This window comes from Acinetobacter sp. YH12142 (assembly GCF_013418435.1).
Taxonomy (GTDB): domain Bacteria; phylum Pseudomonadota; class Gammaproteobacteria; order Pseudomonadales; family Moraxellaceae; genus Acinetobacter; species Acinetobacter amyesii.
Genome location: NZ_VPCB01000002.1, coordinates 1 through 57,671 on the forward strand (window position 1 = coordinate 1; position 57,671 = coordinate 57,671).

Consider the following 57,671-nt stretch of genomic DNA (forward strand, 5'->3'; position numbering starts at 1 on the left):
AGAGGAATTGCCACAAGATACGATAAGCTAAAACGTAACTATCAAAGCGCTGTTGCTTTAGCTTGTATATTTATATGGTTGCCTCTTTAGCTCAATTTATCGGCTGTAAATGTCAACACACCCTAATACAGACCAAGGCAGTCAGTTTACCAGTGATGCATTTATTGATGTATTGAAATCAAATGGCATTCAAATCAGTATGGATGGTAAAGGTCGATGGGTTGATAATGTGATGGTTGAACGATTATGGCGGAGCGTTAAATATGAAGAGGTGTATCTCAAAGCCTACAGCAATGTTTTGGATGCGAAGAAGCAATTAAACGCATATTTTGAATTTTATAATTTGAAACGACCTCATTCGAGTCTGGACAAAATGACTCCAGATGAGTTTTACTATGACCAGCTACCACAACAAAATAAGGTAGCTTAACTAGAGCAGAGTATCACTTATAAATAAGCTTTTAGTTGTTCAAACATGTGGGACCACCTCTTTTTCACTGGCTTTAGGTAAAGGCCTGGTGCGTGGTTTCTTTTTGGGACGTATCTTTTTGGTTAGCGCTTTATATACATCAGGCTCCATATTTCACCCAATAAAAAACCTCCCGGAGGAGGTTAATTTAAATGCATGTAAAAATTAAAATAACTTAAATATTTTTCCAGTTTTATCACTGTAGAAATGCATATCAAAGCTAGGCTTAATTATTTCATCATCTATATTTAGATAACGGACGCAATCCCCAAAACTATTTGGCTCATCAGATGACTTTTCGCACATAGCTTCTAGTGTATAGACAGCGCCATGTTGATCAACCACATCTAACATTACTTTGTTTAATAAAGTTTCCATGTATTAGCCATCAATCCCAACGATTTCACTCGCTTGGAAACCACGTTGACCTTTTGATACGCTAAATTGTACACGCTGACCTTCAGCAAGTGATTTGAAACCACCTGAAATGATTTGAGAAAAATGAGCAAAAACTTCTTCGCCGTTATCAGCCGCGATGAAACCGAAGCCTTTAGTATCGTTAAACCACTTAACAGTGCCTGTAGTTAAATTTGACATAATAATTTCCTTTAATAATATTTAATATAGAGTTCTTGAAAAAATTAAGAAAATAAATAATTAATTTATAAATAATTTAATTAAAAAATTTTAGCTCTAAGTTGTTCAGGTTTAAGAGTGAGAGTTTAAAAATACAATTTATATAGTTTATTTAGTTCAGTATAAAAAGATTTACCATCAATATTTAAAGTTAGCTTTTGTCCTGACTCTAGGACAACTTGTTTAGCAACTTCAACTAAAGTTTTACCATTCAAATTGCTTTGAATTTTTTTTAACGGAATAATATTCACACGAATTTCATCGCCGTTAGTTGCTGAAGCAGTAGTCCAGCCGTTAGATATGTTCATTTATTGACTCATATAATGAGCTTTTGTAAACAGAATAGTATTAAAAATAAAACCAACTTTAATTTTGGAGATTGTTCACTTAAGAAAAATTTAAACTTATGATATTTACAGTAGCTATGAAATTTAAGAAAGATAAAAAAAATTAAATTAATATCTTAAAAATAGAATTTAAGGAAAACCCACGGATAGCTGCAGGCTTCCCTTGATCGGCATGATGCGAATTCATGCTATGCGTTAACTGTTTGAATTTGATGCTTGAACATCAGAATGGAGGGAATACGCAATTCCGTTAACAACTCAAACACTACCGTTCCGCTTACGGATTCGATCAAACACACTATATCAAATATTTTAATATATACCTAATGTTATCTCAATTTTATTTATATTTCATAACTTATAAATTAACTTTTTTGTTAGCTAGGCATATTCGGGGCATTAGGATTACAACACTTCATACTAATTTCTAAGTCTAGTTTCGCCTGTGCTTTGTCTGTCATATGGTAACATGGTAAGCTTTTAAACAAATGTCTTTTATCTTCTTTTAACCATGTGAAAAAGGCTTTGAAATTGCTGAAATAAGAACATTAATACCAAATGGCAATAAAGCAGATTTCTGAGATCGTCAGATGAGCACGTCTGATTCTTAAAGAATGGCTATTTTGTTTGAGAAAGTTCCAATAAGTTGCTTCAAATTTAAGAAAGAAATCATCAATTACGCAGAATAATTCGGTACTATTGAACATTAGGACTAGAGTTGTGAGTTTTGTGTGGTAACTCAACTGATGGCTCTAGTCTTCTTATTGTCAAGTTTATTTCTTATCCGCGATTCGGGTTAAATAATATCTGGGGGATTAAATAGCTGTTAGTCGAATAGCGAAGACGACACGATCAAGTGGTCTAAAAGAGACTGTAATTTAAATTGTGTAATTGCCTGAATTTGCTACCTTCATATTCACAACGGAGTCAGGCAATATGATGAACGAACAAAAACTAAAAGACCTTGCAGCAGAATTTGCTAAAGGAATCAAAACAGAAGACGATCTAAACCAATTCACCCGATTGTTGACTAAACTCACTGTTGAAACGGCTCTCAATGCCGGACTTACCGAACATCTCGGACATGAAAAAAATGCCCGTAAATCTGGCTCAAATTCACGCAATGGTTATTCTAGTAAGACTGTACTTAGCGATGATGGGGAGATTGAGATCACCACACCAGGTGATCGTTATGGTACTTTCGAACCTCAGTTGATTAAGAAAATCAGACCCGTATCACGCAAATGGATAACCAGATTCTATCCCTTTATGCCAAAGGTATGACCACCCGTGAAATCGTTGCTACCTTCAAGGAAATGTACGATGCCGATGTATCTCCAACGCTCATTTCCAAGGTGACTGATGCCGTCAATGAGCAGGTTGCTGAATGGCAAAACCGTCCGCTGGATGCAATCTACCCCATCGTTTATATGGACTGTATTGTAGTTAAAGTCCGTCATAATGGCAGTGTCATCAACAAGGCTGTATTCCTTGCCTTAGGCATTAATCTTGATGGACACAAAGAACTGCTCAGCATGTGGATGGCTGAGAATGAAGTTGCCAAGTTCTGACTAAATGTTCTGACTGAGCTGAAAAACCGAGGGTTGCAGGATATTCTGATCGCCTGCCTTGCGAAGCAGCGCTTCTCAGGACTAAAAGGCTTTCCTGATGCCATTAACAGCGTATACCCGCAAACCCACATCCAGCTGTGCATTATCCACATGCTACGCAACAGCTTGAAATACGTGTCATGGAAAGATTACAAGGTGGTCACTCAGGATTTAAAAGCCGTTTATCAATCACCCACTGAAGAGGCAGCCTTGATGGCCCTAGATCAATTTGCCCAAACATGGGATGACAAGTACCCACAGATCAGCAAAAGCTGGCGTACGCATTGGGAGAATCTGAATACCTTCTTTGCTTATCCAGCCGAGATACGCAAAGCCATCTACACTACCAACGCAATCGAGTCATTAAACAGCGTAATACGCCAAGCGATCAAAAAACGTAAAGTCTTTCCAACGGATGATTCTGTACGTAAAGTGATTTACCTGGCCATTGATGCAGCATCTAAAAAGTGGAATATGCCGATTCGCGACTGGCGTTTAGCCATGAGCCGCTTTATTATTGAATTCGGTGACCGCTTAAGCAATCACCTTTAAATTGATGAAAAGCAATTACACAAAATTTTTTACATGCTCCATTAAAAATACATATCTCCTTTAAATCTAGATTTATATATAAATTTGAGTCTGTCAAATACAAAAAAAACAGCTCCCAACTCAATGAGAACTGTATTTTTAATACTACAAATTGATCGAAATTAAACGGCAAGTACTTTCACAATAATGGTTTGCATGTCTTCATTTTCTTCCGCCAAATAAACACGCTTTAACTCTTTGCTTTTCACTTTGAATTGATGATTTTGATACTGAATTACAGCCGGAATTTGATCAAAATACAGGCTATCTGCGTCTAATTCTTCTTGAAAAAGTGGCGTGCCCAATTGATAGTCTAGGCTTTTTAATACTACATATTTAACAGTCGTTTTCATTGAAATAAACCTACTTTTGTTACGCTCTTTATTTTAAGTTTTAACATCGTTTTCCTTCCGAAGAAACCTTTATTTCATATTTTCGTACAGCTTCTAAACAATCACGCTATTTTCGTGAATTCCACAACACACACAGTACCAACTTAGACTTTTAGTGAAATTACAGGCGAGCGAAATCAATGCTAAAATTTTAAGAATACTAATGATCATTCACCATTCTACTTTGGGGTAAGCACATGCTTAAACTGTGTTGCGATGCTTTAGAACAAAAATCCATGACTATCGCGTTTATCGAGAGTGCGAGCTCTGGTTATTTATGTAGCCAATTTTCAATTTATAAGAATAGTGGTGCAGATATCTTGTTAGGTGGTCTTGTCAGCTATGATCCATCGATCAAGCGTGAAATTTTAAAAGTAGATCCTCTACTAATAGAAAAATTTACGGCCGAATCCGCAGAAGTGACTCAAGCGATGGCTGAGCAAGGACAACAACTATTTTTTCATGCGGACTTCGTGGTGGCCTGCACCGGATTACTCAAACCCGGTGGCAGTGCAACCGTAGAAAAACCCGAAGGAACATTTTATATTTCAATCTTACATGATGGTCGTATCTATAATTATCATTATTTTATTTTGGGTACGGCTTTAGAACGCCTAGATCAGTTAACTGAAAATGTTGCTCACAGTGTATTAGACATCTTAAATGCAGAATAAAACATACATAATCTTCATATTTAAATATCATTTTGCATCGCATACTGTATTGAGGAATTTACTTATCAGGACAAGAAAATGCAGCTACGTCATTTCAATGCATTCGCAATTAGCACCCTACTGTCCTGCTCTGCTTTCGCGACGGTAGGCGGCCCTCAAAACATTGAGGTTTTAGGTTTTGATAAAAAAGACCAAAAAATCTATTTAATGCGTCATTTTGAAGATGGTCGTGGTCGTTTACCACAATTATATTATTATCAATTAAATAGCCAAAAACCGACGCAATTAATTACAGTGAAGTCTTTGTATATTAATCCAAAGACAAAACGGATTGATTACGATCAAGACAGCACCCAGTTTGATAAAGAAATCGCGAAAATAAAAAAACGTTTAGTCAAATTAACACCAGTAAATAACAATAATGCTCGAATACAGTTATTAACAACCATGAATGGCACTGCTAAATCATGGTATGACCCCACTGAAACCATTGATAAATGGACCTATCAATATCGTGTTAAAAATTCGCAGTATAAAAGCGCTGTACAAAAGGCTGAGACCTATAAAGAAGGTTTAAAAATCTCTAAAACTTATCGTGTAGTGCAAAAGCCTTTTTATTTAGTAACTGTTAAATATCTAGGGATTCCATTTGAAACAGGATATAGCGTTGAAGATCCAGTTTTATTAACCAAATAGATTGTTAAATTAAATAACAAATAATAAAAAAGCCTCTTTTGAGGCTTTTTTATTACACTTAAAATTATGCTGCAGAACGCTCTGCAATTGGCACAACTTTACGTAATTCCGGACCTGTATAGTCTGCACTTGGGCGAATAATACGATTGTCCGCACGCTGCTCCATTACATGTGCAGCCCAGCCTGTTACACGTGACATTACAAAAATTGGCGTAAACAATTTCGTTGCAATATCCATGAAGTGATAAGCAGATGCATGGAAGAAATCTGCATTACAGAACAGTTTCTTCTCACGCCACATCACTTCTTCACAGCGTACTGATACTGGATAAAGTACCGTATCGCCAACGTCTTTCGCTAGGCGTTCAGACCAAATTTTGATGATGCCATTACGTGGATCATTGTCTTTATAGATCGCATGACCAAAGCCCATGATCTTTTCTTTACGCTCAAGCTTGCCGAGCATTTCACGTTCAGCTTCTTCTGGAGACGTCCAATTTTCAATCATTTCCATGGCAGCTTCATTTGCACCGCCATGTAATGGGCCACGAAGTGAACCAATCGCACCAGTAATACACGAATGCATATCTGAAAGCGTCGAAGCACATACACGTGCTGTGAAAGTAGATGCGTTAAACTCATGCTCTGCATACAAAATCAGTGATACGTTCATCACTTGCTCATGCAATTCATTTGGTTTTTCACCACGAAGTAAATGCAAGAATTGAGCGCCAATTGAATCATCATCGGTATTTTCTTCTACACGTACGCCATCATGGCTGAAGCGATACCAGTAGCAGATGATCGCAGGAAGCGTTGCCAAAATACGATCTGCAACATCTTGTTGTTCATCGAATGATTTTTCTGTTTCAAGGTTACCTAACATTGAAACGCCTGTACGCATCACGTCCATTGGGTGTGAGTCAGCAGGAATACGCTCTAAAACTTCTTTCAACGCTTGTGGTAATTGACGCAGTGATTTGAGTTTGGCTTTGTATGCTGCAAGCTGTTCTGTTGTTGGTAATTCACCAAAGAAAATCAGGTACGCGACTTCTTCAAACTGACAGTTTTCTGCCAAGTCTTGAACGTCATAACCACGATAGGTTAAGCCCGCACCACTTTTGCCTACAGTTGACAATGCAGTTTTACCAGCTACTTGTCCGCGCAGTCCTGCGCCCGTGAGTACTTTTCCTTCAGCCATTTTTTATTTTCCTTCAGTGAACAATTTATCTAAGGTGTTTTCAAAAGTGTGATAATCGAGGAATTGATAGAGTTCTTTTCGTTGTTGCATTTTATCCAGTACATTGACTTGTGTACCGTCATTGCGGATCGCATGCATTACTTCGAGTGCCGCTTTTTGCATTGCACGTGTTGGTGATAATGGGTAAAGCACCATTGAAATGCCTTGCTCGCCTAGTTCTTCTTTGGTGTAGTAAGGGGTATCACCAAACTCTGTAATGTTTGCCAGTACAGGTACACCAACAGCGTCGCAGACTGTTTTGTACATGGTGATGTCAGTCATCGCTTCAGCAAAGATCGCATCTGCACCCGCTTCTACACATGCACATGCACGGTCGATCACTGCTTGCAAACCTTCTTTTTGTAATGCATCTGTACGTGCCATCACCACAAAGTTTGAATCGGTTTTTGCATCGACTGCCGCTTTAATACGGTCAACCATTTCTTGTTGTGACACGATTTCTTTGTTCGGACGGTGTCCGCAGCGTTTTTGTGCCACTTGGTCTTCGATGTGAACTGCTGCTGCACCCGCAGCAATCATTTGTTTCACAGTACGGGCAATGTTAAATGCACCGCCCCAACCTGTGTCGATATCGACAAGTAATGGTGTATCTACACGTTCGGTAATACGACGAACATCTTCCAAAACATTGTCTAAACTGGTCATGCCTAAGTCAGGTAAACCATATGAATAGTTCGCAACACCTGCACCAGATAAATAAATGGCTTTATAGCCAACTTCTTTTGCCATCATTGCTGCATAGGCATTTACTGTGCCAATGATTTGTAATGGTTTTTCTACTTCCAATGCTTGTCTAAATCTTAAGCCTGCAGACGTTTGTTGTGTCATATTCCTTTCCACGGCATTTACTTTAATTTTCGAAGTTTGAGTATATCCATATTTTTTTCCAACTCTATGGCTTTGTAGAATATTAACTCTAAAACTTTAGTCAAATATTTCACTTATCACCTATCTGTTGTTATTCTTTAGTCAAAGATCCCTTATTTATTAGCAAAGCAGAAAAGTACTGAATTTTTTGCTATAATTATCATCAAATCAGCTATTTTTTTGTTAAATATTATCACTTTATGCAAGATTTAATACACATTGAACCTTTAACGCATGACCAGCCACAAACGCGGCGCGGACATGAACGATGTGTTGCGCTTTTAGAAAGTGCTACGGAGCTTTTTTTAAAACGTGGTTTTGATGCAGTTTCATTAGATGACATCGTGAATCATGCAGGTGGTTCAAAAGCGTCAATCTATAAATATTTTGGTAATAAAGACGGATTATTTAAGGCCATTTGTGACTATCGTCGCTGCTTATTTTTCAAAGATATTTGCCTACCATTTACGGTGAGCCCTGACACCGATATTCGTGCTTATCTCATCAATACTTTAAGTGACTTTCATCAGCATATCGTGATGCCTGAAAATGCGGCATTTATGCGTTTAGTCTTAGAACAAACAGGACGTAATCCTGAAATAGCACGTTATATTCATGAGCAAGGCCCAAAACAAATTCAGAACACCGTTGCAGAAATTTTAAATCAAGCGCATCAACACGGTTTGCTGTATTGTGAAAACCCGTTGTTTTCGGCTCAGTTTTATTTTGGAATTTTACGTAATTTAGAATGGCGCGTGCTCATGGGCATCACCATTGATGAAAATGATCAAGAAACAATCAATTACATCAGTTATTGCGTCGATCGTTTCCTAGACGGTCACCAAAAGCGCTAGATTTTTTGCAATTTACCTCTCTTATAGTATATTAATCGATTCCTTTTTCTCTAACCAACCAACAACTAATTGTTGTTTTGTTCTTTGATTCAGCAATTATTGTGGAGTAACAATGGCTCTACGTCACTTTCTAACTTTACGCGATTTATCGACTTTAGAACTTAACCAAATTGTACAGCGCGGTATCGAACTCAAGCGCAAACAACATAACAATGAAGTTTTCCAACCTTTCGTTGGTAAAGTCATGGGCATGATTTTTGAGAAATCGAGCACCCGTACACGTGTATCGTTTGAAGCAGGAATGAGCCAATTTGGTGGTAGCGCAATTTTCCTTTCATCTCGCGACTCTCAATTAGGTCGTGGTGAGCCAGTAGAAGATTCTGCGCGTGTGATTTCAAGCATGCTTGATATTGTGATGATTCGTACTTTTGGTCATGACATTGTTGAACGTTTTGCTTCTTATTCAAAAGTTCCTGTCATCAACGCCTTAACAGATGATCACCACCCTTGCCAATTACTTGCCGATGTTCAAACATTTGTTGAACACCGTGGTTCTATTGAAGGCAAAACGGTTGCTTGGATTGGTGATGGCAACAATATGTGTAACTCATATATTGAAGCGGCTCATATGTGGGGCTTTAAATTAAAAATCGCTGCACCTAAGGGCTATGAACCTAAAGCAGAATTTTTATCTGAATTTGCACACTGTGTTGAACTTGTTGATTCTGCAGAAGATGCTGCAGTTAATGCAGATTTAATCGTGACAGATGTTTGGGCAAGTATGGGCCAAGAAGAAGAACAAAAAATTCGTGAAAAAGCGTTTGCAGATTATCAAGTGAATGAACGCCTGATGGATCTTGCTCACGCTGACTGCCTATTTATGCACTGCTTACCTGCGCATCGTGGCGAAGAAATTTCTGAAAATATGCTTGATCACAAAAATGCCGTGGTTTGGGATGAAGCTGAAAATCGCTTACATGCACAAAAAGCACTTGTTGAATTTTTAATTAACGAAAATCTTAAAAAAGACTAAGGTTTTACTTAGATAAATGAAGCACCTTAAGGTGCTTTTTTTGTTTTTGCGTGCTTTAATAAAACCATAACTTTTATAAGTGATTTAAAATATGCACATTCAAAAACGCTTTTTAATTTTAGTCTCTTTGGGCCTAAGCACCGTTACATTTGCAGCATCTCCAACTGAGTTAGATCAATACCTCGTAAAAAAAGGAATTTTGGATGCTTCATATCAAATTAAAAATAAGACAGCATTAGATGAAATACTTTCTGCCATAAGTGACGAAGACTCTCGTACTCTTCCTTATCAAGTTGACCAAAATATGTTGATGGAAAAAATGGAAGTTTCAGCAGATAAAATAGAGATCGAAGGAATTATCACCACACCTGACTTTACACAATTTGCAGAATCGGTGGGTCAACAGCAAGTCAAACAACTGATCAAAAAGAATTCTCTACAAAATTGTGAATTGTTATTTGAGCATCAATTTCAACGTGTAAATCCATATGTGTTAGAAATGGACTTATCTTCACCTCAACAGAAATACGAAATCAAAATCCACAACGCTGAATGCAAATTTAAATAAACATCTGATGTTACGCACGCCAAAGTAATTTCGTATTTTAAAATGATTTTTAAGTTCATTCGACGGAGTCTTACATCTAGGGTTTGAATGAATGGATTGGCCTTCGGCTGGAGGTACTTTTGTTTCGACAAAAGTACCCAAAACCATTGCCATCCGCAAAACTCGTTCACTAGCACCTACTTATTCAAGGTATCGCAAAAACATTTTTGATTAAAAGTAGTCCTGTCTCAAACAATTGCGGATGACCTTTCCGCGTATTGTTCTTTTTATTTGAATCAGATTGCGCTTCTGATTTCTTACAGTTCTTGGTTTAACTTCTGCAATGTTTACTTAACGAATTAAACCTTGAGGCTGTAATACAATCACTGCCGCCCCCACCAATACAATAACGCCACCTAGCATATCCCATCGCGTTAGAGTTACGTGATCTACAAAACGCAACCACAGTAACGCAGAAAAAATGTAGATTCCGCCATAGGCTGCATAGATACGACCCGAAGCTGCTGGATGTAACGTCAATAACCAAACAAATGCAGCCAATGCAAGCGCTGTTGGAATCCATAACCACTGCGATTTTTGCTGATTTAAAATCAAATATGGGAAGTAACAGCCTAAAATTTCCATCAGTGCTGTCAGTGCAAATAAACCAAACGTGGTCAGCACTTTTGTAAATGCTATGTCCATCATAGAAAAATCCAAATCTAGCGTCGAATAAATATAAAAAACCCGTGCAAGCACGGGTTTTTTATAAATAAATTATTTAAGCAGGTTCAGCGGTTTGGTCTTCAAACACTTCGAGTTTTAAGCCCACAGCTTTACCATTTTCTTTCTTCACTGAAACAGCAACATTGCCGCCATGTTCCGCAAGCTCACCAAACAGAATCATTTCAGCAAGCGGTTTTTTCAAATGCTCTTGGATTAAACGCTGCATTGGACGAGCGCCCATCAAGCGATCGTATCCTTGCTCTGCCATCCATTCGCGTGCATCTTGGTCAACCTCAAGAACCACTTTTTTGTCATCTAACTGTGCCTGAAGCTCTGTTAAAAACTTATCAACCACACTTTCAATGACAGTTGTTGGCAATGCTTTAAATTGAATAACACCATCTAAGCGGTTACGGAACTCCGGAGAGAAGGCTTTTTTCATCGCGTCTTGGTTATCATTACTGTTATCTTGATCCATGAAACCAATGCTCACTCGTGAAATTGATTCTGCACCAATATTCGTAGTCAGTACTAACACGACGTTACGAAAGTCAGATTTACGACCATTGTTGTCCGTTAATGAACCATGATCCATAATTTGAAGTAACAAATTAAAGACATCTGGATGCGCTTTCTCAATTTCGTCTAGTAAAAGTACGCAATGCGGATTTTTATGAATCGCGTCGGTCAACAAACCTCCTTGATCAAAACCTACATAACCCGGAGGCGCACCAATTAAACGAGATACGGCATGACGTTCCATGTATTCAGACATATCGAAACGCACAAGTTCAACGCCTAACAATTTTGCCAATTGCTTAGTGACTTCAGTTTTACCCACGCCTGTAGGACCAGCAAATACAAAATTACCCACTGGCTTATCTGGTGCTTTAAGACCTGCACGAGATAATTTAATCGCAGATGCAAGCGCTTCAATCGCTTCATCTTGACCAAACACCACACGTTTCAGATCACGCTCTAGATTTTCAAGAACGCTCTTGTCATCTTTAGAGACAGTTTTCGGTGGAATACGCGCAATTTTCGAAACGATATCTTCAATGTTTTCAACTGAAATGACTGTATCATCTTGCTCAGCTTTTAAACGACGCTGCGCACCAGCTTCATCAATCACATCAATGGCTTTATCAGGCAAGAAACGATCATTGATAAATTTCGCTGATAGTTCAACCGCAGAAACCAACGCTTGATCTTCGTATTTCACATGATGGAATTCTTCAAATTTGCCTTTTAAGCCACGCAGAATATCAATCGTTTCTGAAATAGATGGTTCATTGACATCAATTTTTTGGAAACGACGAGATAATGCATGATCTTTTTCAAAAACTTGACGATATTCTTGGAAAGTCGTTGAACCGATACAACGTAAAGTACCATTCGCCAAAGCTGGCTTGATGAGGTTCGATGCATCCATCGTGCTGCCCATACTTGAGCCTGCACCGATGATCATGTGAATTTCATCAATAAATAAAATAGCTTCAGGCTTTTTCTTCAAGGCATTTAGCAGTTGTTTTAAACGCTTTTCAAAATCACCACGGTATTTAGTTCCAGCAACTAAAGCACCAATGTCTAAACTAAATACTTCTGCATTTTCAAGCGGTTTAGGAGCTTTGCCATTTACAATGAGCCAAGCCAAACCTTCAGCAATCGAAGTTTTACCGACACCTGGGTCACCCACCAAAAGTGGGTTGTTTTTACGACGGCGGCACAGAATTTGAGCTGTACGTTCAATTTCTTTTTCACGACCAATCAGTGGATCTGTTTTGCCTTTTTGAGCTTCAACATTGAGATTGGTCGTATAAAGCTCTAATGGGCCAGAATTTGAAGACGTGGTGCTTTCACCATCGAGCTCTTCAATTTCCTCTTCAGCTTGGACTTCATCTTTACGTGTGCCATGTGACAAATACTGCGTTAATGTCAAACGGTTGATTTGATGGCGTTTAAGTAAATACACCGCAAATGAATCACGCTCTGAATACATCGCAACTAAAATATCTGCACCTTCTACAGTGCGGTCATTACCACTCGATTGAACATGGAAAATTGCACGCTGCAAAATACGATCAAAACTTTCTGTAGGATGTGGTGCTTGATCGCTATTTTCGCCAAGCTTAGGGGTATGTTGTTCTACGTATTCTTCAAGTTCTTTGCGAAGTACAATAATGTCTGCGCCACATGCTTTCAATGCATTAACAGCGGAATCATTATCCAGTAAAGCCAATAATAAATGTTCTACCGTCAAAAATTCATGTCTCTTTTGACGAGCCATGCTGACAGCCAAACGTAGTGATACTTCTAATTGACGACTGAGCATGTAATCCCCTTATTAATCTTTTGGCTCAATCTGACAAAGTAATGGATGACTTTGCGACCGAGCGTAATTATTGACCTGATTTGCTTTAGTCTCTGCGATGTCTCGCGGATAAACCCCTGCAACACCCTTTCCTTCATAATGTACAGTTAGCATTACTTGAGTGGCTTGGTCAAGATTCAAAGCAAAGTATTGTTGTAAAATTTCAATTACAAAGTCCATTGGGGTGTAATCATCGTTCATTAAAACGACAGCATACATAGGAGGACGCTTTAACTCAGGTGGCGCAGTCAATACTTGAATGTCTGAATCACCATCATCCTGCGTACCTTGGCTGAGAGTCAGGTTTAGATGCCAGTCCACTAAACCAGATTGGTAAAATGAATTTTTAATGTCAGATAAACACGTTTGACGCTTATTGGTTCGCATAGGATTTAGGTTTCACACTTAGTTTGCACTTGCTTCAGTTTGAGGAATTTCTGAAAGGAAGGCAGATTGATTTTCAACAGGCTGACCTTTCGACCAGCTAAAACGGCGAATAACGGGTTTAGAACCGCTTAAACGCACTTCAATAAAGTCTGGACTAAAGCCTTTTGGCATGGTCCAACGTCCAGTGAGTCGCTCACTTTCGCTAAAGTTAAAGTTTTTGTCTTCTAAAGGTACTGCAAGTACTTCTGTACCCTTAATTAGACGCAGCTCAACACTTCCAGACACATTACTTTTTGACGGACTTACTTGAACGAGATCAAGTTGGTATTCATACGCATTTTCAGGTAAAGGTTTAATCGCTAAATGTTGTACTGCAAGAGGCATACCACCACGTTGGCGCAATACTTCACGATACAAAACACTCAAATTACCAGTTAATTCTTGATCATCACGTGCTTTTTTAACAGCCAAATATAAATCATTTGAATTACTTACAGCGACATCACGCTCTTGGATTGCCGCATTCAAACTTTTATTTAGGCCTGCTAATTCAGTTTTTTGCTTTTGCACCACATCAACAAGTTGCTCTGCATCTGCATCATAACCGACCACAGTTAAGCCCTGACGATGACCGATACTATATCCGAGCAAACCGCTGCTCAATGCAAGTACAACTGCACCAATCGCCAGTGGCATATTCGTCTTCATAAAAGGCGTTTTTTCACTGTTTTCAGATTCTGACTTGAAATTAGATTCTGTATTCGACATCGTCATCTCTTATTTTTAATTCACTCAAGGCACACATTAAAATCCAGTTTTAAATGTGTGTGAAGTTTTAAATCGTTTCTTATGGTAATAAACCAATGCCTTGAAGTCCTGCATTTTCAGCAAAACTAAACATCAAGTTCATATTTTGTACGGCTTGGCCTGCAGCACCTTTCACCAAGTTGTCTTGAGCCACCAAAATCACCAATTTTTTCGGTTGAGGTTTGCAAATCGCAATACGTAATTGGTTCGCACCACGCACAGTACGTGTTTCAGGTGAGCTACCTGCAGGCATAACATCTACAAACTGCTCATTGGCATAGAACTGTTCATATATGCTTTGTAAATCCGCAGAAGCACCTGCGTCTGTCAAATCAATATAGATAGTGCTGAGCATGCCACGAATCATCGGTACTAAATGCGGTACGAATAAAATTTCGTTAAACACACCTTTTTGACCTGAAATATTTTCTAAGGCTTCTACAATTTCAGGATGATGACGGTGACCCGCTACACCATAAGCTTTAAAGTTATCTGCATTTTCAGAATAGATCATACCCAGGCTGGCTTTACGACCTGCACCAGACACACCTGATTTTGCATCAATAATAATGCTTTCAGGTTTCACTAATCCTTCAGCTTTTAATACTGGCGCTAAACCGAGCTGAACAGTTGTTGGGTAACAACCTGGGTTACCAATCACTGAAGCCTTTTGAATTTTTTCACGGTTTAATTCAGACAAACCGTAAACTGAATCTTTTAATAATTCTGGGCAAGCATGGTCGAGGCCATACCATTTCTCAAATTGAGCTAAGTCTTGCAAGCGAAAGTCAGCAGCAAGGTCAATCACTTTAGTATTTGCAGCAACTAACTCTTCTGCGTGTTTCATTGCAACACCGTGCGGCGTCGCAAAGAATACAACGTCACATTGTTTTAGTTCTTCAATATTTAGATCTGAATAGCAAAGGTCTGTATGTGCACGCAAGCTTGGGAACATATCATCCACACGGCGGCCATTTTCAGTACGCGAAGTTAAAACTTTCACTTCTGCATTTGGGTGTCGCAGTAAAATACGCAGTAATTCAACACCTGTGTAACCTGTACCGCCGACAATACCTACTGAAATCACGCTCTTTACCTCTATTCAAAGTATCCATTTGATGACTGCGTAGTATGACAGGAAGTTACGGTTTTCTGAACTGTTTTGACATATAAAGCTTCACTTTATAATGTTAGCTTATCTTCTGAATCCTATTAAGTCAGATCATGCATATAAATCCTGATCATTACCTATCCACAGCTCAAGGTCGTGTCTTCACTAAAGAAAGAAATATTCCAGCATGACAATGCTGTTTTGACGCTTTTAAGCATGAATTAAAAACTAACCCAAAGGTTAAAATCATTTATATATTGATCGGATGCCAAGGGGCTGGGAAATCAACTTGGGCCAAAAACCAAATATCCCGCGAACCTGAAAATATTATTTTTGATGCTATTTTAGTAAAGCAATCTGAACGTCTACCGATAATTGAGCAAGCTAAATAATTGGGTAAAAAATGCGTTGCTGTATGGTTTCAAATCCCGCTCGAAGTATGCATAAAAAGAAACGCTCAACGCCCTTCAGATGAAATAGTCGATCTGATGGCATTAACCAATGTTTATTACGCATTAGAACCGCCTACATACCAAGAAGGATTTGATTTAATTGAAATAATATATTAAGAAATGCTTTAGTGTTTACAACTTAGTGCCTTTAATTCAGAGCACCCACCACCAAGGCATTGCCGTCATTTTTAGTATTTTTCGATGCTGCTGAAAATTTATATCATGCTTTTGCACTTCAGCCCAAAAGTTTGGGCTATGGTCAAAGTGCTTGGTATGCGCTAACTCATGTACAGCCACATATCGTACAACTTGCTCTGGAAACAGCACCAATGCGCTATTCAGCATAATATCATGGCGCGCTGAACAGCTTCCCCAGCGCGTTTTGGGCTGACGAATTGAGCAATCACTATATTTCAAGCCTGTTTCACTGCTCACTTGCTTTAAATAAATTGGTAAATACTCTTTGGCATAAGCAATCACAAAGCTTTTTAAATATTGCTCAGGCTGTCGATCACTGATGAATAGTTGATGGCTTTCGTCATCCAAGATAAATGAATGTTTTTGCGTTTGATAAACAACCATTAACGGTAGTTCTAAATTAAATAACTTTAATTTTATTGGCAGACTTCGATCCTGCAGCCCTGCTTTTTCCTGCTGCTTCTGCCATGTCTCAATCATCCATTGTTCTGATTGTTTCAGAAAATCTTGCACTTGGCGCTGTGTACAAAATTGCGGCACTGTTAATTTAATTTGAGTTGGTTCTACTCGCAATCTTAAGCGTGTGGCACATAATTTTCGGGTGATTTGAATTTCAGGGAGGTTGGGAGTCATTTATTCTTTTTAAAAGCTTATTAATAATGCATAAAATTTAACTTTAAGCAGTTTTCAAAAGTATATTGAGGGTTCCTTCTCCCTCTGGGAGAAGGTTAGGATGAGGGGGACATTTAAATTGACCTCTCCCTAACCCTCTCCTCAAAGGAGAGGGAACTTCCATTAGAAATTTAAATATAAATCGAAACTCTATTTACATTTAAATTTTCTATAGATTAAACCGCTGTACGCTCTTCAATACCGTTATCAGTGGCTACAACCGCAATATCCGCCTTGTTTAGAGCAAAGATACCGTTACACACTACACCCGGAATATTGTTTAAAGTTTTTTCAAGTTCCAATGCATTTAGGATATTTAAGTTGTGTACGTCTAAAATTACATTACCGTTATCTGTTACTACGCCTTCACGGTACACAGGATCGCCGCCTAAAGAAACGATTTTACGTGCCACAGCAGAACGTGCCATTGGAATCACTTCTACAGGAAGCGGAAATTCACGTGCCAACTGATCAACCCATTTAGAATCATCTACGATACAAACGAATTTTTTCGCAATAGACGCCACGATTTTTTCTCGAGTCAACGCAGCGCCGCCGCCTTTAATCATGTGCATATGACGGTCGATTTCATCTGCGCCATCCACATAGGCATCTAAACCACCAACATGGTTCATATCAACCACTTCAATGCCTAATTTTTTCAAACGTTGTGCAGTTGCTTCAGAACTGGCAACCGCAGCTTCGAGTTGAAGCTCTGGCAATAATTCGATGAGGAAGTTCACAGTACTTCCTGTACCAACACCCAAAATACCGCCCTTTGGCAAATGCTTTAATGCAGCTTTTGCGGCAGCTTGTTTCTTTTCATCTTGGGTAGCATACAGACTCATAACTTGGCTCAACTATTTTTTGACATTTGTTGCTGATTTTACAGCCCAAATGTACGGGTGTTTGTTACAATGAACGCCTATTTTAAACTGTTAGATGGAAAATTAACATGCTGTCTCGTTTGGTTCGACAAATATTACAGGCAACAGTCTATGACGTTGCAATCGAAACCCCACTCGAAGCAGCGCCACGAATTAGTGAAAAACTAAACAATAACATTCGCTTTAAACGCGAAGATTTACAACCTGTCTTTTCTTTCAAGCTACGCGGTGCCTACAACCGTATTAGTCAATTACCGAAATCTCAGTTGGAACGTGGCGTTATTACTGCTTCTGCAGGTAACCATGCTCAAGGCGTGGCGTTATCTGGTAAAAAGTTGGGTATTCGCGCCATTATTGTTATGCCTAAAACCACACCAGACATTAAAGTACAAGCGGTTAAACGCTTAGGTGGTGAGGTAGTTCTGCATGGTGATTCTTTTGACGTAGCCAATAAATATGCAATCCAATGTGCAAAAGATGAAGGTATGACCTTTATTCCACCTTATGACGACGAACTCGTTATGGCCGGTCAAGGAACCATTGCCAACGAAATTTTGCGTCAATGGCGTGATGTAGAGTATGTATTTGTTGCTGTTGGCGGTGGCGGTCTCATTGCCGGTGTAGCTGCTTATTTAGGTGATGTGGCACCGCATGTTAAAGTCATTCCTGTTGAATATGACGAATCAGCATGTTTAAAAGCAGCCTTTGAAGCTAATGAACGTGTCATTCTTCCATCTGTTGGTCTTTTTGCCGACGGTACAGCAGTTGCACAAATTGGTGAAAAACCATTTGAAGTGATTCAGCTACAAAAATCAGATAACTCAGGCCCAATTGTTGAGCGTGACGTTATTTTGGTGAATACAGATGAAATCTGTGCTGCAATTAAAGATACCTTTGATGAGTGCCGCAGCATTGTAGAGCCGTCAGGTGCAATGGCGCTTGCAGGTATTAAGAAGTATGTTGCAGAGCATGGTCTAGAAAATAAAAATATGGTGTCGATTGTATGCGGCGCTAATATGAACTTTGACCGTCTGCGCTACATTGCAGAACGTACTGAACTGGGTGAACGTAAAGAAGCGATCTTTGCTGTGACCATTCCAGAAGAAAAAGGTTCATTCCTCCAATTCTGCCGCGCACTACAAGGCCGTAACATCACTGAGTTTAACTACCGCGCAAGCTACTCAAGTGCCGCTCAAGTGTTTGTGGGTATTAGTCTCAAAAATGGCGAAAAAGAACGTCAGGAAATTTTTGAAACCTTAAAATTCCAATACGATGTAGACGATCTTTCAGACGATGAAGTGGCTAAACTCCATATCCGTTATTTAATTGGCGGTCATGCCGATATCGAGAATGAACGCCTATTCCGCGTGGAATTCCCTGAACGTCCAGGCGCATTACTGACTTTCTTAGAACGTCTAGGCCCAACGCATAACATCACCCTATTCCACTACCGTAACCACGGTGCTGCGGAAGGTCGTGTATTGGTGGGTATGGAAGCAACGGATGCGAAACAAAACCCAGATGGTTTGATTGAAACATTGGAAAATATTACCTATCCATATGTTGAGATTACCAATAACCTCGGTTATCAACGTTTCTTGAAATAAGTAAAATTTCTATATGAAAGCTGGGATCTAGGTTCCAGCTTTTTTATTTGCATCAACTATTTCCTGAATCAAAATAAATAAATTCATCAAATTAATTCATCAACGCTGTCATTGTTGTTAATTTAACCATACCCTATAATCCATTGAAAATAAAACAAAATGGATATTTAAAATTGAATTTTTATGCCTTATTTATGATCGCTATTGTAGGTTTAGGTGGATATTTTTATGCATATCCGGCTTATCAACTTAAGCAAGAGGAAGATAAGATTCGTCAAAGTATGAAACAAATTCCAAATCAGTCCCGTACGCAAAATCTAGAAAATATTTACGGCTATACCGCGCAAGCTGAAATGTTGAATCAATATCCAAATTACATTGTATATATTCGCTTTGATGAGCTAAGTGATCAAACCGCTCCCGAACCTGTTCAAGCCATCATCCGTGAATTTTCATGCGATGGCTTAAACCGTTTAAAGAACAATTCTGAGCTCGTTCGTAAAGCCACCTTAAATGTCATTAAAGAAGATCAGCATCAATTTCAATACATTCTAAAAAATAAATTAGGCTATGAAATTTTTAAATACCAACAAGTTATGGATAATTGCCCCAATATTGTTGAACTTTATGCCTATCAAAATGCTGAAGAAATTAAAAATTAGAGCTTTTCGGTTTAGATGGATTATGTAAATTTCCATAGCCGCTCCAGGCTGAACAAGCTAACATCAACATATTCAATAACTTTAGAATAATTTAGGAATACGGCATGGCTCAATTCGCTGTGATTGGCTTAGGAAGTTTTGGCGCAACTGTAGCCACTGAACTCATGGGTTTAAAACACGATGTCATTGGAATCGATAGCAACAAAAAGTTTGTTGAAAGTATTTCGGACCAACTGACCCATGCAGTGATTGCTGACGCAACAGATGAGCACGTTTTACATGAACTCAATATTCAAAATTGTGAAGCCGTCGTAGTCGCAATTGGTGAAGATATTGAAGCCAGCATCTTATGTGTGCTCCATCTTAAAAACATGGGGATCAACAAAATTTGGGCCAAAGCCAAGTCCAAAGCGCATCACATGATTTTAACCCATTTAGGCATCAGCAAAATCATCCATCCTGAAGAAGATATGGGTGTCCGTGTTGCTCAGTCACTAAGTTATCCAATGGTGAGCCGCTACATGGTGCTCGAAGATGACCATTATTTGGTGAAAGTTGAAATTAAAGAATCACAACAAGGCACGCGTTTAAATCAAATAATGGATCATGTCCCTGAAGTGAAGACGATTTTGCATAAACGTGGCACCGAGCTTCAATATAGTTTAGATCCGAACCTGATTTTACAAACAGGCGATATTTTAGTGGTTGAAGGTTTACTCGAACATTTACGTCGACTGGCTAAACACTTTAAAGCAACTTTGTAATCAGCGTCGAGCTCCTTTTGCACATAATCACGCAAGATGACAGTAAAAAACATGAAACTGCACAATAAACAGCGTAATACCATTAATCTCAGCCCACCCAGTATTTTGGCATTGGGTTTTCTTGGGCTCATTATCATTGGCACCTTGCTGTTAAAGCTCCCATATTCACATCATGGTGATTTAAGTTGGATCAATGCCCTCTTTACAGCGACCTCTGCCGTAACCATTACTGGACTTTCAGTTGTGAATGTCGGCGAAGCCTATACGGTGTTTGGTAAAGTCGTGATTATGGGTTTACTACAATGCGGTGGTCTCGGTTTTATGACCTTTGCGATATTGGCCGCTATGAGTTTGTCCCCTAAAATTGGGCTAAAACAACAAATTATGGCTCAAGAAACCATTGGACAAACCAGTCTTGCCAAAGTGACCATGACTATTAAAGGCGTACTGCTTTATTCGCTATTTTTTGAAATGGTGGGAACGGTTATTTTGACCATCGCTTGGATGCAAGAATACAATTTTAACCAGGCCCTGTTCTATGCTGCCTTTTATAGTGTTTCAGCATTTAATAATGGTGGATTTTCATTATTTCCCAATAGTTTAATGAGCTTTGCTGACCGTTATTTCATTACGTTTACCATCAGTATGCTTTACATTATTGGGGGTATCGGCTTTTTGGTACTGATGGACATTAAGCGCAATAAAAGTTGGAAAAAACTCAGTACCAATAGCAAGCTGATTTTATCGACTATTGCGGGTTTAAATGTCTTTGCCTTCATCACCATTTGGTTATTAGAAGCTAATAATGCTGCTACCTTAGCTACGATGTCACTTGGTGACCAAGCCCTAAATGCTTGGTTCCATGCAACTGTTCCGCGCTCTTCGGGTTTTAACAGCTTACCCATGGAAAGCATGAGCGATGCATCTTCACTGATCACGATGTTACTGATGTTTATTGGTGGTGGTTCTCTCAGTACAGCTGGTGGCATCAAAGTCGGGACGTTTATTATTGTTGTACTCAGTGTGGTCAGTTTTTTAAGACGTGAAGATGAACTGCGTGTGTTTAACCACTCTGTTTCTGAAAAAACGACCTTTAAAGCATTAGCGGTGATTTTCATTACAGTAACGTTGATTTTCATTGGCTTTTTCAGTCTATTGCTTCTCGAACCTGATAAACGCTTTTTAGATTTGTTGTTCGAAGCGGTATCCGCTGCCTGTACAGTAGGCCTATCTCGTGGCATCACCAGTGACTTACAACCTGCTAGTTTAGTTGCCCTGATGTTATTAATGTTCGCAGGTCGACTTGGACCCTTAACACTGGCTTATCTGATTGCCACACCGAAGAAGAGTCGCTTAAAACACCCACCTTCTGAGATTCAGATTGGTTGATTTGTACATTTTCTCACAGTTATAAAAAAACCACGCCATAGCATGGTTTTTTTATTTACTGATGTTACATAGTAACATCAGTAGCGTAATTTGATTCAAATGAAAGAACGATACGCGGTAAGGTCATCCGCAAGTGTTTGAGACAGGATGACTTCTAATCAAAAATGTTTTTGCGATACTTTAAGTAAATAGACGCTAGAGAGCGAGTTTTGCGGATGACAATGGTTTTGGGTACTTTTGCCTAAACAAAAGTACCTCCAGCCGAAGGCTAATCCCTTTATTCAATCCCTAGATATAAGACTCCGTCGATTAGACTTAAAAGCATCTTAAAAATGCGAAATTACTTTTACGTCCGTAAATTAATTATTGAGCAATCATTAAAACCAATTCATTAATGATACACCGACACCGACATAGGTTGCCCGATGGTTATAGTCAATCAGGCTTTCACCATAGCCATCAAACAATTGAACTGTGCCGCGTAATTTACCATTGATTGGGAAAGTCCAATCGAACTGCACCGCACCATGTGAATCATCACCACCTTTCAATGAATGACGTAACATCAAACTAAAGTCATGATCTTTATGACGATAAAACGCTGTTAAATCCCCACGTCCCACATAATCGGTAATGTCAGGGTTGTTATCATCTTTGGTATCTTCTTCGAAACGATACCAAGGACGTAACATCAGTGCAAAATTGTCACGTTCAAATCCAAGATTTAACATGACACGATTCCAACTCCGCGATAAAGGATCAGAACGCCCATTAGACTGATGGTTAAAAGTTAAGCCCAGCATACGCCAGTTCAAACCCAAGAGTTCATAGTTGGTACGAAAAACCAGACTAGCTTCAGGCTCATAGTTGGTTTCACGGAATGGTCGTGATTCGTCTTCATTGTAGACTTGCCAACGAGAAGACTGGGTATAGCCCAACCAGATATCACCATTATCACCAAATAAGTTTTCAACAGCTTTGGTTTTTAATGACAATTGGAATTTGGCTTCCATCGATTTCAGGTTTTGTTCCTGATCGGCTTGTACCGTGTTGTTTTCATTCGGGCTTGATGGACGTTCATTTTTATCCGAAGTCCAATATCCCGGCATTAAATACACAGGTTGATAGCCACGAATATTCCACGTCCCCAATTTACTTTCTGGAGAAAGCTCCCAACGACTATCCAATAGTGAAAGATTTGGATTGAGGTTCGGTGCTTCTACAGCAAATAAACGGTCCGTAAACGCATGACTGACTTTTTCTTTGAAAGTTAGTTTCTCTGTCGGTTCAGGCTTAATTTCTTGTGCGGCTTGGCGCTCAGAAACCAACATTTCTTTTTCAGCAGGTTGCACTTTAAACAAAGCGTCATAACACGATAATCGCTCTGCATTTGACTCAAGTGCCACACATGCTTCAGCGGTAGCTGGTTTAACAGCCACTTCCGCATTTTGTGCATTTACAGTACTGACATACATTGAACTGAGCGCAATGAGGCTCAGTTGCAATGTCGTACGCTCAAGAGATTTGAACGCCATAAAAACCCCTTTTTTGTTTTAATTCACTTGTTTTATTTCGAAACCAAGCTCAACCAAAGCATCTCGCTTAGCCACCGGTGCAACCACAGCTTTTGTCGGTTGTTGTTCAACCAAATACGCCACAGCAACACGTTTTAGATCTTCCAAAGTCACATTCAACAGACGTTCACGTAACATTTGACGGAAAGCTGGCGTGCGTTTATGCAATAAAGCATAACAAGCTGTAATGGCTTCACCCGCTGGTGACCCCGGTTTATCCATGCTGGCAATTAGACCCAAAATCGCTTCTTCTAGCTGATGAGGTTGTTGTTCAGCATTCAGTAGCCACTGCACACTTGCGTCAAAATCTTTAAACGTTTCAGCTAAACGTGGGTCACGGTAGCTATAGAAACGGAATGAACATGCATTACCGTCATAGCTTGCTCCGCCACCATAAGCACCACCTTTTTCACGAATCGCGCTATGCAAGAAGCCATTACGTAGATAAGCCGCCAAAATCATTAAAGGTGCTGCATCTGGATGTGACACTTCCACCGCAGGATATGCTGAAGCGCAGAACTGAACATTGGCTTGAATGAGCCAAGCTTCGTCATTGTTGCTATCTGCAAAATTCACTTGAGTTAAAGCATGTGGGTTATCATCAATCGCCACTTTATCCCAAATGGTTTGAACTTCTTCAACCAATCGGTCTGAATGATGCTCCTCACACACCACCAAGAATTGTTTTGGTGCTTTAAGCAAACGGTTGTGAATTAACTTAAGCTCATCAATCAAGGCATTATAAGCCGTGTCGTCTTGCTCAATTTTGCTGACAAGTTCTGACAGCCAGTTCAGCGCGCCTAGGCCTGTATTATGATAATCACGTAGCGCCAATGCACTATGTTGACGACCTGCAATTTGCATTGCATAACTATGACCAGAACCAGATACACGTGACTGCCAACGTGCTTTACGTTGTTGCAATAACTCTACGATACGATTTTTTTCATCAAAACGTAGCTGTTCAAAAGCCAATTTCAATAAGCGAATGGCTTCAAGATTATTCACCAATGATTTAGTGGTCAACGTTAGCCAAGCACTAATTTGACCTTTATCATCCACTTTTGAACGCAGCGATGCCCCCATACCTAAACCGCCACTCACAGCTGTTTGCAACTGTTGTAGCTCTAAGTAATCGTATTCACCTGCACCAACTTCACCCATCAAAATCGATAAGAGATTGAAATACGGCGATTGCACCACTTCATCAGGAATCTGAATCAAAACTTGTTGGTAGTAAAGACCATTGGTGCCTGCGTGGTAAAGATTTAACGGCGTATCCAAGCCATTACTGATAATTTCGCGTAATTGACCTTGTACAATCTGTAATTGTGCAGGAACGTCTTCTAAACCTACTTTAGGCAATAGGTTCAAATCATCTGGGGTATCTTGACGAATGTTCAGTTCTTCAGTCTGCGCAATAATCTCTGCTTTTTGCGCTTCAGTTAAGTTCGCATCAATTTCTTTTAAACGTGCTTTTTCTGCTGCCGCTTCCAACGCATTTTTTTCAGCATCTGGAACCAAAGTTAATTGCACACGATGTTGATTATCAAGCAAGTAGGTTTTGATTAAGTTAGATAACCACATTGGGTCTTTCAACTCTTCCTTCACTTGTTCAATGGCCGTATCCACATCCCAAACATCTACAGGGTCTGAATGGTGAATCGCACTGCTTAAACCATTCAGAATTAAGCTTAGGCCATATGGTGTACCATCACCATTGATTTCACGCTGATGCAATTCAATCTGATGTAAAATCGCCTCAACTAAAGCCGGATCAACAGGCTTAGCCGCAACGTCTTCTAATACTTTAAACACGCCATTTTTAAATTGTTCTGCATGCTCAGGGTTGGAACCTTGAATTGCACAGTAGAACGTCATTTCATAGTTTGAGTCATCTACGCCCATAAATGGACCAGTAGACTGCGCATAACCACAGGTTTCTAAGTAATGACGTAAAGGTGAAGCAGAATCTTCAAGCAATACACCCTCAACCAAACGCATACCTAAACGTAATTTGATATTACTTGCTTCTGGCAATAACCAAGAAAGTACATGATAGGTTTTGTCTTTAAGGTCTTCAGCATCAACTGCATATGTTTCGGTTACCGTTACAGGCGCAGTTAAACGACGCTCAGGTTTTGAATACAGCGTTTGACCTTTTTCAAATTTTGACAAAGCAAGCGTTTCAAACTGTTCTTGTAAGTTATAAGCAGGCTCATTACCAAAGGTCATGAACACCGCATTACTTGGGTGATAATGTGATTTGTAGAAACTTACTAGCTCTTCATAACTTAAGTCAGGAATGTCTTTAGGATCACCACCTGAGTTGTAATGATATGTCGTTTCTGGGAATAAATGATGGGCAAGTTGGTGATACAACTGATCTGAAGGTGAACTCATGGCACCTTTCATTTCATTAAATACCACGCCTTTATATACAGCTTCTCCATTTTCTAGCTCAATACGAATCCCTTCTTGCGCAAAATCAAGCGGGTTCAAATTCGCAGCAAAAGCAGCATCCATATAAACTTCTAACAAGTTTTGGAAATCTTTTTTGTTTTGCGTTGCAAATGGATATGCCGTCCAATCCGCTGCGGTAAACGCATTCATAAACGTATTGAGTGAACGGCGAATCATTAAAAAGAATGGGTCACGTACAGGGAACTTTTCTGAGCCACACAGTGCTGTATGCTCAAGAATATGCGCCTCACCTTTTGAATCCATCGGCTGCGTACGGAAGGCAACTAAAAATACGTTTTCGTCATGGTTTGTGGCTAAGTGATAATGCACCGCGCCAGTCACTTTGTGTTTATATTCAGACACTAAAATGTCTAAAGCTTCAACATGATGTTGACGAATCAACTGAAACGCGGGATGTACAGTTTGAGAAATGGTTTCAGTGACATCTACAGTCATGTGTGCTCCTAATCTATTCATTTAAATTAGGCAAAGTATACCTTAAAAAATCACAACTAGATTCACCGAAACGACATTTCCAACTGTTTTAATCAACTTGAACTTTAATTTTAAAAATCACTTGTTTTCGCACTAAAACATTTAGACAGATTTTATGGATTGCCTATCATTTCGTGTTGACCAATAGACGCAAATCACAATCGCCAATAACAATACAAAAGAAGCCATAAAGCGACTTAAATCCAATCCACCTGAACTGATGGGCTTATCTAAAAAATCGCCGACAACTGCGCCCAATGGACGTGTCAAAACAAAAGTAGCCCAAAATAAAATCGTCTTTGAGACCCGACTAAAAAAATACAACAACGCCATCAATACGATTAGACCACCAAATAGCCATATACCACCGCTATAGCCTAATCCTGCACTATCGGAAGTCCAGTCCCCCAAAGCTGTACCTAGCGTTTGAGAAAATGTAATCGTCAACCAATAAAAGATCTGTGTTCGCGGCAAATTCACTACACTTGGATTGATTGACCCTTCGACTCGATACCAACTAAAAAGCGATATGAGCACCAAACTGAGTAACAGAAAACTACCACCCAAGTAGCCAATCCCTAAAGAACGATCTACAAAATCCGCTAAAGTCGTACCTACCGTTGTACTGGCAATAATCGTGGCCCAATATAAATAAGGTTTATAGGCTTTGGACTGTATTTGAAAATACAGCAGACTGATAAATATGCCTGCGAAAATAAAGGTATGAGTAAATAGCCCAAATTTAAGGACATGGACAGTGCATCACCACTGGTTTCACCAAAGGTGGTCGCAAAAATTTTGGTCAACCAAAACAGCGCGGTAATCTGGGGGACTTTTTTAACGTAGTCTTGTAGTTCATGCACTTGCATATGCATATGCATCACTCAATGCAGTTATTTTGATGCTTATATCTTCGATAACTGAAATGAATTTTTGCTTAAAAATTTGCTTATAATAAGGCACTCTTTTTTTAGAATTGTCACAAGAAAAAAAGCACCCGATATCGGATGCTTCATTTACAGTATTTACTGTCTATTTGTGGATTTAAAACTAAACTAGATATTTAAAATAATTATAATTTGGATGACTTTCGACATAGACATAATTCTGTTTTTGATAGAATTTTGCAGCATTTTTAAGCTCAGTATTTAAGCACAGTGCAGAAAAGTGTTTTTTTGCACCCTTTTCCAATTCCACCAATAGCTGCTTACCCACGCCATGCTGACGGTACTGCGGATGCACATAGAAACGGCGAACTCGTCCAATCCGTTCTTCTACACCAGTATCACCCCATTGCTGATTTAAACCGCCACAAGCAATCAATTTATCGCCATCATAAGCAAGCAATAATTGCTCACCCGTTTGGTCAAAACGATTTTTACCACTTTGATATTCTTCAATTAAACGGTGTATAAATGTATAGCCTTCATGCTGCGCCAAAGCAGCAATATTTTCGATTTGAGCAGGAAGTTGCTCTGCTGGACGAATCGTAATTTCCATATATTCACACTTTTAATCTGTTATCTATTTATGATGACCAAATCATCTTGATTCAGTCTGAACACCCTATAGCTCTATAAAAGTAAAATTTTTCGATTTGCACAATAGCAAAGCTGATTAAAACGGCAACTAATTCAAAAAAAATGTAAAAATATAATGGATTTGCCCGATTTTTATACACACTTGTCCTTTAATTGAATTTTTTTCAACAAACTACAGCAATCCTGAGCATTCGTGTAAACTTAGCACTTTCATTTTTTTGATGTGAACATACAACATGGCAACTGTTGACCTTTTTGCAATTGGTAATGCACTTATTGACCAAGAATTTAAAGTCTCTGACGAATTCCTAATTCAACAAAATCTGCAAAAAGGTACGATGCAACTGACAGATGGCGATACTCAAGCAGCCCTTTATAACAATCTAAAAGCCACTCAAGAATATAAAGGTCAAGCTTCTGGTGGTTCTGCAGCAAATACAACGGTTGCTTTTAGTGCTTTAGGCGGAACTGCATTTTATGGTTGTCGTGTCGGCAATGATGACTTAGGTCAAATTTACCTAAATGGTTTAAACGACGCTGGCATCCAAACTGCAACTCAATCAATCAGTGAAGGTGTAACTGGCACATGTATGGTATTGGTCAGCCCTGATTCTGAACGTACGATGCATACTTACCTCGGTATTACTGCGGAATTGACTGATAGCCAAATTGATTTTGGCAGCTTAAATACTGCGAAATGGTTATATATCGAAGGTTATCTTTCAACATCAGACAGCGCACGCCTTGCGGTAAAACAAGCACGCCAAATCGCCAAAGCCAATGGTGTACAAATTGCATTGACCTTATCTGATCCAGCAATGGTGCAATATGCACGTCAAGGTCTAGATGAGCTACTCGATGATGGCGTGGACTTATTGTTCTGTAATGAACAGGAAGCACTGATGTATACAGAAACTGACCATTTGGATGCTGCACTGGCTAAATTGCAATTATTAAGCAAACACATTGTCATTACATTAAGTGCCAAAGGTGCATTAATTCATAATGAAGCAACAACATTTACCGTGCCAGGTCGTAAAGTTACCGCAGTAGATACCAATGGTGCTGGTGATGCATTTGCTGGTGCTTTCCTATATGCACTGAATGCAGGTCATGACTATCAAACGGCTGCTGAACTTGCCATCTTGATTTCAAGTGAAGTTGTGGCTCAGTTTGGTCCACGCCTAGCAGTTGAAGACTATGCTCAGCTTTTACAATCATTTCAGAAGGAATGTGCTTAATGTTTAAAATTTGCATGACGGATGATGTGCCTGAACGTGAAGCACGATCATTCGAAACGCCTGAAGGTGAAACGATTTTTATCACCCAACGTGATGGCATGTTTTACGCTTATCAAAATAACTGCCCACACTTGCACGTGGAACTTGAGTTTCTAGAAAATCAGTTTCTAGATCGTGACCAAGAATTTATTGAGTGCTCAACACATGGCGCCCTGTTTATGGTCGAATCTGGGGAATGTATTTCTGGCCCATGCCAAGGTCAAGCCCTTGAAAAAGTGAACATTAACGTGCATTCTGATGGTGGAATCTACCTCACAGAAGAATAAACACTGGAATACAACCATGTCCGCATTTTTAACAGACTATAACTTAATACCCTTTCATTTAAGTTTATTGGCCGTACTGTTATTGGGCATGGTTGAAACCATTGGCTACTATATCAATATTAGTCCTAGCCAAGTTTTAAAAAGAGTCGCTCCTCAGCGCATACAAGAGTTGGCATTATTGAATGTCAAATTTTCCAAGACTCTGATTTTGTTCTTTCTACTGATGAATTTTAGCTTTGCAGGCTATGTACTTCAGTTTTGCATCCATGCCAAAGAAGGTCAATTCGTTCCAGCTTATTATTTAATTTTACCTGCGTTGATCATTGCCATATTCTTTACGGTATTTATGATTCATTGTTTGGATCAGGTTGTCCCACCCAAATATAAAAAACAAACGGTTAATTTACTCGGTCGTCTAGCCACCATTTCAAGTGGAAATGCCCGTCCCGGCTTTTCCGCTCAAGCTCGTGTGCGTGATGAGTTTGGTCAACTACATTATGTGCAAGTTGAGCCAGAATTTGGTGAGTTAGAGTTTCAGTCGAAAATCATTTTGATTCGTCAAAAAAAATCACACTATATTGGCAAAAAAATCAGTGTGTCGAACCGTTTATTTAATCCATCCTAGTGACAATCTTAGCGACACATTGTTACCATTTTTCAAGTCATAAAAAGCCAGTGTTCACTGGCTTGTATTCAATCAAATACTTAAAGCGATATTTTGATTAACGCTTCAGGAAACCTGAGACCAAATTCATCACTTGTTGAATATCAGCATTCGCTTCTTGCTGATTGGTTTGTCCAGCTTGTGGCGTCAATGAGTCAATAATTTGCGGCAATACCGTTGAAATTGCGCTATATACATCTTGTTTCTGAGTTTGTGTTTCTTGTGCAACTTGCTCCACTTCGGCATCATCAAATAAATTTTGTACTTGTTGATTAGTCACAGCAGCATTATCACCAGGGCCTGTAGATACCCAATCATCAACCTGACTGCTCAAGCCCTGTCCACGTAATTTATCCAAAGCACCTTGTAGGCCACCTTGTTTTTGAATCCAAGCCAACACTAGAGGTAACACTGCAACTAAAATGGTTGATGCATTACCACCGCTACTACGTTGCTGCGGCTGCGCTGCACCACCCAGTTGGCTCAACACAGAGCCTAGAATTCCACCCAAACCACCCGCTTGGTTTTGAGCATTGGTTTGGGTATTTTGAGTGCCTGCATTTGCACCAAATTGACCCAGCACCGAACCTAAAATACCGCCCAAGCCACCTTGTTGATTTTGATTGTTTGCACCACCAAGGGCCTGCTTTGCTAAAATCTCAACAATATTATTTAAATTTGTCATTTTATTTTTCCCAGTGAAACCTAGATAAACTTAATTACAGCATACGTGGGAAAAGACAGTTTTATCATAAATGTTTGTTAATTTTTGCAATTTCTCGCAGGCTAAGTATTTGTTACCAACGGAATTTATCCCAGTTTTCAGGATTTGCCCAAAATTTAGAGTTAAACCAATCTGGAATGTGTTTATAAGTCAAAATATTAAACTGCCATAAAGCAAAATCACTTTCATGTGTGGTTTTATCAATGAGCTGAGTAAAGCCTAAAGCACGTAATAATTGTTCATCGTGTAATTTACTCACCACCACGATGCGTTTGGCAAATAGGTCACGCAATTTTACCAACATCTGAGTTTTCTGCTGCTGATCCAAACTCAACATCATTTCAGTATCAAGAATCACAAATCCAAGGTCAAAACGCTGGGTAAAAGGCAGATTTAAAAACTCAGTTACGTTAAAATGTTGCCATTGAATTGGATGAAATTGATTGTATTGCTCAAGATCTTGACCAATGCAGATTGCGGTTGAAATGGGCTGCTCTTTTGACAAATCGTCTAGCATAGAAGTGATGACATTTTGTTCAGCCATTGACCGCATCCTTAATAATGAAGTGAGTATTCGTATGGAACTACAAGGCATTTGCCATAAAATGCATGCAGGTCTTAAAGACCTTAGTGTAACTGATCAACATACACACAAGGCAAATGTTGAGTATAAATTTATTCTAGATCGCTCAGAAGTTGATCTACCGTTTAGCCTTGGCCAAGAAATTGAAATTGAAGCCACTGGAAATATCTACTGCATTTCTTGCGGCGCAAAAACGCCTAAATCGTATTCACAAGGTCATTGCTTCAAATGCATGAAGACTAAGGCTGCTTGTGATATGTGCATTATGAAGCCTGAAACCTGTCATTATCATCTCGGGACTTGCCGTGAAGATGATTTTGCCCATGAAGTTTGCTTTCAACCGCATATTGTCTATTTAGCCAATTCGAGTGCCTTAAAAGTGGGGATTACCCGCTTGGGTCAAATGCCTACACGTTGGCTAGACCAAGGTGCGACGCAAGCTTTGCCTATTATGAAAGTTGGTTCACGTCGTTTATCTGGTCAGCTTGAAGTCATGTTTGGTACGCAAGTGGCCGATAAAACCGATTGGCGTAAATTGCTCAAAGGTGAAGCAGAACCGATCAACCTGATCGAAATTCGCGACCAATTAGTGGAAGAATTCGCACCAAAAATTCAGACCATTCGTGAAGAATTTAGCCAAAATTTAGAGTTTAATGAAACCGTTGAACTGCTAGAAGATGAGTTGCCACGCCAATTTATCTACCCGGTAGATGAATATCCTGAAAAAATCAAATCGCATAATTTGGACAAAACACCGATTATTCGAGGAAAATTACAAGGGATTAAAGGTCAGTATCTGATTTTGGATACCGGTGTGATTAATATTCGAAAATACACTGGCTATGAAATTAAAGTACGTACTTAAATCGACTCAAAGTCTAGTTAAGTTTAAAAAAGCGAGATATTTCTCGCTTTTTTACACCTACTCTACCAATCTGATTCATTGAACAGTTGAAAGAAACTTTAAATATGGCAACGCCATTAACTGCTCCGCTTCTAAGATTGGCACTTGCTTCCCCCAGATAATAAACACAGGTGCATCAATGCCTCGTGCAGCCAAAGCAAAGGACTCTGGCGTATACAAGGTGGCCATTTTTTGCAGTTGCTCCACCATTTTATTGGTTTGTTTAGACTGAACGATCATCAACTTTTCTTGCCCAATTTTTAATTCTTGTGGAATAAAAGGCGGAAATTGCATCACGATCTTCATCACGCGATCAAAATCACCAGTTTTTCTGACCACTAGCTCTGCAAGCTTTGCCGTATCTTTTAGATACGCTGTATTGCTCGACTTAAAGACACCTGCTGAATCCACCAACAATAAAGATTTCACTTCTAAGGGATACTGAGCGCTATAGAGCATGGCAATTGCACCACCCATCGAATGCCCTGCGATATGTAAATTTGGATCTAACTTTGCAGCATCTATAAATCGTCGTAATTTTTCAGTTAAATTAGGAATTGATAGATCAAATTGATCTGCGACAATAGTTTCTCCATGTGCCGGCAGATCTGGAATAATGACATGATAATTGGGCGTTAAATAACGGGCAACTCGGTTCCAATTATCACGCGTGCCTGACAAACCATGCAGCAACAGTAGCGTCGGTTTTCGTGGATCTCCTCCTTCACTGTATGTCCATTCGATTTCATTATTTTTGACTTTTTTACTACTCAAGCCCGCCCAAGCTCTTTCCTGCTCTAAAACTTTTTGAAAGTTTAGTTCTGCAGCTTGAATACTACTGGCAACGCAAATCGTTAGTAGCATCTGTATCATGTGTTTAAAATAATGATCCATCCATCGCAATAACGGGTTCTTTAAACGTTTACATTGAGGCATATACAGAGATATCATCCACTTAATCCTTTGTCGTGATGAGTTATTTTTTTCATATTATTTTTTGAGAACACCAATCTACGATGCTAGAGTCAATATTTCATTTGCCAAATCTTTTAAATAAAAATTATATCTGTCAATTTAAACCAAAAAAAACCAGCTCGGAAGCTGGTTCATATTTCTAAGCAAGCCAATCAGACGGTGTCAGTGGAGCTTCAATGAGTAAGCTTGGATATTCAAGCGCAGGAAGTATAGCGGGCGGATTTGAAACGTCGCTGCCCAATGCGATCAAATCCTGTTCATCGGTGTGCAATACAATTGGGACTTCATTCGCATCCTGTAAAAGCGTATCTAGATTGATCACAGATTGAATCGGCTCAATTTGACTGTCATTTTGGTTTTCACTTTGCTCATCACTTGCCAATAAAATCTCTGTAAGTTCAACAGATGATTCAGGTTGTGCAAGAAACAGTTTAGCTATTGAGATTTCAGGCGATTGAACACCACGACTGTCCTCCGCCACGATTGTTGCAAAGCCGCCATTTTGAATCGGGTTATCCATCGACTAGAAACCACTTTCATTGGCATAGGTCACGTAATCTTGACCATTGGCTGTCACAATGATTTTAGCCTGTTGAAATGCATTGCCTTCGAGTTTTTCACTATTTAGCGTCACTTCTGGTGCTGGTAGTACATAGCTTGGATTTTCAGGCGGGGTCTGAATAAATGGAAATGCCAAGCCAATCGCAGGAGATTGCTGACCAAATTGATCTTCCACAACAATCATCAACGTGCCACCATTTGCCACTGGGTTTTCTATTGACCAAGCGCCATTTTCATCGACCTGAATACGATACACAGCTTGATCCGACTCAATCACAACAGTTGTATTTGGTGCGGCAGTACCCGATATCACCGCGCCAGACTCTAAAATCGTAACAACTTGCGGTAAAATGATTTGCGCTGTATGCAACGCCTCAGAACGATTACCGTCCTGATCAATTGCCACAACACTTATTGCACCTGTGGTCGTTAAAGGATTGAGCATCGACCAATCGCCATTTTCATCAGCAACTGTTATAAACTCTTGCTCACCATAGGTCACAACCACCGTATTTCCTGCATCAGCTTTACCAACCAAATATTCACCTTTTTCCAGAATTTCTGGCATCTTCGGCAGTACAATTGGCTCTGCAATTGGAGCAATCATTATTGCCTCTGAGTGTAAGCCATGATAATTTACTGCATAAATTGTAGCAACTCCGCCCTCTTTAAGTGGATTATCAATCTGCCAATGTCCTTGTTTATCTACTTTGACCCGTGTAATAGTTTCACCAACCGAAATGATCACCCAAGATTTTGGCTCTGCCGTGCCAGTTAAAAGGTCATTTAGTCCTGTCACTTCTGGTGTTGAGGGAATATGCTGATGCTGCGATTTCCCCTGAATCAGCAACTGCTTTATTTCAATTTGTCCCAAAATATTTTTTAAAATACCGTTTAAATCTCTCATCTTTTGCATAACACCCTCAAATCACATCATTATATTTTTTTAGGAAACAGCCTTCCCAAACTCAATTTAAGAGAATTATTTAAATAGTCAATTTTATTTAATCTTTGTTTTTAAAAGTTTTTCTTAAAGTGTGATGCATTAAACTTAAACATAAAAAAACCAGCTCGAAAGCTGGTTTTTTTAAAGCTGCCTTAATTATTTAATTTTGGCATGATCTTTTAGATAACGTGTGTAGTCATCAAATTCTTGTTGACCACGAAGCTGTTGATAAAGTTTTGTTAACTCATCTAACTGCTCACCCGTTAATGCCGCATCGGATTGTTTGTTCACTGCAGTCACAGCAACCACAACCAATTCATTTGGTAGATTAGTCGTAGTAACAGACCAATGACCTGCTTTCGGCGCTTTTACGCTAAATGCAGCACGTTGAATTTCACGTTTCAACAAACCATCCGCACGAGTAAAGGTACCCGCATTTTCAAAGTTTAAACTGCCTTTCGCAACTGAAGCAGCAGGTTTTGCAGCAAACTCTTTTAATGTCGCTTGAATTTGGGCTTTTGCAGCATCAGACGCTTTCTTTTCAATCAACTGCGTTTTCACATGCGCTTTCGCTTCAGCTAAGGTTTGAACACCTGCAGCATGGTAGTTACGCACTTTCACCCAAACTACATCACCGTTTTTCAACTGAATGCTCGATGAAACATTACGTTCACCATTTTTAACATCATCGTTAAACAATTTAACTTTGACGTTTGCATCACTTAAAACTGGATGTTGCGATGCTAATGTTAAGCCATTCAATGACTGTACTTTTACGCCTTTCACTTCTTGGCCCACGACATCAAGAGCATCACTGCTTACAACCATGTCATTGAGGCTGTTTACAGTGTCAGAAAAAACATTGGCTTTTTTCGAAGCAGCGACTTCTGCTTGCAGACGTGCTTTTTCTTGTTCAAATGAAGCCACTTTTACAGCTGGCGCCACTTTTTCGATCAAGTGATAACCACTGTCTGTTTTCACAGGAGCTGTCACTTGACCAGCTTGAGCACCTTCAACTGCTGCATCAAATGCATCACCAAATACACCTTTTTCATAAGCAACCAGTTCACCACCTTTTGCTTTAGATTCCGGATCTTCAGAGAATTGCGCAGCAGCTTGGTCAAAGCTTAAACCCGCTTTAATTTTAGCTTGAACACTTTCAGCCAATTTTTTAGCTTCGGCATCTGAACGATTGTCCGCAGTGATCATGATGTGCTTAACGAGTGGTTTAACTGACTTCTGTTCATTCTCAACAAAGCTGTTATACGCTTCTTTCAATTCAGCATCAGTTGCAGCTTCTACAGGTGCAGTAATATTGGCAGGTGTTAATACGACAAAATCAGCATCAACACTAGTTGCTTGCTTAAATTTGTTTTTATGCTGCTCATAATAAGTGGCAATTTCAGCATCAGATACTTTTACATTTTTCTTGTAATTTTCAAGATTAATGCTCGCCAACTGAATACTACGTTGTTCCGTTTGTAAGTTCGCAATTTGCAAGATATCAAGCTTACTCACCAATGCATATTCCATAAATGTTGTAGACAACATTTTTAAAGCATGGTCTTTACGTAAGTTATCAATGAATGTGCGGTTCGTCATACCAATCGATTCGAGGTATCTCCCAAACGCTTCATCTGAAAATTGACCATTAACTTGGAAGCTTGGCTGCTGATGAATCATTTGCACAATTTGTGCATCACTCAAGCTAATGCCTAATTTATCAGCTTGTTGCAATAACAATTGGCGTGAAACCAAAGTATCCATCGCTTTATTGCTAATGAAATTTTGATTCAATAATGTTTCATCACCCTGAGCATATGCCAGATATTGTTCTTTTAATGAATTCGTCAGTGCTTCGAGTTCTTTTTGAGAAATTTCAGTACCGTTTACAGTCTTTGCTGCATCTTTAGATCCACCACTAAAATATCCTTCAATACCTACAAGTGCTAAAGGGGTCAAAAACAAAACGAGCAAGACCTTGCCCAGCCAACCCTTAATGACTTTACGAAACGATTCCATAAGTATTCCAATATTTTATTTGCGGTGAATTTTAACCGAAAACCCGAGATGAAAGAATGCGATATATCAATTAATCACATTTACCAATAAAAAACGCGCCAAATAATGGCGCGTCTCATGTGCTTAATAAGATTAAGCTACAGAATCTTTCAAGCCTTTACCAGCTTTGAAGCTAGGAACTTTGCTTGCTTTGATTTCTAAAGTCGCACCAGTTTGTGGGTTGCGACCAGTACGTGCAGCGCGTTCTTTAACGCTGAAAGTACCGAAACCAACTAAAGTAACTGTATCACCAGCTTTTAAAGCATTGGTAACTGCAGCAATTGTAGCATCTAAAGCTTTACCGGCATCGGCCTTAGATAATCCCCCATTTTCGGCAATTGCATCAATTAATTCTGATTTATTCATGAAAATTACGTCCTCTTAATATCGTTTATTTAAGGTTCAAGAATTTGTATAAAACGCCATAACGCCTTTATAGCAATGCTTTAGGGTTAAACGCAATACTCATCAACCTCTTTTTATAGAATTTTTTGACGAAAAAAACCTTGAAAATTCGATAATAGTAAAAAAGTTAGTGTTTTTTTAGTATTTCGGCCCTCAGTTGGGCATTTTCTTCGGCCAATTGGTCAACTTTAGTATGTAATTGAAGTATAAGCCTTTCTAAGTGCTGTAAATCCTTTACAGTCACCAATCCTAAACGGTTTAAAGAATGATTAACACCATTATCTAAAATTTTTTCTACTTTATCTTTCGTATCGGTTACAGATTCTTTGGCTTTTTCTGAAACTTTTTCGACAGTTTGATCTGCAATATCAATCGTTTTGGACTCAAGCTCCTCTCCAACTTTGACTAAAGAGTCAAAAAGCTTATTTCCTTCACCCTCAGCACGTGAAAAAGCACCTAATCCAGCCAACCAAATCTGTTTGGTATATTTGCGAAAATCCATTTTAGAGCGACGATCAGAATGACTACGTACGCGAGTTTTAGCCGGCTTTTCTGATGTTTCTTGTGCATCGTCAATTATGCTTTCTGTATTTTCCATAATCCGCACTTCTCCTGATTATTTTATGTGCACAACAACATGTGATTCTTCATTTTAACAACATAATAGCAAACATATGACTTGATAGATTGATTAAACTGTTCTACAAAGCTGGTGAATTACCAACTTTTTGGTATATTCTAAGTTCCTCTAGAGCAGGACGCTCAGTTTCCAGTGCTTTCAGATTTTAACAAGGACATTTTTTTTATGAGTGATACGCAACAAACACAAGCTCAACCACATTTGTTGCTTACTATGACCCTGATTGTTTTAGAAACTATTTTTACTTTCATTTTAAAACATGACCGTGTTGTAGCATTACAAGCTAAAAAATTTGTTGATCAAAAAGTCGCACTGAAAATAAATAGCTACATCCCTTATTTTGATTTTTATGTTCAGTTTACTGAGCACGGTATTCTGTTCGACACGAAATCTCCAGATAAAGCCATCGACCTTGATGTCCGCACGACATTAATGGATTTGGTGAAAATTTTTGTATTTGGTAATCGTAAAAGCATCAAAACCATGCGTATCGATGGTGATGTGGTTCTAAAAGATGAATTTCGTGATCTGGTTTCATTATTTAGTGTGCCCAAAATTTTATCTGACTGGAAACACTGGCTGTCTGAACCTGTCGAAGAAAACGATATCGTTGCGTCAAAAAAACGTATTGCCCCACTTTTAGAAAAAATCGAACAGCAACGCTCTAAAATCAACACACTGCAAGTTGAAGTTAAACAATACAAAAACCGTATTAAGCGTATCGAACGTCGTCAAAAGCGGATTAATATCGCTTTTAGTCTAATATCTGTTCTTTTAATAACGTTATTAGTGTATAATGTGTGGTTCAAATAAATACATAATTTTTCAGACAAAATAAAACAAATAAACAATCTCAAAAAAACTTGACTATTTTAGTCAGGATTCATAAAATCTGCACATCTAGACTTAACATGTGTATCGAATCATGCGCTTAACAACTCGCGGTCGCTACGCAGTGACTGCTCTACTTGATCTAGCTTTGCAGCCAACTGAACAAACGATCACTCTTGCAGAAATTGCAGCTCGTCAAACCATTTCAGTGGCCTATCTTGAGCAGTTATTTGCAAAATTAAAGCGTCACGGCTTAGTTTCCAGCATCCGTGGAGCAAACGGTGGTTATCACCTTGCTCGTAGTGCTGAAGACATCACTGTTTTGGAAATTATTGAAGCTGTAAATGAAACAGTTGATGCAACCCGTTGTGACCACAAAGGCAACTGCCAAAATGGTGCAATGTGCTTGACTCATGATTTATGGCAGGAACTCTCCCACCACATTGCCGATTATCTTGCAAAAATCACCCTTGCTGACCTTGTAGCACGCGATAACGTTCAAACCGTATCTATTCGTCAAAATTCAGCAAACTTTGATTCAGCCCTTTTATCGGTTACAGGTATTTGACATGAAGCGTCCTATTTATCTTGACTATGCAGCAACTACACCTGTAGACCCTCAAGTCGCAGAACGTATGATGGAATGTCTAACGTTTGACGGTACTTTTGGTAATGCAGCTTCTCGTTCTCATGCTTACGGCTGGCAGGCAGAAGAAAAAGTAGAATATGCACGTGAACAAGTTGCTAATCTAGTAAAAGCTGATCCACGCGAAATCGTTTGGACTTCTGGTGCAACTGAATCTGACAACCTTGCGCTTAAAGGTATTGCTCAGTTCTATGCATCTAAAGGCAAGCACATTATTACAAGTAAAATTGAACATAAAGCAATTCTTGATACTTGCCGCGAGCTTGAAGAAGAAGGCTTCGAAATTACTTATCTTGAGCCAGAAGCAAAAACAGGTTTAATTACACCTGAAATGGTTCAAGCTGCCCTTCGTCCAGATACGATTCTTGTATCTTTGATGATGGTGAACAATGAAATCGGTACAACTACAGATGTAGCTGCAATCGGTGAATTGACTCGTGCAAACAAAACTTATTTCCATGTAGATGCTGCGCAAGCTGCTGGTAAAGTAGAAATTGATCTTTCAACAATGAAAGTTGATTTGATGAGTTTCTCTGGCCACAAAATCTATGGTCCTAAAGGTATTGGTGCTCTTTATGTACGTCGTCAACCACGTGTACGTATTAAAGCGCAAATGCACGGTGGCGGTCATGAACGTGGCATGCGTTCAGGTACGTTAGCGACTCACCAAATCGTGGGTATGGGCGAAGCGTTCGAACTTGCAGGCAAAAACCTACATGCCGAACAAACTCGTATTCGTGTACTTCGTGACAAACTTTGGAATGGCTTGCAAGGTCTTGAACAAGTCTTCCTGAACGGTCACCCAGAATACAACGTTGCAAACTATCTAAACGTCAGCTTTAACTTTGTTGAAGGTGAATCGTTAATGATGGCACTTAAAGATTGCGCAGTATCTTCTGGTTCTGCATGTACATCAGCAACTTTAGAGCCATCTTATGTACTTCGTGCATTGGGTCTTTCAGATGAATTGGCTCATAGCTCGATTCGTTTCAGCTTTGGTAAATACACCACTGAAGCCGATATTGACCATGTACTTGAAATTACCAAAGCAGCAGTTGAAAAACTACGTGATCTTTCACCGCTTTGGGATATGTACAAAGAAGGTATCGACCTTAATTCTGTAGAATGGGCTGAACACTAATTCATCCCGGTGAGATAGCTTTTATTTTAAGGCTATCTCATTGATTAACGTAATTTCACCCCCATATTAATCTTAAGGCTGACCCCGAGGTTTGGAGAAGCGTCATGGCTTATAGCGAAAAAGTAATTGATCATTACGAAAACCCTCGTAATGTTGGTGTTTTAGACAAAAATGCAGAAAACGTTGGTACAGGTATGGTCGGTGCACCAGCTTGTGGCGATGTTATGCGTCTACAGATTCAAGTTGATGACAACGGCGTAATTGAAGAAGCTCGCTTCAAAACTTACGGTTGTGGTTCAGCAATTGCATCTAGCTCATTAGTAACAGAGTGGCTAAAAGGCAAAACTCTTGATGAAGCTCAAGCAATTAAGAACATTGATATTGCAACTGAACTTGCACTTCCACCAGTAAAAGTACACTGCTCTGTACTTGCTGAAGATGCAATCAAAGCTGCTGTAGAAGACTACCGTAGCAAGAAAGTAAAAGCTTAATTGTTTACGTGTTTTAAAAAAGATTAACGGAGTTTTCATGATTCATTTAACTGAAAATGCTGCAACTCATATCAGCAATTACATCAAGAATCGCGGTAAGGGTGAAGGCATTCGCGTTGGCGTGAAAACTTCTGGCTGTTCTGGTCTAGCTTATGTACTTGAGTTTGTCGATGATATTGACACGCATGACCAAGTATTCGATCAGTTTGGCGTAAAAGTATTCGTTGACCCAAAAAGCTTAGTTTATCTCGAAGGTATGGAGATGGACTATGTGAAAAATGGATTAAACGAAGGTTTTGAATTTAATAACCCAAATAAAAAAGGCGAATGTGGCTGCGGCGAATCGTTTACGGTTTAAGCCTTTTCCACACTCCTTTTTCGCATTAAAACAGTGTAAAATTCACTGTTTTAATTGCATTTAAAGCAACACTTTTTGCACCTCTATTGCGGACACCATCTCCCATGAATCATTTTGAGTTGTTTAACTTACCTGTAGCACTCGATATTGATTTAGCAGTTTTAAAAGCTGAATTTTTAAAGTTGCAGCAACAATATCATCCAGATAAAGCCGAAGACAAAGATCTAGCCCTGATTAAATCCAGTGAGATTAATCAAGCATTTAAAGCTTTATCCAATGTTGATAGCCGCGCTGCATATCTATTAAGTCTCAAAAAACAAGATTATCACCTTGATCAATCAATTAGTGATTTTGAGTTCCTACAAGATGCCTTAGAAATTCGTGAACAGTTAGATGAGGCAGGCTCTGCTGATGACCTCACTTCACTTAAAACTGAAGTTCAGCAATGGATTGACGGTTTGGTTCGTGAATTCAAGATTGATTATGACGACGAAGACTGGGCTGAAGCACGTGATACCGTACGTAAATTACGCTTCTTCCAAAAAGTAATGGCTGACATCGATAAAGCTGAAGATCACTTCTTAGACGACGATAGCTTTGATTTAGACGATGATTTTTAATTTATTTTTTATATTTGACGTTCAAAGGATGTAACACACATGGCTCTCTTGCAAATTGCAGAACCTGGTCAATCAAGTGCGCCGCATGAACACCGCATCGCAATTGGTATCGATCTTGGGACTACACACTCTTTAGTAGCCACGGTACTTTCTGGTAAAGCGAAAGTGCTTAACGATGAACATGGTCGTGTGTTACTCCCTTCTATTGCACACTATGGCGAATCCACTACGCAATATGGTGACGACGCAAAGGCATTCTTAACGACTGATCCTAAAAACACCATCGTTTCTGTAAAACGCTTTATGGGTCGCTCTAAGGCAGATATTAAATTCCAACACCCGTACAACTTAGTCGGTGAAGCGAATGAAATGCCTGCTTTTGAAACTGCACAAGGTCGCAAAACACCAGTTGAAATTTCTGCTGAAATTTTAAAACAACTTAAAGACCGTGCAGAAAGCAGCTTAAACAATCCAGTAAATGGTGCTGTCATTACTGTGCCTGCCTATTTTGATGAAGCACAGCGTCAAGCAACGCGTGATGCAGCACAGCTTGCAGGCTTAAATGTACTCCGTCTTTTAAATGAACCGACTGCTGCGGCAGTGGCTTATGGCTTAGACCAAGACACCAATCTTGCACATGATCAAAACTATGTGATCTACGATCTGGGTGGTGGTACTTTTGACGTTTCAATTTTACGTTTCTCTCAAGGTGTTTTTGAAGTTCTAGCAACGGGTGGCCACACGGCGCTTGGTGGTGATGACTTAGACCGTCTGATTGTAAAATGGGCAAAAAAACAACTGAATATTGAAACTTTAGATGATGCTGAATATGCCCATTTCATCGTTTCTGCTCGTAAAGCAAAAGAAGCTCTAACCGAGGCTGAATCTGTAGAGCTTAAAGTCCTTGATCAATCATTGACTTTAGACCGCCCTACTTTTGAATCCATCATCAAAGTTGCTTTGGATAAAACCATCAGCGTTTGCAAACGTGTCATGCGTGATGCCAAGCTTGAGCTCAGCGATATTCAAAATGTGGTATTGGTCGGTGGTTCTACCCGTTCATATGCTGTGCAAAAAGCTGTTCAAGATGTCTTCAATCAAGAACCACTCTGCACAATTAACCCTGATGAAGTTGTGGCCATTGGCGCGTCGATTACAGCAAACCAACTTATTGGTAACTCTAAAGATGGTTCATTGCTTTTAGACGTCACACCGCTTTCTTTAGGTTTAGAAACCATGGGCGGTTTGGTTGAGCGCCTTATTTCGCGTAATACAGCCATTCCAGTGGCGCGTCGCCAAGAATTCACAACCTATCAAGATGGTCAAACAGCGATGTTAATTCATGTTGTACAAGGTGAACGTGATCTGGTTGAACATTGCCGTAGTCTAGGTCGTTTCGTGCTTCGTGGAATTCCACCGATGACTGCGGGTCAAGCGCGTATTGAAGTGACTTTTCAGGTCGATGCTGATGGTTTACTGACGGTTTCAGCCAAAGAAACCACTTCTGGTGTGCATGCTCAAATTGACATCAAACCATCTTATGGTTTATCTGATGCCGATACTGAACGCTTACTGATTGATGGTTATAAGTTTGCTGAAGAAGATAAAAACTTACGTCATCTTCAAGAAACCAAAGTGGAAGCAAAACGTGAACTTGAAGCACTTGATCAAGCACTTAAAGTGGATGCTCAACTTCTCAGCCAAGAGCAACACAGTTCCCTCACTGCAGCACGCACTGTTTTAGATGCTGCACTTGAAACGACAGATATCAAAGCTATTGAACATGCTGTAGAACAGCTTAAAATACATAGCGATGCATTTGCTGCAGCTCGTATGAATCAGCACATTGATGCCGCATTGAAAGGCACAAAACTCGATGATTGGTCAAACTCAAATTAATTTATAGGTCAAGATTATGCCACGTATTAAAGTACTGCCTCACGCAACAATCTGCCCAAACGGCGCTGAGTTTGAAGTCGAAGCAAATGCTAACCTTTGCGAAAGCATGTTAAAAAACGGCATCAAAATTGAACATGCATGTGATATGTCTAAAGCATGCACCACTTGCCATGTGGTTGTACGTAAAGGTTTTGATGGTCTAGATGAAATGGATGATGTCGAAGCAGATCTTCTCGATCGTGCTTGGGGATTAGAGCCAGACTCTCGTCTGTCATGCCAAGTAAAAATTGAAGATGAAGATTTGGAAATTGAAATTCCTAAATACACCATCAACCATGCTTCAGAAAATCATTAATTTATAGATAATTTTCTATAATCAAAAAGCCAGTTCATCGTAACTGGCTTTTTTATGGATAAATTTATTTAATATTTCAAAAATAAGAAGTTTTTATAAAAGCATGAACTGAGTTATTGTTAAAATTTTACGTGATACGATTAGATCCAATTTTATAATGTATATGTGAAATTAAGAGTGAGATTCAGTTTTTTTGACTTCTTCGATCACTTCGTCTTCTAAATTCAGTTTTACGATACCAGCAGAGTTGGTCATTTTTTGCTGAGTTTGTAAGCGTTGAATCATACGTTCTAAAACATGTATTAGTTCAGGATATTCAAAGTTTTGTACTTCATCTAAGTTCAACAATAGATTAAAGCCTTTATATTCGTAGTCAAACCACCGCTGATAATCTGTTTTCTGCGAGGTGTATTTTTCCATCACTTGCCAAGTACGTACTGGGCCTTTGATGCCTTTTAAGAAGATCGGTGCTTTAGGTGCACATAAATAGTCATTTTTCACTAAATGATGCGTATCGTCTGAAATCAAAATTTCATCGACTTCAGCCGCACTTTGCAATCGTGCAGCCAAGTTCGCATCACGACCAACGATGGTATACGCCATACGGTGAGCCGCACCATAGTTCCCAACGTGGCAATACCCTGTAGAAATACCCATACGAATGTGTAGCGGCGGATAACCCATTTTAATCCAGCGTTCACGCAGCAACTTCATTTGCTGACGCATGACTATTGCCATCTCTAAACAGGTTTTTGCGTCTTGCTCTACGCCTTGGCTATGTGGATCACCAAAGAAGATTAGAATTGCATCACCCATAAATTTATCGACAGTCGCTTCATACTGTTTGGCAATCTCAGTCATATGACTCAAATAGTCATTGAGTAGAAATGCTAAATCGTCTGGGATTAATGTTTCAGAAAGTTCTGTGAACCCTTGAATATCTGAAAAGAAAATCGTGAGTTTTTTACGTTTATATTCGATTTTAGCTTCAGACTCACCTTTCATAATCGATTGCCAAAGTTGCATAGGCGCATAACGACTCAATTGATTGGCGAATTCCATATAACGATTCATCTGATCATAATAGTGGTTCTTTTTATTGCTCAAAGACTGAACTTGGGTGTGTTGATAAAATGTCCCCACACTGAAATAGGTAATGAGGCATAAAAAGCCAAGAACGGTTAATTCACTGCTGGTTGACTCAAAATATTCTTGAAAACCAAAGACATAAATATTACATAAATAAAATACAGTGACGCCTACAATCCCGGCCAAGGACATCATTAAGAAATTGATTTTGTTATAAATGGTTGTATATAGCAGCGCAAAGACCGCAAGAAAAGTTAAAACAAGGCTTAAATGTACTGCAGACATTAGTACAGCAATTACTATGATATCGATCAGAAAAAGCACATTACGCTTAACTTGATTGCTATATCGATAAATTAACCAATGAGAAAACTTAGGAACGACTAAAATCAGAAAAAATAAAAATGCAGGAATATAGATTTGATATTGCGTATCTGGCTGAGTGTAATGATAGACAATAATCACCAAAGACAGCATGATATATCCCATCAAACGATGAAAATATTCAAACTGTTTAGGCTCTTTGCTGATTAAATTGTCTAACGGCACTCGATCGCCCCCATACGGACACTCATTCTTCTACTATCCTGATATTGTCCGTAAATCGGGATTAGTCCATACGCCAATCGAAAGGCATATCACCTTGACCACGTAGTGCAAGCATTAGTGTTTGGCGCATGTGTGCCAAGACATCATTGTTATAAGGAACTGCTGGCGTACCCCAAACTGGTTTCGGCCAAGCCACATCATTTTGATAACGAACAACATGATGAAAATGTAATTGTGGAACCATATTACCCAATGCAGCTACATTCATTTTGTCTGCACGGAATACACGTGACAATTGGCTTGATAACCAGCTTGATTCACGTAAAAACTGCTCTTGGTCTGCCTGACTTAATTCATAAAGCTCTGTAATTCCCGGAACACGTGGAATCAAAATAAGCCACGGGAATTGCATATCATTCATCAAACGACATGTTGACAGAGGAAAGTCGCCTACATAAAACGTATCTTGAGCAAGTTGTGGATGTAAACTAAACATATCTTTATAAATGATGCAAAATTAGAATGATGGCTAATACTATCACATCCTTATGGGTGTGAATATTCTGTACAGAACGTTTCATTACAAATAAACTGCATTTGAATAAAACGTTGCGTGCTTATGACTCTAATAAATTTTTCAAAAAAATCAAGCGTTTCTTCTATATAAAAAACACTCATGAAAATCTACTCATTCTAAACAAGCAATTTATACGCCAAATCTATTGATTTGGCGCCAATTCCTTCAGCAAACTGTCTAATAAGTCATTTATAAATTGAATGCGTTTGTCATATTCTTCGAGCATGACCATCACTTTTAGACGCTGTCCACCTTCCATTCGGAAGAAAGTCGGATGCTTTTGCATCATTTGAATGATCGATATGGCTTGAACTGGTGTATCTGGCGAGAACTCAATACTGCCGCCATGTGAGCTGATATCAATTTTTGTGATACCCAATTGTTCCGCTTTTAAACGCAACTGATGGACAGAGAATAATTGCTTGACTGCTTGCGGCGGCAAGCCGAAACGATCAATTAACTCCATACGAATGTTATCGAGTTTCTCTTGAGTATCCGTATTACTAATGCGTTTATAGAACAATAACCGTTGATGTACATCACCTAAATAATCATCTGGAATTAAGGCTGGCATGTGCATGCTAATTTCAGCCGTTAATGACAATGGAGAGTCAAAGTTAGGCGTTTTACCTTTTTGAATGGCTTTGGTGGCTTTTTCAAGCATTTCCATATACAGGCTATAACCGATGGTTTGCATTGAGCCACTTTGCTGTTCACCCAGCAACTCACCTGCGCCACGAATTTCTAAGTCTTCTGTAGCCAACATGAAGCCCGCACCCAAAGTCGATGCACGAGAAATGGCATCTAGGCGTTTTTCAGCATCACCCTTTAAGCCTTTGAGCGAAGGTACAAGTAAATAGGCGTATGCTTGATGGTGCGATCGACCGACACGACCACGTAATTGGTGCAACTGCGCAAGTCCCAGTTTATCTGCACGCTCAATCAAAATGGTATTGGCGTTTGGCACGTCAATCCCAGTTTCAATAATGGTTGAACACACCAGCACGTTATATTCTTTGTGATAGAACTGCTGCATGATTTGCTCTAGCTCACGCTCACGCATTTGACCATGTGCTACCGCAACTCGGGCTTCAGGAACCAATTCACGTAGAGTTTCTGCCGTACGTTCAATGGTCTCGACTTCATTGTGTAAGAAATACACTTGCCCGCCACGTAATAGTTCACGCAAGATGGCTTCTTTAATCGAATCCCCAGTGTGTTCTTGCACAAAAGTTTTCACAGCAAGACGACGGGCAGGTGGCGTTGCAATAATAGATAGATCACGCATACCACTAAAAGCCATATTCAGCGTACGTGGAATAGGCGTTGCAGTTAGCGTTAGCATATCAACATCGGCACGTAAGGCTTTAATTCTCTCTTTATCACGTACACCAAAACGGTGCTCTTCATCCACGATCATGAGGCCGAGATTTTTAAATTGCACACTTTCCTGCAAGATTTTATGTGTGCCAATCACAATATCCACTTTGCCTTCTGCGAGGTCTTCAATGGTTTTGGTATGTGATTTTGATGAACCAAAGCGTGAAAGGACTTCAATACGTACAGGCCAGTCCGCAAAACGGTCTTTGAAAGACTCGTAGTGCTGCTGCGCCAACAACGTGGTTGGCACAAGTACAGCCACTTGTTTGTTATTTTGTACTGCCACAAATGCAGCACGCATGGCCACTTCTGTTTTACCAAAACCGACATCACCACAAACCAAGCGATCCATCGGCTTCGCTTGTTGCATGTCATACAGTGTCGCTTCAATAGCATTGGCTTGGTCTAAAGTTTCTTCATAGGCGAAGCCACTGGCAAACTGCATATACAGACTTTGATCCAGTTCAAATCCATAACCCGGCTTCGAGTGACGACGGGCTTGAATATGTAAAAGTTCTGCCGCCACATCATGGATCTGCTCTAAAGCCTTGCGTTTGGCTTTAGACCATGCATCTGTGCCCAATTTATGTAATGGTGCTAGATCTGGGTCACCACCACTGTATCGGCTAATTAAATGCAGGTTTGTTACAGGGACATACACCTTAGCTGCATCGGCATAGTCTAACTGCAAAAACTCATGGTCTTGGTCATCGATACTCAAGGTAATTAAACCTGCATATCGCCCCACACCATAATCAATATGAACCACAGGTGCGCCAATACTTAGCTCGGTTAAACTACGAACAAGAAACTCTTCTGATACTTCCTGTTGGCGTTTACGACGACGTTGAACCACACGGTGTTCATAAAGCTGATTTTCAGAAATTACACTGAGTTTGTCAGTTAGCAATAAACCACGATCTAAGGGCGCATTGGTGATCGCAATCGCATGCATAGAATGCATAAAATCATCAAAACTTTCGACCGTTGGGATATCACCCAAACTTGGACGCAATGCATCTTTTAAAGTTTCACGTCGACCAGCGCTTTCAGCCACCAAAAGCACTGGATAATTTGCCGCATCTATATATTGCTTAACCGCAGAAAATGGCTTTTCACGTTTTGGATCGACAGGTAAACGGGGTGGAATCTCAGCTGCAAGATTGATCACGCCATTGCGTTCATCAAAAGCCTCAGGCGAAGCCACGATACGACGACAGAGATTTAATTGTTCTAACACTTGATTTGGTTGTAGGAAAATCTGCTCTGGCGGCAAAATCGGTTGGTCGACATTATGACGACGGTCTTCATAACGACGCACAATGTCTGACCAAAACTGAATCAATGTGTCATCTATGGCTCTGTCTGTAATGACAATGCCATTCTCAGGTAAGTACGAAAACAGGGTACTTTGCTCTCTCATGGCTTGTTCAGAGAAGAACAACGGAAAATAAAACTCAATACCCGGTGAAGCTATACCATCTTGTACATCTTGATAAATTGGGTTTTTCTTTGGATTTGCTGTCGGAAAATTTTCCGCATATCGATCACGAAACAGTGAACGTGCTTCTTTTAATGGAAATTCTTTTGCAGGTAAAACCGTAAAATAATCTAAGTTTTGGGTGGTTCGCTGAGTTTCAGGATCAAAGAATTTGAGGGTATCGATTTCATCATCAAATAAGTCAATACGAATCGGTGAACTTTGCCCCGAAGCGTAAATATCCATGATGCTGCCGCGTACTGCAAATTCACCATGATCATAAACGGTATCCACCAAGTGATAGCCCGCTTGTACTAATCTTAATTTTTGTTGTTCGATATCAAATTTTTGACCCACTTTAATATCAAAGTGTTCACCTAATACCCAAGATGCCGGTGCAACTCGCTGCGCTAAAGTTGTTGCTGAAACCAACAACACACCTTGCTGTGGCATATTGGACAAAATCGCCAAGCGTTCAGAAACAATGTCTTGATGTGGCGACAGCCGGTCATAAGGTAAAATTTCCCAATCTGGGAAAATAGTTGGCTTAATTCCGTAAAATTCCAGCTCACTTTCTAACTGCCCGAGATGCTGATTATTACGTGCAACAATCACAAACAACTGTTTGGATTGTTTGCTAATTTCTTTAAATAATAATGCAGCAGATGAGCCTTGTAAGTTTCCGACCCACCGCTTTTCGCCAGCTTTAAGCTGTTTAAGATTGAGTTGTGAAATTTCTTGCTGGAACATGATGTAAATAGCTTTTAATGTTTTAATCACTTGGTGATCATATTAACACGATGCTTTTTACATTCCGAGATTTAAGCAACTATATACAGTGTTTTAACCAATATGGATTTGCGATTGTATTTTCTATTGATGAGTACCCTTAACGCACCCATCAAACTCAAACACTGCAGTCCATTCACTTACTTACGATCACGGATGAATTGACGATAATAATCATTCAATAGTTTGACATAATGTTTAAATTGCAACAGATTTTCTTCAGTATTGCCTAATCGTGCAACAAAGCGTTGATTTGCAATTTCCAAGTCTATTTTTTCATTGATAATCATTGCAGTCGCATAGAGCTGTTTTAAATCATCGAAATTTGTCATTTTTCTATTCGACAAATATTCCATACGTTCAGACAAAGTATTTAAAACTACGCCTTCAATGATATAGCCCTGAGTTTCATCATATTGAATGTGGTATTGTTCTAAGTAAAGTTGCTCAGGCGACTCTTTAGCGCCTTTGAATAAATCGACTAACTTATTAAACATCTGACTATCTACAACATGATAAAAAACCTATTGTACTTCGATTACATCCTTTTTTGGGCAAGTTAAAGCTTTTCTGACTTTATCTATGCACTAAATTTTTCATCCAAACCTTCATGACTATATATAGAACAATAATTACAATCCTAAGCAAATATAGCGTTTTATTCTCAACCTAATACTTTCTTTTAGAAATCTAAAACATCACTGCCATCAGATTAGTTTTCTAGATTTACCACTAATTTCTTCAAATAAAAAACGAAGGATTAACCTTCGTCATTTACTCATCATTTACTATTTAAAAGTCTTAAATAAGCATTTAACTCACTTGAGCGAGTGGCATACTAAATGGTGTCACTTCAGAAACTAAATTTTCAATCGAGAAAATTTCATCCAATTGACTTACAGTTAACAGCTCTTGCTCTAAAACCACTTGGCGAATGGTTTTATTTTCGGCAATACATTGCTTACCGATTTCATCACATTTTGCATGACCTAAATATGGATCAAGTAAGGTCACAATACCTACACTACGCATCACAGCATCAAAACATGCTTGCTCATTTGCCTGAATCCCTTGAATACATTTGCTGTCTAATGTTTTTACTGCATTCACCAAAAGCTCAATCGATTCATTCATGGACAATGCAATCACAGGCTCCATGACATTTAATTGTAATTGCCCTGCTTCTGCAGCCAAAGTGATGGTTAAATCATTCCCCATTACTCGAAATGCAATTTGGTTGACCACTTCTGGGATCACGGGATTGACCTTTGCAGGCATGATCGACGAACCTGCTTGTAACTCAGGTAATCGAATTTCCGCTAAACCTGTACGTGGCCCAGAACTTAAAAGACGTAAGTCATTACAAATTTTAGAAAGTTTGACAGCTAAACGTTTTAAGCAACTCGATAATAAAATAAATACGCCACAATCGCTGGTTGCTTCGACATAGTCTTCTGCACCTTGCAATTTTAGACCGGTCAAATGAGCTAGATTTTCAACGGCCTTGGCTGCATAACCCGCAGGAGAATTCACGCCAGTGCCAATTGCCGTCGCACCTAAATTAATTTCCAATAGAAGCTGTCGATTTTGCTCAATCAACTTCAAATCTTCTTTTAATAATGTTGCAAATGCTCGGAACTCTTGCCCCAAAGTCATCGGAACTGCATCTTGTAACTGTGTACGCCCCATTTTGATGACATGTTTAAACTCATCAGCTTTGAGATGTAAGCTTCCTATAAGTTGATTTAGCACCACAAATAAAGCATTAAAAGCACTATATGTCGCTAGACGCAGCGCTGTTGGATAGACATCATTAGTCGATTGTGACTTATTGACATGGTCGTTGGGATGAATCCTTTGATAACTGCCTTTCGCATCTCCGAGCAACTCAAGGGCAATATTGGCAATGACTTCATTGGCATTCATGTTAATAGAAGTGCCTGCTCCACCTTGATAAATATCAATTGGAAATGAATCTGCCCATTGTTCAGGATGAACAATCAATGCATCACACGCCTGCTGAATCGCTTGGCGAATATCATCTTGTATTAAGTTAAATTGATAATTGGTTTCTGCTGACGCTTTTTTTACCTGAGCAATAGCGCGTACAAAGTTTAAATTTTGTCCGACATGCTGCTTTGATATTTGAAAGTTTTCGATGGCACGCAATGTATGTATACCGTAATAACATGACTGCGGGACTGCTTTATCCCCCAATAAATCATGCTCTATTCTCGTTTTTTCCATTTGAACCGTTGTCACTGCGCATTCCCTCTAATTACGCACCAAGACTGTGCATACCTCATATTCGACCTGTTCAAATCATCTCACTACAGATGATGTGATGCACATTTGCAACCAAATATTTCAAATGCACATTTCTTGTTCACTATGTAACATTGTGTAATTTTTACCTAATTTCATTAGTTCTCTTTTTGTGATGAAAAGTCTTAGGTAGATTTACTTAACAAAATTTAAATTCCCTTCTGGACAACATTTCAACAGTACAATAAAAAATTCGATTTGTAATAAGAAAAAATAGTGTTTACACAAAATATACATAAAATATGCTTAAAGGTTACAGAGTGTAATTTTTAAATCGTGCTTGAATCTGCGACTTACGACAGAAGTACAAATTTTCATCTAGGACAGAGATGATTTGCTTTCATTAAGGACGAACCGCCTATGAGCCATTTAAACCCGACATTAGTCACCTTTATTTTTTATATTCTTGCAATGCTTGCCATTGGTTTGTATGCCTACAGAGCTACGCATAACTTTGACGAATACATTTTAGGTGGACGAAGTTTAGGAAGTGTTGTGACTGCACTTTCAGCAGGTGCATCCGACATGAGTGGTTGGCTACTCATGGGTCTCCCTGGTGCAATTTATCTATCTGGTCTTTCCGAAGCTTGGATTGCAATCGGCTTAATTATCGGTGCTTGGTTGAACTGGTTGATCGTTGCTGGTCGCTTGCGTGTTCATACCGAATATCAAAATAATGCCCTGACCCTGCCCGATTATTTCACGAGCCGTTTTGCAGACCGTAAAAAGATTTTACGTATCATTTCAGCTGTAGTGATTTTAGTGTTCTTTGCGATTTACTGTGCTTCTGGCATGGTGGCTGGCGCACGACTTTTCGAAAGTTTATTCGGTTGGAACTACACAACAGCACTGTGGATTGGTGCAATTGCAACCATCAGCTATGTCTGTATTGGTGGATTCTTAGCGATCAGTTGGACCGATACTTTCCAAGCGGGTCTGATGATCTTTGCACTGCTGATCACACCGATCATCACCTACCTTGCTTTAGGTGATAACAGTCAAAATCTTGCTGCTATTTTGGAAACAGCTCGCCCGCAAGCTTCCAATTTATTTGAAGGCTTAAGTACAGTTGCGATTTTATCCAGCATGGCGTGGGGCTTAGGCTATTTTGGTCAGCCGCATATTTTGGTTCGCTTTATGGCAGCCGATTCTGTTAAATCCATTCCGAATGCACGTCGCATTGGTATGACATGGATGATCCTATGTCTAGGCGGTGCTGTAGCAGCCGGTTATATCGGTATTGCTTACTTCCAAGTTCACCCAGAACTGGCAAGCGTCGTTAATGCAAACCCTGAAACGGTATTTATGGAATTGACTAAAATTCTATTCAATCCGTGGATTGCTGGGATTATTTTGGCCGCAATTTTAGCTGCGGTGATGAGCACACTTAGCTGTCAGTTATTGGTGTGTTCAACCACCTTGACGGAAGATTTGTACAAAGGATTTATTCGTAAAAACGCATCGCAAAAAGAATTGGTTTGGATTGGACGTGCGATGGTCTTGGCAATTGCCGTATTTGCAATCACCTTTGCAATGAACCCTGCAAGTAAAGTTTTAGGCTTAGTGGCTTATGCATGGGCAGGTTTCGGTGCTGCATTTGGCCCGCTGATTATTCTTTCATTGCTGTGGAAACGTATGACGCTTAACGGAGCTATCATTGGCATGATCGTGGGTGCTGTGACTGTCATCGTGTGGAAAAACTACTTAGGCCACCTTGGTTTATACGAAATCATTCCAGGCTTTATTTTCTCTGCGATCAGTATCGTTGTCGTGAGCTTATTGGGCAAAGCACCAGAGGCGGATGTGGTTGAACGCTTTGAAAAAGCCGAAGCGCAATATCAAAAAGAAATGTCTGAAATCTAAAATTTTTGACACTAAAAAGGGGCTAAATGCCCCTTTTTAGTACTCAATTATTGATGATTAGCTACTTCGGCCGAGCCGCAGGTTTCAGCTTAATTTGCATACTTTCTTTGATTACTTCCATCACAGGATAACTACGCGTTTCCTTGATACCAGGTAGCTGCCAAAGCACCTGCCCTGAAATTTTTCTAAATTCTTCCATGTTTGCACAGCGTATTTTCACCACAAAATCAAAACCACCGCTGATCATGTGACATTCTACGATTTCTGGAATTTGACGTACTGCATCCGAAAAATCTTCCAATACATTGGGCGTAGTTTTATCTAGTAAAATCTCTACAAAAACCACAAATCCATTGTTGAGTAAGACCGGATTTAAACGTGCTTCATAGCCTAAAATAAAGCCTTCTTTCGATAATTTTTGCACACGTGCCAACGCCGCAGTGGGTGATAAATTTACCATTTCTGCAAGCTTAATATTGGACAATTTTCCGTCTTCTTGCAGCAGCTCTAAAATTTGAATATCTATACGGTCTAAGCTCAAATATGGGCTAGTCATCTGAATTTTTCTCTAAATATTATTAAAACTATAGTGAGTTATTCGCTAAATATTCTGTGATGATAAATTAAATAAAGGATCAAGCTCAAGATTTATTTGCTCGTCATAGAACTTTGACACGGAAAATTGAAACATGAATGGAAAAGTATTTGAAGTCACGGGAAGCGATGACTACATCACTGAATTTAAAGACAAGAATAGCTTTGAACAATCGATTAATACAGCATGGCGTCGTGCTGAAACTGAGTGCATTGAAAACTTATTAGCACACAGTGAAATCCCTTCCCCGATCAGCGATCAAATTCAACAATTGGCTTTTGACTTAGCCCATTCATTACGTGAACGTAAAAGCGGTACAGGTAAAGCAGGCATTGTACAAGGCTTGCTACAAGAGTTTTCATTGTCTTCTCAGGAAGGCATCGCGCTCATGTGTTTAGCTGAAGCGCTACTCCGTATTCCAGACAAAGCAACACGTGATTTACTGATCAAAGATAAAATCAACCAAGGTAACTGGAAAGATCATGTTGGCCAAAGTAGCCTCATGTTCGTAAATGCTGCTGCTTGGGGATTAATGCTGACGGGCAAACTGATGGAAACCCCTCAACAAAAAAGTCTGTCTAGCCTACTCACCGGTATTTTAGCACGCAGTGGACGTGGCATTATCCGTAAAGCTGTAGACGTGGCTATGCGTATGATGGGCGAACAGTTTGTTACAGGCGAGACCATCAATGAAGCGCTTAAACATGCAGAAGTATTAGAAGACAAAGGCTTCCGTTATTCATATGACATGTTAGGTGAAGCAGCATTAACTGAACCTGATGCAGAACGTTATTATCAAGACTATACCGATGCGATCCACGCGATTGGTCAAGCCTCTGAAGGTAAGGATGTTTATAACGGCGCAGGTATTTCGATCAAATTGTCTGCCCTACACCCACGCTACCAACGTTCACAGATCGACCGTATACATAACGAACTTTATGGCAAAGTGCTAGAACTTGCTGTATTAGCTAAGCATTACAATATTGGTTTAAACATTGATGCTGAAGAAACTGACCGCCTAGAAATTTCTTTGGAACTACTTGAGCGCCTGTGTTTTGAGCCTAAATTAGCAGACTGGAAAGGTATTGGATTTGTGATTCAAGCCTACCAAAAGCGCTGTTTCTATGTGGTCGACCATATTATTGACCTCGCTAAGCGTAGCCAAAAACGTTTAATGATCCGCTTAGTGAAAGGTGCATACTGGGACAGCGAAATTAAGAAAGCGCAAATTGAAGGTATGAGTGACTATCCTGTATTTACGCGCAAAGTTCATACCGACCTGTCTTATATTGCATGTGCTAAAAAACTCTTGGCAGCACCTGAGCAAATTTATCCTCAGTTTGCAACACACAATGCGCAAACCGTTGCTACGATCTACCAATTAGCACAGCCAGAGCTTTACTATCCAGGCCAGTATGAATTTCAGTGCCTTCACGGCATGGGTGAACCCCTCTATGAACAAGTGGTGGGTTCGAAGTCTGATAACAAACTGGGTGTGCCTTGTCGTATTTATGCACCAGTGGGTAACCATGAAACCTTATTGGCCTATTTGGTTCGACGTTTACTGGAAAATGGTGCGAATACCTCTTTCGTCAACCGTATTGCAGATAAAAATTTAAAAATTGAAGATTTAATTGAAAATCCAAGACAGACGATATTAGCGACGGCTGAAAAAGAAGGTATCACTGGCGCTAAGCATCCTTCTATCCCATTTCCGCAAGATTTGTATGGCACAGAACGTCGCAACTCAAAAGGACTCGATTTAGCCAATGATCGCGACTTATCTCAGCTCAATACCACGGCAGTACAGCATGCACATACCCAGTGGCATGCTAGTGCAATGGGCGCTAATTTAGAAGAAATTCATACTGCAAGTATCAACATTACAAACCCTGCAAACCGTAGTGATGTGGTCGGTAGTGTCAGCGAAGCCAGTTTAGAACAAGCGGAAATCGCTCTCAATAATGCGGTAAATGCCCAAGGTTCATGGAAAACTTTAGACAAAGATCAGCGTGCAGCATGCTTAAACCGTGCGGCGGATTTGATGGAAGCACAATTGCAATCTCTGATGGTGTTGTTGTCACGTGAAAGTGGTAAAACTTATGCCAATGCTATTGCTGAAGTCCGTGAAGCTGTAGATTTCCTACGTTATTATGCAGCTCAAATAATTGATCTAGCAGAGAATACGCAAATTGAACCCCTAGGTACTGTGCTGTGCATTAGCCCATGGAACTTCCCGCTTGCTATTTTCACAGGTCAAATTGCTGCAGCCTTGGTTGCAGGTAATACCGTGATTGCCAAGCCTGCTGAACAAACGCCTCTGATTGCTGCTCAAGCTGTACATATTTTATGGGAAGCAGGTGTTCCCTTCGATGTATTGCAACTTCTCCCTGGCCGTGGCGAAACCATTGGGGCCAAACTCAGCGCGGACTCACGTGTCCAAGGCATCATGTTTACAGGCTCAACGGAAGTCGCACGTATCTTGCAAAAAACCGTTGCACAGCGCTTAAACCAATTTGGCGAAAGTGTGGTTTTGATTGCTGAAACTGGTGGTCAAAATGCCATGA

Annotated in this window: 53 protein-coding genes and 5 pseudogenes (1 of these 58 running past the window's edge); 26 read left to right on the forward strand and 32 right to left on the reverse strand. The window is 39.6% G+C overall.

Annotation, left to right across the window (positions count from 1 at the left end; all coding sequences use genetic code 11):
- Positions 1 to 90: pseudogene (locus tag FTU77_RS01720) on the forward strand (IS5/IS1182 family transposase); the annotation flags it as partial.
- A gap of 34 nt (positions 91 to 124) precedes the next feature.
- Positions 125 to 430: pseudogene (locus FTU77_RS01725) on the forward strand (transposase); the annotation flags it as partial.
- 204 nt (positions 431 to 634) lie between these two features.
- Here FTU77_RS01725 and FTU77_RS01730 read toward each other — a convergent pair.
- The 4 genes and pseudogenes from FTU77_RS01730 to FTU77_RS01745 all read right to left on the reverse strand — a co-directional run.
- Complete coding sequence (locus FTU77_RS01730; RefSeq protein ID WP_078193454.1) at positions 635 to 847, reverse strand: hypothetical protein; 213 nt, start codon at positions 845 to 847, stop codon at positions 635 to 637.
- Between the two features lie 3 nt (positions 848 to 850).
- On the reverse strand, positions 851 to 1,066 hold the full coding sequence (locus FTU77_RS01735; RefSeq protein ID WP_067766972.1) for a cold-shock protein: 216 nt from the start codon (positions 1,064 to 1,066) through the stop codon (positions 851 to 853).
- Positions 1,067 to 1,191: 125 nt separating this feature from the next.
- Positions 1,192 to 1,413 (reverse strand): transposase, encoded by a 222-nt coding sequence (locus FTU77_RS01740; protein ID WP_067766975.1) that lies wholly within the window; start codon positions 1,411 to 1,413, stop codon positions 1,192 to 1,194.
- A gap of 503 nt (positions 1,414 to 1,916) precedes the next feature.
- A pseudogene (locus tag FTU77_RS01745) lies at positions 1,917 to 2,159 on the reverse strand (IS982 family transposase); the annotation flags it as partial.
- 232 nt (positions 2,160 to 2,391) lie between these two features.
- On the opposite strand from FTU77_RS01745, the pseudogene FTU77_RS01750 reads away from it, so the two are divergent.
- Positions 2,392 to 3,614 (forward strand): annotated as a pseudogene (locus FTU77_RS01750) (IS256 family transposase).
- 161 nt (positions 3,615 to 3,775) lie between these two features.
- On the opposite strand, the gene FTU77_RS01755 reads toward FTU77_RS01750, so the two are convergent.
- On the reverse strand, positions 3,776 to 4,006 hold the full coding sequence (locus FTU77_RS01755; RefSeq protein ID WP_078190858.1) for a hypothetical protein: 231 nt from the start codon (positions 4,004 to 4,006) through the stop codon (positions 3,776 to 3,778).
- Positions 4,007 to 4,242: 236 nt separating this feature from the next.
- Between FTU77_RS01755 and FTU77_RS01760 the strand changes: the two genes are divergently transcribed.
- The gene (locus FTU77_RS01760) at positions 4,243 to 4,719 is read left to right on the forward strand and encodes a CinA family protein (RefSeq protein ID WP_180041411.1); all 477 of its coding nucleotides are present in this window, start codon (positions 4,243 to 4,245) and stop codon (positions 4,717 to 4,719) included.
- Positions 4,720 to 4,797: 78 nt separating this feature from the next.
- Complete coding sequence (locus FTU77_RS01765; protein WP_180041410.1) at positions 4,798 to 5,415, forward strand: aminotransferase; 618 nt, start codon at positions 4,798 to 4,800, stop codon at positions 5,413 to 5,415.
- Positions 5,416 to 5,479: 64 nt separating this feature from the next.
- On the opposite strand, the gene prpC is transcribed toward FTU77_RS01765, so the two are convergent.
- Complete coding sequence (prpC, locus tag FTU77_RS01770) at positions 5,480 to 6,616, reverse strand: 2-methylcitrate synthase (RefSeq protein ID WP_180005560.1); 1,137 nt, start codon at positions 6,614 to 6,616, stop codon at positions 5,480 to 5,482.
- A gap of 3 nt (positions 6,617 to 6,619) precedes the next feature.
- Positions 6,620 to 7,504 (reverse strand): methylisocitrate lyase, encoded by an 885-nt coding sequence (gene prpB / locus FTU77_RS01775; protein ID WP_078188636.1) that lies wholly within the window; start codon positions 7,502 to 7,504, stop codon positions 6,620 to 6,622.
- Between the two features lie 239 nt (positions 7,505 to 7,743).
- Between prpB and FTU77_RS01780 the strand changes: the two genes are divergently transcribed.
- From FTU77_RS01780 to FTU77_RS01790, 3 genes are all read left to right on the forward strand, one after another.
- Positions 7,744 to 8,397, forward strand: coding sequence for a TetR/AcrR family transcriptional regulator (locus tag FTU77_RS01780; RefSeq protein WP_078188637.1), 654 nt, complete (start codon positions 7,744 to 7,746; stop codon positions 8,395 to 8,397).
- Between the two features lie 112 nt (positions 8,398 to 8,509).
- Positions 8,510 to 9,430, forward strand: a complete 921-nt coding sequence (argF, locus tag FTU77_RS01785; protein WP_078193464.1) for an ornithine carbamoyltransferase — start codon at positions 8,510 to 8,512, stop codon at positions 9,428 to 9,430.
- 91 nt (positions 9,431 to 9,521) lie between these two features.
- Positions 9,522 to 9,998, forward strand: coding sequence for a hypothetical protein (locus FTU77_RS01790; protein ID WP_180054365.1), 477 nt, complete (start codon positions 9,522 to 9,524; stop codon positions 9,996 to 9,998).
- Positions 9,999 to 10,328: 330 nt separating this feature from the next.
- Here the strand turns inward: FTU77_RS01790 and FTU77_RS01795 are convergent, their stop codons facing one another.
- From FTU77_RS01795 to rpiA, 7 genes are all read right to left on the reverse strand, one after another.
- Positions 10,329 to 10,682: a YnfA family protein gene (locus FTU77_RS01795; protein WP_180054621.1), complete on the reverse strand. Its 354-nt coding sequence runs from the start codon at positions 10,680 to 10,682 to the stop codon at positions 10,329 to 10,331.
- 76 nt (positions 10,683 to 10,758) lie between these two features.
- The gene (clpA, locus tag FTU77_RS01800) at positions 10,759 to 13,035 is read right to left on the reverse strand and encodes an ATP-dependent Clp protease ATP-binding subunit ClpA (protein ID WP_078188640.1); all 2,277 of its coding nucleotides are present in this window, start codon (positions 13,033 to 13,035) and stop codon (positions 10,759 to 10,761) included.
- 12 nt (positions 13,036 to 13,047) lie between these two features.
- A complete protein-coding gene (gene clpS / locus FTU77_RS01805) occupies positions 13,048 to 13,461 on the reverse strand; it encodes an ATP-dependent Clp protease adapter ClpS (protein WP_180054367.1) in 414 nt (137 codons plus the stop codon).
- A gap of 18 nt (positions 13,462 to 13,479) precedes the next feature.
- Positions 13,480 to 14,229, reverse strand: coding sequence for a hypothetical protein (locus tag FTU77_RS01810; protein WP_180054369.1), 750 nt, complete (start codon positions 14,227 to 14,229; stop codon positions 13,480 to 13,482).
- 79 nt (positions 14,230 to 14,308) lie between these two features.
- Positions 14,309 to 15,355 carry an N-acetyl-gamma-glutamyl-phosphate reductase gene (argC, locus tag FTU77_RS01815; protein WP_180007810.1) on the reverse strand — a complete coding sequence of 349 codons (1,047 nt, stop codon included), beginning with the start codon at positions 15,353 to 15,355 and terminating at the stop codon, positions 14,309 to 14,311.
- Between the two features lie 629 nt (positions 15,356 to 15,984).
- Positions 15,985 to 16,662: a SprT family zinc-dependent metalloprotease gene (locus tag FTU77_RS01820; RefSeq protein WP_180054371.1), complete on the reverse strand. Its 678-nt coding sequence runs from the start codon at positions 16,660 to 16,662 to the stop codon at positions 15,985 to 15,987.
- Positions 16,663 to 16,877: 215 nt separating this feature from the next.
- Entirely contained in the window at positions 16,878 to 17,549 is a 672-nt protein-coding gene (gene rpiA, locus FTU77_RS01825) for a ribose-5-phosphate isomerase RpiA (protein WP_180004663.1), read from the reverse strand.
- 107 nt (positions 17,550 to 17,656) lie between these two features.
- On the opposite strand from rpiA, the gene ilvA reads away from it, so the two are divergent.
- From ilvA to FTU77_RS01845, 4 genes are all read left to right on the forward strand, one after another.
- Positions 17,657 to 19,195 (forward strand): threonine ammonia-lyase, biosynthetic, encoded by a 1,539-nt coding sequence (gene ilvA, locus FTU77_RS01830; protein WP_180007812.1) that lies wholly within the window; start codon positions 17,657 to 17,659, stop codon positions 19,193 to 19,195.
- 194 nt (positions 19,196 to 19,389) lie between these two features.
- On the forward strand, positions 19,390 to 19,857 hold the full coding sequence (locus FTU77_RS01835; protein WP_180007813.1) for a hypothetical protein: 468 nt from the start codon (positions 19,390 to 19,392) through the stop codon (positions 19,855 to 19,857).
- Between the two features lie 104 nt (positions 19,858 to 19,961).
- The gene (locus FTU77_RS01840; protein ID WP_168378595.1) at positions 19,962 to 20,621 is read left to right on the forward strand and encodes a TrkA family potassium uptake protein; all 660 of its coding nucleotides are present in this window, start codon (positions 19,962 to 19,964) and stop codon (positions 20,619 to 20,621) included.
- A 51-nt stretch (positions 20,622 to 20,672) separates the two neighbouring features.
- Positions 20,673 to 22,010, forward strand: a complete 1,338-nt coding sequence (locus FTU77_RS01845; RefSeq protein ID WP_078188650.1) for a TrkH family potassium uptake protein — start codon at positions 20,673 to 20,675, stop codon at positions 22,008 to 22,010.
- A gap of 377 nt (positions 22,011 to 22,387) precedes the next feature.
- Here the strand turns inward: FTU77_RS01845 and FTU77_RS01850 are convergent, their stop codons facing one another.
- The 4 genes and pseudogenes from FTU77_RS01850 to FTU77_RS01865 all read right to left on the reverse strand — a co-directional run bounded on the left by FTU77_RS01850 (position 22,388) and on the right by FTU77_RS01865 (position 28,042).
- The gene (locus tag FTU77_RS01850) at positions 22,388 to 23,545 is read right to left on the reverse strand and encodes a phospholipase A (protein WP_180007814.1); all 1,158 of its coding nucleotides are present in this window, start codon (positions 23,543 to 23,545) and stop codon (positions 22,388 to 22,390) included.
- A gap of 18 nt (positions 23,546 to 23,563) precedes the next feature.
- A complete protein-coding gene (locus FTU77_RS01855; RefSeq protein ID WP_180054373.1) occupies positions 23,564 to 26,503 on the reverse strand; it encodes an insulinase family protein in 2,940 nt (979 codons plus the stop codon).
- A gap of 141 nt (positions 26,504 to 26,644) precedes the next feature.
- Positions 26,645 to 27,417, reverse strand: a pseudogene (locus FTU77_RS01860) (hypothetical protein).
- A gap of 175 nt (positions 27,418 to 27,592) precedes the next feature.
- On the reverse strand, positions 27,593 to 28,042 hold the full coding sequence (locus tag FTU77_RS01865) for a GNAT family N-acetyltransferase (RefSeq protein WP_078188654.1): 450 nt from the start codon (positions 28,040 to 28,042) through the stop codon (positions 27,593 to 27,595).
- A 277-nt stretch (positions 28,043 to 28,319) separates the two neighbouring features.
- Here FTU77_RS01865 and FTU77_RS01870 point away from each other — a divergent pair, with 277 nt between their 5' ends.
- From FTU77_RS01870 to FTU77_RS01880, 3 genes are read left to right on the forward strand one after another with little or no spacing between them, the layout of a single operon-like run.
- Positions 28,320 to 29,324 carry an adenosine kinase gene (locus FTU77_RS01870; protein ID WP_180054375.1) on the forward strand — a complete coding sequence of 335 codons (1,005 nt, stop codon included), beginning with the start codon at positions 28,320 to 28,322 and terminating at the stop codon, positions 29,322 to 29,324.
- Positions 29,324 to 29,650 carry a Rieske (2Fe-2S) protein gene (locus FTU77_RS01875; RefSeq protein ID WP_078188656.1) on the forward strand — a complete coding sequence of 109 codons (327 nt, stop codon included), beginning with the start codon at positions 29,324 to 29,326 and terminating at the stop codon, positions 29,648 to 29,650. Before FTU77_RS01870 ends, FTU77_RS01875 begins: the two co-directional genes overlap by 1 nt.
- Positions 29,651 to 29,666: 16 nt before the next feature.
- On the forward strand, positions 29,667 to 30,275 hold the full coding sequence (locus tag FTU77_RS01880) for an OB-fold-containig protein (RefSeq protein ID WP_180054377.1): 609 nt from the start codon (positions 29,667 to 29,669) through the stop codon (positions 30,273 to 30,275).
- A 97-nt stretch (positions 30,276 to 30,372) separates the two neighbouring features.
- On the opposite strand, the gene FTU77_RS01885 is transcribed toward FTU77_RS01880, so the two are convergent.
- A complete protein-coding gene (locus FTU77_RS01885; RefSeq protein WP_180054378.1) occupies positions 30,373 to 30,999 on the reverse strand; it encodes a YidB family protein in 627 nt (208 codons plus the stop codon).
- Between the two features lie 112 nt (positions 31,000 to 31,111).
- Entirely contained in the window at positions 31,112 to 31,582 is a 471-nt protein-coding gene (locus FTU77_RS01890; protein ID WP_168378602.1) for a DUF6231 family protein, read from the reverse strand.
- Positions 31,583 to 31,616: 34 nt separating this feature from the next.
- Between FTU77_RS01890 and FTU77_RS01895 the strand changes: the two genes are divergently transcribed.
- Positions 31,617 to 32,486 carry a DUF2797 domain-containing protein gene (locus tag FTU77_RS01895; protein WP_180054623.1) on the forward strand — a complete coding sequence of 290 codons (870 nt, stop codon included), beginning with the start codon at positions 31,617 to 31,619 and terminating at the stop codon, positions 32,484 to 32,486.
- A 75-nt stretch (positions 32,487 to 32,561) separates the two neighbouring features.
- Here FTU77_RS01895 and FTU77_RS01900 read toward each other — a convergent pair whose 3' ends face one another.
- From FTU77_RS01900 to FTU77_RS01925, 6 genes are all read right to left on the reverse strand, one after another.
- Complete coding sequence (locus FTU77_RS01900) at positions 32,562 to 33,419, reverse strand: alpha/beta fold hydrolase (RefSeq protein ID WP_180054625.1); 858 nt, start codon at positions 33,417 to 33,419, stop codon at positions 32,562 to 32,564.
- 220 nt (positions 33,420 to 33,639) lie between these two features.
- Positions 33,640 to 34,020: a hypothetical protein gene (locus tag FTU77_RS01905; RefSeq protein ID WP_180054381.1), complete on the reverse strand. Its 381-nt coding sequence runs from the start codon at positions 34,018 to 34,020 to the stop codon at positions 33,640 to 33,642.
- A gap of 3 nt (positions 34,021 to 34,023) precedes the next feature.
- Entirely contained in the window at positions 34,024 to 34,977 is a 954-nt protein-coding gene (locus FTU77_RS01910; RefSeq protein ID WP_180054383.1) for an Ig-like domain-containing protein, read from the reverse strand.
- Positions 34,978 to 35,163: 186 nt separating this feature from the next.
- Positions 35,164 to 37,029, reverse strand: a complete 1,866-nt coding sequence (locus FTU77_RS01915; protein ID WP_180054385.1) for a SurA N-terminal domain-containing protein — start codon at positions 37,027 to 37,029, stop codon at positions 35,164 to 35,166.
- Positions 37,030 to 37,161: 132 nt separating this feature from the next.
- On the reverse strand, positions 37,162 to 37,434 hold the full coding sequence (locus tag FTU77_RS01920; RefSeq protein ID WP_078188662.1) for an HU family DNA-binding protein: 273 nt from the start codon (positions 37,432 to 37,434) through the stop codon (positions 37,162 to 37,164).
- A gap of 166 nt (positions 37,435 to 37,600) precedes the next feature.
- On the reverse strand, positions 37,601 to 38,071 hold the full coding sequence (locus tag FTU77_RS01925) for a phasin family protein (RefSeq protein WP_180007822.1): 471 nt from the start codon (positions 38,069 to 38,071) through the stop codon (positions 37,601 to 37,603).
- A gap of 207 nt (positions 38,072 to 38,278) precedes the next feature.
- Between FTU77_RS01925 and FTU77_RS01930 the strand changes: the two genes are divergently transcribed.
- The 8 genes from FTU77_RS01930 (at position 38,279) to fdx (ending at position 44,454) form a co-directional block, all read left to right on the forward strand.
- Entirely contained in the window at positions 38,279 to 38,926 is a 648-nt protein-coding gene (locus FTU77_RS01930; RefSeq protein WP_078188664.1) for a hypothetical protein, read from the forward strand.
- A gap of 112 nt (positions 38,927 to 39,038) precedes the next feature.
- Entirely contained in the window at positions 39,039 to 39,512 is a 474-nt protein-coding gene (locus FTU77_RS01935; protein ID WP_078188665.1) for an Rrf2 family transcriptional regulator, read from the forward strand.
- A gap of 1 nt (position 39,513) precedes the next feature.
- A complete protein-coding gene (locus tag FTU77_RS01940) occupies positions 39,514 to 40,731 on the forward strand; it encodes an IscS subfamily cysteine desulfurase (RefSeq protein WP_078188666.1) in 1,218 nt (405 codons plus the stop codon).
- 104 nt (positions 40,732 to 40,835) lie between these two features.
- Complete coding sequence (iscU, locus tag FTU77_RS01945; RefSeq protein WP_078188667.1) at positions 40,836 to 41,222, forward strand: Fe-S cluster assembly scaffold IscU; 387 nt, start codon at positions 40,836 to 40,838, stop codon at positions 41,220 to 41,222.
- Between the two features lie 37 nt (positions 41,223 to 41,259).
- Complete coding sequence (gene iscA / locus FTU77_RS01950; protein WP_078188668.1) at positions 41,260 to 41,580, forward strand: iron-sulfur cluster assembly protein IscA; 321 nt, start codon at positions 41,260 to 41,262, stop codon at positions 41,578 to 41,580.
- 104 nt (positions 41,581 to 41,684) lie between these two features.
- The gene (gene hscB, locus FTU77_RS01955) at positions 41,685 to 42,200 is read left to right on the forward strand and encodes a Fe-S protein assembly co-chaperone HscB (protein WP_180054387.1); all 516 of its coding nucleotides are present in this window, start codon (positions 41,685 to 41,687) and stop codon (positions 42,198 to 42,200) included.
- Positions 42,201 to 42,239: 39 nt separating this feature from the next.
- On the forward strand, positions 42,240 to 44,099 hold the full coding sequence (gene hscA / locus FTU77_RS01960) for a Fe-S protein assembly chaperone HscA (protein WP_180054389.1): 1,860 nt from the start codon (positions 42,240 to 42,242) through the stop codon (positions 44,097 to 44,099).
- A gap of 16 nt (positions 44,100 to 44,115) precedes the next feature.
- Complete coding sequence (gene fdx / locus FTU77_RS01965; RefSeq protein WP_078188671.1) at positions 44,116 to 44,454, forward strand: ISC system 2Fe-2S type ferredoxin; 339 nt, start codon at positions 44,116 to 44,118, stop codon at positions 44,452 to 44,454.
- Positions 44,455 to 44,625: 171 nt separating this feature from the next.
- Here fdx and FTU77_RS01970 read toward each other — a convergent pair whose 3' ends face one another.
- From FTU77_RS01970 to aspA, 5 genes are all read right to left on the reverse strand, one after another.
- Positions 44,626 to 46,092 (reverse strand): adenylate/guanylate cyclase domain-containing protein, encoded by a 1,467-nt coding sequence (locus FTU77_RS01970; protein ID WP_180054391.1) that lies wholly within the window; start codon positions 46,090 to 46,092, stop codon positions 44,626 to 44,628.
- A gap of 61 nt (positions 46,093 to 46,153) precedes the next feature.
- Positions 46,154 to 46,588 (reverse strand): HIT domain-containing protein, encoded by a 435-nt coding sequence (locus FTU77_RS01975; RefSeq protein ID WP_067762788.1) that lies wholly within the window; start codon positions 46,586 to 46,588, stop codon positions 46,154 to 46,156.
- A 223-nt stretch (positions 46,589 to 46,811) separates the two neighbouring features.
- On the reverse strand, positions 46,812 to 50,279 hold the full coding sequence (gene mfd / locus FTU77_RS01980) for a transcription-repair coupling factor (RefSeq protein WP_180007871.1): 3,468 nt from the start codon (positions 50,277 to 50,279) through the stop codon (positions 46,812 to 46,814).
- A 179-nt stretch (positions 50,280 to 50,458) separates the two neighbouring features.
- Positions 50,459 to 50,815: a hypothetical protein gene (locus FTU77_RS01985; protein ID WP_180022141.1), complete on the reverse strand. Its 357-nt coding sequence runs from the start codon at positions 50,813 to 50,815 to the stop codon at positions 50,459 to 50,461.
- Between the two features lie 316 nt (positions 50,816 to 51,131).
- Positions 51,132 to 52,580, reverse strand: a complete 1,449-nt coding sequence (gene aspA, locus FTU77_RS01990; RefSeq protein ID WP_180007828.1) for an aspartate ammonia-lyase — start codon at positions 52,578 to 52,580, stop codon at positions 51,132 to 51,134.
- Between the two features lie 423 nt (positions 52,581 to 53,003).
- Here aspA and putP point away from each other — a divergent pair, with 423 nt between their 5' ends.
- Positions 53,004 to 54,506, forward strand: a complete 1,503-nt coding sequence (gene putP / locus FTU77_RS01995; RefSeq protein WP_180022140.1) for a sodium/proline symporter PutP — start codon at positions 53,004 to 53,006, stop codon at positions 54,504 to 54,506.
- A gap of 61 nt (positions 54,507 to 54,567) precedes the next feature.
- On the opposite strand, the gene FTU77_RS02000 is transcribed toward putP, so the two are convergent.
- Complete coding sequence (locus FTU77_RS02000; protein ID WP_180054393.1) at positions 54,568 to 55,062, reverse strand: Lrp/AsnC ligand binding domain-containing protein; 495 nt, start codon at positions 55,060 to 55,062, stop codon at positions 54,568 to 54,570.
- A gap of 133 nt (positions 55,063 to 55,195) precedes the next feature.
- Between FTU77_RS02000 and putA the strand changes: the two genes are divergently transcribed.
- Positions 55,196 to 57,671 carry the 5' portion of a trifunctional transcriptional regulator/proline dehydrogenase/L-glutamate gamma-semialdehyde dehydrogenase gene (gene putA / locus FTU77_RS02005; protein WP_180054395.1) on the forward strand. 1,256 nt of this gene lie beyond the right edge of the window, so 2,476 of the gene's 3,732 nt are visible here — the first part of the coding sequence; the start codon lies at positions 55,196 to 55,198; its stop codon lies beyond the right edge, outside the window.

Bases quoted from the DNA above. Each gene is read 5' to 3' on its own strand.
- FTU77_RS01810 (WP_180054369.1), bottom strand. From the start codon at position 14,229: ATGTCGAATACAGAATCTAATTTCAAGTCAGAATCTGAAAACAGTGAA.
- FTU77_RS01755 (WP_078190858.1), bottom strand. From the start codon at position 4,006: ATGAAAACGACTGTTAAATATGTAGTATTAAAAAGCCTAGACTATCAA.
- FTU77_RS01895 (WP_180054623.1), top strand. From the start codon at position 31,617: ATGGAACTACAAGGCATTTGCCATAAAATGCATGCAGGTCTTAAAGAC.
- FTU77_RS01835 (WP_180007813.1), top strand. From the start codon at position 19,390: ATGATCGCTATTGTAGGTTTAGGTGGATATTTTTATGCATATCCGGCT.
- prpB (WP_078188636.1), bottom strand. From the start codon at position 7,504: ATGACACAACAAACGTCTGCAGGCTTAAGATTTAGACAAGCATTGGAA.
- FTU77_RS01935 (WP_078188665.1), top strand. From the start codon at position 39,039: ATGCGCTTAACAACTCGCGGTCGCTACGCAGTGACTGCTCTACTTGAT.
- FTU77_RS01840 (WP_168378595.1), top strand. From the start codon at position 19,962: ATGGCTCAATTCGCTGTGATTGGCTTAGGAAGTTTTGGCGCAACTGTA.
- FTU77_RS01920 (WP_078188662.1), bottom strand. From the start codon at position 37,434: ATGAATAAATCAGAATTAATTGATGCAATTGCCGAAAATGGGGGATTA.
- iscU (WP_078188667.1), top strand. From the start codon at position 40,836: ATGGCTTATAGCGAAAAAGTAATTGATCATTACGAAAACCCTCGTAAT.
- FTU77_RS01760 (WP_180041411.1), top strand. From the start codon at position 4,243: ATGCTTAAACTGTGTTGCGATGCTTTAGAACAAAAATCCATGACTATC.
- FTU77_RS01900 (WP_180054625.1), bottom strand. From the start codon at position 33,419: ATGGATCATTATTTTAAACACATGATACAGATGCTACTAACGATTTGC.
- FTU77_RS02000 (WP_180054393.1), bottom strand. From the start codon at position 55,062: ATGACTAGCCCATATTTGAGCTTAGACCGTATAGATATTCAAATTTTA.
- FTU77_RS01865 (WP_078188654.1), bottom strand. From the start codon at position 28,042: ATGGAAATTACGATTCGTCCAGCAGAGCAACTTCCTGCTCAAATCGAA.
- FTU77_RS01890 (WP_168378602.1), bottom strand. From the start codon at position 31,582: ATGGCTGAACAAAATGTCATCACTTCTATGCTAGACGATTTGTCAAAA.
- FTU77_RS01925 (WP_180007822.1), bottom strand. From the start codon at position 38,071: ATGGAAAATACAGAAAGCATAATTGACGATGCACAAGAAACATCAGAA.
- putP (WP_180022140.1), top strand. From the start codon at position 53,004: ATGAGCCATTTAAACCCGACATTAGTCACCTTTATTTTTTATATTCTT.
- FTU77_RS01985 (WP_180022141.1), bottom strand. From the start codon at position 50,815: ATGTTTAATAAGTTAGTCGATTTATTCAAAGGCGCTAAAGAGTCGCCT.
- FTU77_RS01845 (WP_078188650.1), top strand. From the start codon at position 20,673: ATGAAACTGCACAATAAACAGCGTAATACCATTAATCTCAGCCCACCC.
- clpA (WP_078188640.1), bottom strand. From the start codon at position 13,035: ATGCTCAGTCGTCAATTAGAAGTATCACTACGTTTGGCTGTCAGCATG.
- FTU77_RS01855 (WP_180054373.1), bottom strand. From the start codon at position 26,503: ATGACTGTAGATGTCACTGAAACCATTTCTCAAACTGTACATCCCGCG.
- FTU77_RS01730 (WP_078193454.1), bottom strand. From the start codon at position 847: ATGGAAACTTTATTAAACAAAGTAATGTTAGATGTGGTTGATCAACAT.
- FTU77_RS01880 (WP_180054377.1), top strand. From the start codon at position 29,667: ATGTCCGCATTTTTAACAGACTATAACTTAATACCCTTTCATTTAAGT.
- FTU77_RS01790 (WP_180054365.1), top strand. From the start codon at position 9,522: ATGCACATTCAAAAACGCTTTTTAATTTTAGTCTCTTTGGGCCTAAGC.
- FTU77_RS01780 (WP_078188637.1), top strand. From the start codon at position 7,744: ATGCAAGATTTAATACACATTGAACCTTTAACGCATGACCAGCCACAA.
- FTU77_RS01735 (WP_067766972.1), bottom strand. From the start codon at position 1,066: ATGTCAAATTTAACTACAGGCACTGTTAAGTGGTTTAACGATACTAAA.
- FTU77_RS01820 (WP_180054371.1), bottom strand. From the start codon at position 16,662: ATGACTCCCAACCTCCCTGAAATTCAAATCACCCGAAAATTATGTGCC.
- FTU77_RS01940 (WP_078188666.1), top strand. From the start codon at position 39,514: ATGAAGCGTCCTATTTATCTTGACTATGCAGCAACTACACCTGTAGAC.
- FTU77_RS01875 (WP_078188656.1), top strand. From the start codon at position 29,324: ATGTTTAAAATTTGCATGACGGATGATGTGCCTGAACGTGAAGCACGA.
- argF (WP_078193464.1), top strand. From the start codon at position 8,510: ATGGCTCTACGTCACTTTCTAACTTTACGCGATTTATCGACTTTAGAA.
- hscA (WP_180054389.1), top strand. From the start codon at position 42,240: ATGGCTCTCTTGCAAATTGCAGAACCTGGTCAATCAAGTGCGCCGCAT.
- FTU77_RS01795 (WP_180054621.1), bottom strand. From the start codon at position 10,682: ATGGACATAGCATTTACAAAAGTGCTGACCACGTTTGGTTTATTTGCA.
- prpC (WP_180005560.1), bottom strand. From the start codon at position 6,616: ATGGCTGAAGGAAAAGTACTCACGGGCGCAGGACTGCGCGGACAAGTA.
- mfd (WP_180007871.1), bottom strand. From the start codon at position 50,279: ATGTTCCAGCAAGAAATTTCACAACTCAATCTTAAACAGCTTAAAGCT.
- FTU77_RS01910 (WP_180054383.1), bottom strand. From the start codon at position 34,977: ATGCAAAAGATGAGAGATTTAAACGGTATTTTAAAAAATATTTTGGGA.
- clpS (WP_180054367.1), bottom strand. From the start codon at position 13,461: ATGCGAACCAATAAGCGTCAAACGTGTTTATCTGACATTAAAAATTCA.
- rpiA (WP_180004663.1), bottom strand. From the start codon at position 17,549: ATGAGTCTGTATGCTACCCAAGATGAAAAGAAACAAGCTGCCGCAAAA.
- hscB (WP_180054387.1), top strand. From the start codon at position 41,685: ATGAATCATTTTGAGTTGTTTAACTTACCTGTAGCACTCGATATTGAT.
- FTU77_RS01905 (WP_180054381.1), bottom strand. From the start codon at position 34,020: ATGGATAACCCGATTCAAAATGGCGGCTTTGCAACAATCGTGGCGGAG.
- iscA (WP_078188668.1), top strand. From the start codon at position 41,260: ATGATTCATTTAACTGAAAATGCTGCAACTCATATCAGCAATTACATC.
- fdx (WP_078188671.1), top strand. From the start codon at position 44,116: ATGCCACGTATTAAAGTACTGCCTCACGCAACAATCTGCCCAAACGGC.
- FTU77_RS01870 (WP_180054375.1), top strand. From the start codon at position 28,320: ATGGCAACTGTTGACCTTTTTGCAATTGGTAATGCACTTATTGACCAA.
- FTU77_RS01915 (WP_180054385.1), bottom strand. From the start codon at position 37,029: ATGGAATCGTTTCGTAAAGTCATTAAGGGTTGGCTGGGCAAGGTCTTG.
- FTU77_RS01850 (WP_180007814.1), bottom strand. From the start codon at position 23,545: ATGGCGTTCAAATCTCTTGAGCGTACGACATTGCAACTGAGCCTCATT.
- FTU77_RS01975 (WP_067762788.1), bottom strand. From the start codon at position 46,588: ATGTTTAGTTTACATCCACAACTTGCTCAAGATACGTTTTATGTAGGC.
- FTU77_RS01885 (WP_180054378.1), bottom strand. From the start codon at position 30,999: ATGACAAATTTAAATAATATTGTTGAGATTTTAGCAAAGCAGGCCCTT.
- FTU77_RS01930 (WP_078188664.1), top strand. From the start codon at position 38,279: ATGAGTGATACGCAACAAACACAAGCTCAACCACATTTGTTGCTTACT.
- FTU77_RS01740 (WP_067766975.1), bottom strand. From the start codon at position 1,413: ATGAACATATCTAACGGCTGGACTACTGCTTCAGCAACTAACGGCGAT.
- ilvA (WP_180007812.1), top strand. From the start codon at position 17,657: ATGCTGTCTCGTTTGGTTCGACAAATATTACAGGCAACAGTCTATGAC.
- FTU77_RS01765 (WP_180041410.1), top strand. From the start codon at position 4,798: ATGCAGCTACGTCATTTCAATGCATTCGCAATTAGCACCCTACTGTCC.